The sequence below is a fragment of the Spirosoma pulveris genome (assembly GCF_054781875.1).
This window is the reverse complement of sequence record NZ_BAAGTO010000004.1, coordinates 403,701-461,371: the sequence shown is the minus strand read 5'-3', so window position 1 is coordinate 461,371 and position 57,671 is coordinate 403,701. Positions and strand designations below refer to the sequence as shown.

46 protein-coding genes and 1 pseudogene (2 of these 47 cut by a window edge) are annotated in these 57,671 nt (G+C 52.7%); 33 read left to right on the top strand and 14 right to left on the bottom strand.

Going from position 1 to position 57,671, the window contains the following annotated elements; all coding sequences use genetic code 11:
• Window positions 1-313: the end of a TlpA family protein disulfide reductase gene (locus tag ACYVJM_RS17730; RefSeq protein WP_461149557.1), read on the top strand. The gene continues 833 nt to the left of window position 1, outside the view; the window shows 313 of its 1,146 coding nt (coding positions 834-1,146); the start codon falls outside the window, past its left edge; it ends in the stop codon at window positions 311-313.
• A 51-nt stretch (window positions 314-364) separates the two neighbouring features.
• Here the strand turns inward: ACYVJM_RS17730 and ACYVJM_RS17725 are convergent, their stop codons facing one another.
• Together ACYVJM_RS17725 and ACYVJM_RS17720 are read right to left on the bottom strand one after the other, a co-directional pair.
• Window positions 365-1,321, bottom strand: coding sequence for an ABC transporter substrate-binding protein (locus ACYVJM_RS17725; RefSeq protein ID WP_461149556.1), 957 nt, complete (start codon window positions 1,319-1,321; stop codon window positions 365-367).
• A 238-nt stretch (window positions 1,322-1,559) separates the two neighbouring features.
• On the bottom strand, window positions 1,560-2,333 hold the full coding sequence (locus ACYVJM_RS17720) for an NUDIX hydrolase (protein WP_461149591.1): 774 nt from the start codon (window positions 2,331-2,333) through the stop codon (window positions 1,560-1,562).
• Between the two features lie 87 nt (window positions 2,334-2,420).
• Between ACYVJM_RS17720 and ACYVJM_RS17715 the strand changes: the two genes are divergently transcribed.
• The 3 genes from ACYVJM_RS17715 (at window position 2,421) to ACYVJM_RS17705 (ending at window position 7,365) form a co-directional block, all read left to right on the top strand.
• On the top strand, window positions 2,421-5,201 hold the full coding sequence (locus ACYVJM_RS17715) for a PQQ-dependent sugar dehydrogenase (protein WP_461149555.1): 2,781 nt from the start codon (window positions 2,421-2,423) through the stop codon (window positions 5,199-5,201).
• Window positions 5,202-5,219: 18 nt separating this feature from the next.
• Complete coding sequence (locus ACYVJM_RS17710) at window positions 5,220-6,245, top strand: sugar phosphate isomerase/epimerase family protein (RefSeq protein WP_461149554.1); 1,026 nt, start codon at window positions 5,220-5,222, stop codon at window positions 6,243-6,245.
• Window positions 6,246-6,525: 280 nt separating this feature from the next.
• The gene (locus ACYVJM_RS17705; RefSeq protein ID WP_461149553.1) at window positions 6,526-7,365 is read left to right on the top strand and encodes a ThuA domain-containing protein; all 840 of its coding nucleotides are present in this window, start codon (window positions 6,526-6,528) and stop codon (window positions 7,363-7,365) included.
• A gap of 117 nt (window positions 7,366-7,482) precedes the next feature.
• Here ACYVJM_RS17705 and ACYVJM_RS17700 read toward each other — a convergent pair whose 3' ends face one another.
• Both ACYVJM_RS17700 and ACYVJM_RS17695 read right to left on the bottom strand, forming a co-directional pair.
• Window positions 7,483-8,331 carry a polysaccharide deacetylase family protein gene (locus ACYVJM_RS17700; protein WP_461149552.1) on the bottom strand — a complete coding sequence of 283 codons (849 nt, stop codon included), beginning with the start codon at window positions 8,329-8,331 and terminating at the stop codon, window positions 7,483-7,485.
• A 157-nt stretch (window positions 8,332-8,488) separates the two neighbouring features.
• Window positions 8,489-9,433 carry a polysaccharide deacetylase family protein gene (locus ACYVJM_RS17695; protein WP_461149551.1) on the bottom strand — a complete coding sequence of 315 codons (945 nt, stop codon included), beginning with the start codon at window positions 9,431-9,433 and terminating at the stop codon, window positions 8,489-8,491.
• Window positions 9,434-10,013: 580 nt separating this feature from the next.
• Here ACYVJM_RS17695 and ACYVJM_RS17690 point away from each other — a divergent pair.
• Entirely contained in the window at window positions 10,014-11,192 is a 1,179-nt protein-coding gene (locus tag ACYVJM_RS17690; RefSeq protein ID WP_461149550.1) for a hypothetical protein, read from the top strand.
• Window positions 11,193-11,264: 72 nt separating this feature from the next.
• On the opposite strand, the gene ACYVJM_RS17685 is transcribed toward ACYVJM_RS17690, so the two are convergent.
• Window positions 11,265-12,488: a S8 family peptidase gene (locus ACYVJM_RS17685; RefSeq protein ID WP_461149549.1), complete on the bottom strand. Its 1,224-nt coding sequence runs from the start codon at window positions 12,486-12,488 to the stop codon at window positions 11,265-11,267.
• Between the two features lie 221 nt (window positions 12,489-12,709).
• On the opposite strand from ACYVJM_RS17685, the pseudogene ACYVJM_RS17680 reads away from it, so the two are divergent.
• Window positions 12,710-13,843, top strand: a pseudogene (locus ACYVJM_RS17680) (cysteine desulfurase family protein); the annotation flags it as partial.
• An 83-nt stretch (window positions 13,844-13,926) separates the two neighbouring features.
• Window positions 13,927-14,388: an IS200/IS605 family transposase gene (gene tnpA, locus ACYVJM_RS17675; RefSeq protein ID WP_461149548.1), complete on the top strand. Its 462-nt coding sequence runs from the start codon at window positions 13,927-13,929 to the stop codon at window positions 14,386-14,388.
• Window positions 14,389-15,005: 617 nt separating this feature from the next.
• Here the strand turns inward: tnpA and ACYVJM_RS17670 are convergent.
• Window positions 15,006-15,965: an HNH endonuclease gene (locus ACYVJM_RS17670; RefSeq protein ID WP_461149547.1), complete on the bottom strand. Its 960-nt coding sequence runs from the start codon at window positions 15,963-15,965 to the stop codon at window positions 15,006-15,008.
• Window positions 15,966-16,156: 191 nt separating this feature from the next.
• Between ACYVJM_RS17670 and ACYVJM_RS17665 the strand changes: the two genes are divergently transcribed.
• The 8 genes from ACYVJM_RS17665 (at window position 16,157) to ACYVJM_RS17630 (ending at window position 27,404) form a co-directional block, all read left to right on the top strand.
• Window positions 16,157-16,714 carry a gluconate 2-dehydrogenase subunit 3 family protein gene (locus ACYVJM_RS17665; protein WP_461149546.1) on the top strand — a complete coding sequence of 186 codons (558 nt, stop codon included), beginning with the start codon at window positions 16,157-16,159 and terminating at the stop codon, window positions 16,712-16,714.
• 24 nt (window positions 16,715-16,738) lie between these two features.
• On the top strand, window positions 16,739-18,451 hold the full coding sequence (locus ACYVJM_RS17660; RefSeq protein ID WP_461149545.1) for a GMC oxidoreductase: 1,713 nt from the start codon (window positions 16,739-16,741) through the stop codon (window positions 18,449-18,451).
• A 258-nt stretch (window positions 18,452-18,709) separates the two neighbouring features.
• The gene (locus ACYVJM_RS17655) at window positions 18,710-19,666 is read left to right on the top strand and encodes an NAD(P)/FAD-dependent oxidoreductase (protein ID WP_461149544.1); all 957 of its coding nucleotides are present in this window, start codon (window positions 18,710-18,712) and stop codon (window positions 19,664-19,666) included.
• A gap of 84 nt (window positions 19,667-19,750) precedes the next feature.
• Complete coding sequence (locus ACYVJM_RS17650; protein WP_461149543.1) at window positions 19,751-21,916, top strand: alpha-amylase family protein; 2,166 nt, start codon at window positions 19,751-19,753, stop codon at window positions 21,914-21,916.
• Window positions 21,917-21,941: 25 nt separating this feature from the next.
• Window positions 21,942-23,711 (top strand): L-lactate permease, encoded by a 1,770-nt coding sequence (locus ACYVJM_RS17645; protein WP_461149542.1) that lies wholly within the window; start codon window positions 21,942-21,944, stop codon window positions 23,709-23,711.
• An 87-nt stretch (window positions 23,712-23,798) separates the two neighbouring features.
• On the top strand, window positions 23,799-24,755 hold the full coding sequence (locus ACYVJM_RS17640; protein WP_461149541.1) for a D-2-hydroxyacid dehydrogenase: 957 nt from the start codon (window positions 23,799-23,801) through the stop codon (window positions 24,753-24,755).
• 179 nt (window positions 24,756-24,934) lie between these two features.
• A complete protein-coding gene (locus ACYVJM_RS17635; protein ID WP_461149540.1) occupies window positions 24,935-26,983 on the top strand; it encodes an alpha/beta hydrolase domain-containing protein in 2,049 nt (682 codons plus the stop codon).
• Between the two features lie 124 nt (window positions 26,984-27,107).
• Window positions 27,108-27,404 (top strand): hypothetical protein, encoded by a 297-nt coding sequence (locus ACYVJM_RS17630; protein WP_461149539.1) that lies wholly within the window; start codon window positions 27,108-27,110, stop codon window positions 27,402-27,404.
• A 43-nt stretch (window positions 27,405-27,447) separates the two neighbouring features.
• On the opposite strand, the gene ACYVJM_RS17625 is transcribed toward ACYVJM_RS17630, so the two are convergent.
• From ACYVJM_RS17625 to ACYVJM_RS17610, 4 genes are all read right to left on the bottom strand, one after another.
• Window positions 27,448-27,840 (bottom strand): hypothetical protein, encoded by a 393-nt coding sequence (locus ACYVJM_RS17625; protein ID WP_461149538.1) that lies wholly within the window; start codon window positions 27,838-27,840, stop codon window positions 27,448-27,450.
• A 16-nt stretch (window positions 27,841-27,856) separates the two neighbouring features.
• A complete protein-coding gene (locus tag ACYVJM_RS17620; RefSeq protein ID WP_461149537.1) occupies window positions 27,857-28,363 on the bottom strand; it encodes a GNAT family N-acetyltransferase in 507 nt (168 codons plus the stop codon).
• Window positions 28,364-28,680: 317 nt separating this feature from the next.
• Window positions 28,681-29,862, bottom strand: a complete 1,182-nt coding sequence (locus ACYVJM_RS17615) for an alginate lyase family protein (RefSeq protein WP_461149536.1) — start codon at window positions 29,860-29,862, stop codon at window positions 28,681-28,683.
• Window positions 29,859-31,973: a CehA/McbA family metallohydrolase domain-containing protein gene (locus ACYVJM_RS17610; RefSeq protein WP_461149535.1), complete on the bottom strand. Its 2,115-nt coding sequence runs from the start codon at window positions 31,971-31,973 to the stop codon at window positions 29,859-29,861. The genes ACYVJM_RS17615 and ACYVJM_RS17610 overlap by 4 nt, the downstream gene beginning before the upstream one ends.
• Window positions 31,974-32,076: 103 nt before the next feature.
• On the opposite strand from ACYVJM_RS17610, the gene ACYVJM_RS17605 reads away from it, so the two are divergent.
• Complete coding sequence (locus ACYVJM_RS17605) at window positions 32,077-33,423, top strand: Gfo/Idh/MocA family protein (RefSeq protein WP_461149534.1); 1,347 nt, start codon at window positions 32,077-32,079, stop codon at window positions 33,421-33,423.
• A gap of 517 nt (window positions 33,424-33,940) precedes the next feature.
• The gene (locus ACYVJM_RS17600) at window positions 33,941-34,933 is read left to right on the top strand and encodes an aldo/keto reductase (RefSeq protein ID WP_461149533.1); all 993 of its coding nucleotides are present in this window, start codon (window positions 33,941-33,943) and stop codon (window positions 34,931-34,933) included.
• A gap of 69 nt (window positions 34,934-35,002) precedes the next feature.
• Here the strand turns inward: ACYVJM_RS17600 and lepB are convergent, their stop codons facing one another.
• Entirely contained in the window at window positions 35,003-36,172 is a 1,170-nt protein-coding gene (gene lepB / locus ACYVJM_RS17595; RefSeq protein ID WP_461149532.1) for a signal peptidase I, read from the bottom strand.
• Between the two features lie 139 nt (window positions 36,173-36,311).
• Complete coding sequence (locus ACYVJM_RS17590) at window positions 36,312-38,348, bottom strand: glycoside hydrolase family 127 protein (protein WP_461149531.1); 2,037 nt, start codon at window positions 38,346-38,348, stop codon at window positions 36,312-36,314.
• A gap of 535 nt (window positions 38,349-38,883) precedes the next feature.
• Between ACYVJM_RS17590 and ACYVJM_RS17585 the strand changes: the two genes are divergently transcribed.
• The gene (locus tag ACYVJM_RS17585; protein WP_461149530.1) at window positions 38,884-39,417 is read left to right on the top strand and encodes a hypothetical protein; all 534 of its coding nucleotides are present in this window, start codon (window positions 38,884-38,886) and stop codon (window positions 39,415-39,417) included.
• Between the two features lie 125 nt (window positions 39,418-39,542).
• Window positions 39,543-40,826, top strand: a complete 1,284-nt coding sequence (locus tag ACYVJM_RS17580) for a Gfo/Idh/MocA family protein (RefSeq protein WP_461149529.1) — start codon at window positions 39,543-39,545, stop codon at window positions 40,824-40,826.
• 54 nt (window positions 40,827-40,880) lie between these two features.
• Here the strand turns inward: ACYVJM_RS17580 and ACYVJM_RS17575 are convergent, their stop codons facing one another.
• Together ACYVJM_RS17575 and ACYVJM_RS17570 are read right to left on the bottom strand one after the other, a co-directional pair.
• The gene (locus ACYVJM_RS17575; protein WP_461149528.1) at window positions 40,881-42,401 is read right to left on the bottom strand and encodes an FG-GAP repeat domain-containing protein; all 1,521 of its coding nucleotides are present in this window, start codon (window positions 42,399-42,401) and stop codon (window positions 40,881-40,883) included.
• Between the two features lie 90 nt (window positions 42,402-42,491).
• Window positions 42,492-44,609 (bottom strand): S9 family peptidase, encoded by a 2,118-nt coding sequence (locus tag ACYVJM_RS17570; RefSeq protein ID WP_461149527.1) that lies wholly within the window; start codon window positions 44,607-44,609, stop codon window positions 42,492-42,494.
• 155 nt (window positions 44,610-44,764) lie between these two features.
• On the opposite strand from ACYVJM_RS17570, the gene ACYVJM_RS17565 reads away from it, so the two are divergent.
• The 14 genes from ACYVJM_RS17565 to ACYVJM_RS17500 all read left to right on the top strand — a co-directional run.
• Complete coding sequence (locus ACYVJM_RS17565; RefSeq protein ID WP_461149526.1) at window positions 44,765-45,442, top strand: DUF3431 domain-containing protein; 678 nt, start codon at window positions 44,765-44,767, stop codon at window positions 45,440-45,442.
• A gap of 201 nt (window positions 45,443-45,643) precedes the next feature.
• Entirely contained in the window at window positions 45,644-47,137 is a 1,494-nt protein-coding gene (locus ACYVJM_RS17560) for a M20/M25/M40 family metallo-hydrolase (RefSeq protein WP_461149525.1), read from the top strand.
• Window positions 47,138-47,230: 93 nt separating this feature from the next.
• Window positions 47,231-47,629, top strand: a complete 399-nt coding sequence (locus tag ACYVJM_RS17555; RefSeq protein WP_097126469.1) for an FtsL-like putative cell division protein — start codon at window positions 47,231-47,233, stop codon at window positions 47,627-47,629.
• Complete coding sequence (locus tag ACYVJM_RS17550; RefSeq protein ID WP_461149524.1) at window positions 47,619-49,748, top strand: penicillin-binding protein; 2,130 nt, start codon at window positions 47,619-47,621, stop codon at window positions 49,746-49,748. The genes ACYVJM_RS17555 and ACYVJM_RS17550 overlap by 11 nt, the downstream gene beginning before the upstream one ends.
• 85 nt (window positions 49,749-49,833) lie before the next feature.
• Window positions 49,834-51,303: a UDP-N-acetylmuramoyl-L-alanyl-D-glutamate--2,6-diaminopimelate ligase gene (locus ACYVJM_RS17545; protein ID WP_461149523.1), complete on the top strand. Its 1,470-nt coding sequence runs from the start codon at window positions 49,834-49,836 to the stop codon at window positions 51,301-51,303.
• A gap of 112 nt (window positions 51,304-51,415) precedes the next feature.
• Complete coding sequence (gene mraY, locus ACYVJM_RS17540) at window positions 51,416-52,624, top strand: phospho-N-acetylmuramoyl-pentapeptide-transferase (RefSeq protein WP_461149522.1); 1,209 nt, start codon at window positions 51,416-51,418, stop codon at window positions 52,622-52,624.
• Window positions 52,625-52,750: 126 nt separating this feature from the next.
• Window positions 52,751-53,194, top strand: coding sequence for a 50S ribosomal protein L13 (gene rplM, locus ACYVJM_RS17535; RefSeq protein ID WP_097126464.1), 444 nt, complete (start codon window positions 52,751-52,753; stop codon window positions 53,192-53,194).
• A 6-nt stretch (window positions 53,195-53,200) separates the two neighbouring features.
• A complete protein-coding gene (rpsI, locus tag ACYVJM_RS17530) occupies window positions 53,201-53,587 on the top strand; it encodes a 30S ribosomal protein S9 (RefSeq protein WP_012929223.1) in 387 nt (128 codons plus the stop codon).
• 143 nt (window positions 53,588-53,730) lie between these two features.
• Window positions 53,731-54,564 (top strand): 30S ribosomal protein S2, encoded by an 834-nt coding sequence (rpsB, locus tag ACYVJM_RS17525; protein ID WP_461149521.1) that lies wholly within the window; start codon window positions 53,731-53,733, stop codon window positions 54,562-54,564.
• 221 nt (window positions 54,565-54,785) lie between these two features.
• Window positions 54,786-55,619, top strand: a complete 834-nt coding sequence (tsf, locus tag ACYVJM_RS17520; RefSeq protein WP_012929225.1) for a translation elongation factor Ts — start codon at window positions 54,786-54,788, stop codon at window positions 55,617-55,619.
• 195 nt (window positions 55,620-55,814) lie between these two features.
• Window positions 55,815-56,423 carry an RNA polymerase sigma factor gene (locus ACYVJM_RS17515; RefSeq protein WP_461149520.1) on the top strand — a complete coding sequence of 203 codons (609 nt, stop codon included), beginning with the start codon at window positions 55,815-55,817 and terminating at the stop codon, window positions 56,421-56,423.
• A gap of 6 nt (window positions 56,424-56,429) precedes the next feature.
• On the top strand, window positions 56,430-56,636 hold the full coding sequence (locus tag ACYVJM_RS17510; RefSeq protein ID WP_461149519.1) for a hypothetical protein: 207 nt from the start codon (window positions 56,430-56,432) through the stop codon (window positions 56,634-56,636).
• A complete protein-coding gene (locus tag ACYVJM_RS17505; protein WP_461149518.1) occupies window positions 56,633-57,460 on the top strand; it encodes a mechanosensitive ion channel family protein in 828 nt (275 codons plus the stop codon). The genes ACYVJM_RS17510 and ACYVJM_RS17505 overlap by 4 nt, the downstream gene beginning before the upstream one ends.
• A 110-nt stretch (window positions 57,461-57,570) precedes the next feature.
• Window positions 57,571-57,671: the beginning of a DUF3078 domain-containing protein gene (locus ACYVJM_RS17500; RefSeq protein ID WP_461149517.1), read on the top strand. It continues 856 nt past the right edge of the window; the window shows 101 of its 957 coding nt (coding positions 1-101); it begins with the start codon at window positions 57,571-57,573; its stop codon lies off the right edge, out of view.

Sequence of the window (57,671 nt, the reverse complement as noted above, 5' to 3'; positions counted from 1 at the left end):
CTGTCGTCGGGAGATTCCCCAGCTTAAGGCGCTCTACACAAAACACAGAGACAAGCTGAGCATTGTTAGTATTTCAACAGATCAACAGAAAGATAAGTGGCAGAAAGCCATGGAGAAAGAGCAAATGATGTGGCCTCAACTGACTACGGATAAAACTACTTCGTTTGCGCAACTGGACAAACAATATAACTTAAACGCAATCCCCATCTGGCTCCTCTTTGACCGGGATCACAAGCTGGTGAAACGTTACATGGGGCAGGGAGAAGGAGAAAATAGTGTTGATTATCAGGTAAGCAAACTGCTTAGCCAGTGATTGACTCAGGGCACGCTGGCGCGGGCATTTGCCCGTGCCAGCAATGTCCCCCTACCGCATCATAGCGGGAACACCTTCCAGAAATTTATTGGTGAAGAGCGTCTCGACGTCCATCCGTTGGATTATCTCGCCGTTTTTGTCGGTGAGCAGGTGGTTGCGGATCATCCAGTTTGTGAACGACACCCAGACGTTACGGTGCATGAACCCCCAATGTCCTTCCCCGTCCAGGTAATAGCCTGACACCAGTTGCTGGCTCTGCTCCAGAAAATTACGTTTGGTCAGGGTTGGGTGATTGGCCGTTTTCATCATAAGTCGAACGGCCTCATCCGGGTTTTTGATGGCAAACCGGTAACCGGCGGCTGTCGCTTCCAGAAACCGACGTAAGGCATCGCCATTCTGCTCCGTCCACTGGCTATGGGCTGTCAGGACAGGGTTGTACCCGTACGGGATTTCGTATTCATCGAACAAGAACTGGTTCAGATCAACGCCCTGAATATCGGCTTGCACGCCTTCCCAGGTTAACCAACACCAGGCGGCATCGACTTCACGCGTGAGCAAAGCCCGCCAGATACCCGACCAACCCAGTTTGTGCGAAATAAACTGACCGCGGCCGTCGTCATTCTGGATCAATTGCCGAATCATATCATCTTCGTACCGAGCCCCATACGAGCCATATACTTTTCCGTCCAGTTCTCTGGGACGACTGATACCGCTTTCTTTCAGCGTTACGATCGCACTGATGTCGCGGGCCAGAACGGCGGCTACGGCAATCAGAGGAACCCCGTTGGTTTGGTAACTGATAACACTTTCGGAAGGTGTGATGGCTAGTTCGGCACTCCCCTGCGAAACACGACGGGCGGGCATTGTCCGGTAGTCGTCCTGATCAGGAGCAATGAGTTCAACATCGAGACCGGCCTGTGCATAAGCCCCTTTGGCCAGCGCAACATAAAATCCTGTGTGATTGGTGTTTGGCGTCCGATCGAGGGCTAAACGAATACGAGTGCTCATACTGTACGATACAATTACGGCCTCTAACGAGACAGATCGACTACTAATTTCAGTTCAGGTTGTTCAAAGAGTACGCTAATTAACTGTCAACAAAGGTGTTAATCAACTACCTACAACTCTAATCGTGCTGAGTGGCGGCAACTTACGGTAGCGCCAATACTTAACAACTTAGCTCAGTTAAGGTTTTGCCAGATGTGACTGACCGGGCAACAAGTAAGAAATGTCCAAGTAAATGCTACTATCCGACAAAAAGCACCTCATCTTCCAGTGCTTTTTCGTATTTTTCCTTATTAAATCGATACAGATACGGTGCTTTATGCGCCCCTCCGGTCTTGCGTTCATCCAGCCGATCCAGGATATCGTACCCTAAAATACGCTTTTGAAAATTACGTCGATCGAGTGTTTGCCCTAAAATTGTTTCATACAATTGCTGCAAATCGGGCATGGTGAACTTCTCCGGCAGCAAACTATAGCCTATGGGCTGGTAACTCAACTGCCGACGCAGCGTTTTCAGGGCCAAAGTAATCATGGCATTATGATCGAACAGCAGCAACGGAATCTGGTCAATGTCACACCACTGGCATTCATCCGTAAACAGATCGGGGGTGGGCGTCACTCGGGCAAATTCGACCAGCGCGTAATAACCAACCGACACATCGCGGCCCGGAAAATCATTCAGCACATCGGTTGATAACCCCAACTTGCCCATCGTTTCCTCTTTGCTGAAATGCGTGTACCGCATCACATCGCCAAAGGTGTGAAACTGCTGCAGGAAAATCTCACCCAGACCCGTCCGCTCCTGCAAGCTTCGATAGGCGGCCGCTTCCAGATTTTCATCATGACGAACCCGCCCGCCCGGCAGACACCACCTGTCGGTCCCCTTCCAGCGCAGCAAAAGCACTTTTAACTGGCCATCATGAAACCCGAATATGACAAAGTCGATGGATACGGAAGAAAGGTAGTTGGTTTTAAAATCGATGATTAGCCGCTCTATTTGCTTTTTGTACTCCATCTTGAAAAACTTCAATTATTTGTAGTGTGTTTTTAGTACACAATGGATGAATTATCCGTATCATTGTGTTGAAAATACGCGTCAAAAATGACATATAAACGATATACTCTTCAATCATTCCGAACGGCAGCCCTGCTCAGTATAGGGGCCCTTGGCTTGTGGGCCTACTCAACGAGGCCGTTCACCGCTCCCGGCGATAAGCCCGACGAAAACCGGTTCACAAAGGTAGTACTTGCCGAAAAACTAAATGAGCCGCTCGAAATGGCCATTCTACCCGACGAACGGGTTCTGTTTATCGAACGGTATGGGCAGGTTCAACTGTATTCACCCATTACGAAACAGGTGAAAACGATTGCTTCAATTCCGGTCAGCACGAAATATAAAGACGTTGAGGGACACGAGACCGAAGCCGAAGATGGTTTGCTGGGCATTAATATCGACCCCAACTTCGAGAAAAACCACTGGGTATACCTATACTACTCACCAGCGGGCAGCGAATCCAAGAATAGTCTGGTCCGTTACGAAATGAGGGGCGACGAGCTAGTGCTCTCCTCTAAGAAAGTGCTGTTGGACGTGCCGGTTCAGCGCGAACAATGCTGCCATACCGGCGGCTCCATTGACTGGGACCGCGACGGCAACCTCTACCTCTCTACCGGCGACAACACCAGTCCCCGTGCCACGCTCTACGCGCCTATTGACGAGCGGCCCGGCCGGGGTCCGTGGGATGCGCAAAAGTCGTCGGGAAATACGAACGACCTGCGGGGTAAAATTCTCCGTATCCATCCCGAAGCCGACGGCACTTACACTATCCCCGACGGTAACCTGTTTCCGAAAGGAACGGCAAAGACCCGACCTGAAATCTATACCATGGGCCACCGCAACCCCTACCGGATTTCGGTGGATAAGCATACGGGCGATGTGTACTGGGGCGATGTAGGCCCCGATGCGGGCGAAGATTCGGTGGGGGTTGGCCCAACCGCCGAAGACGAATACAACCAGGCGCGGAAAGCGGGCAATTTTGGCTGGCCGTATTTTGTAGGTGACAACAAAGCGTATTACGATAAAGATTTTACCACCGGAAAAGGAGGCACCAAATTCGATCCGGCGCACCCGGTCAATGAGTCGCCCAACAATACGGGCCTTCGTGACTTGCCCCCCGCTCAACCGGCGCTGATTTCTTACCCGGCGGCCGAGTCCAAAAAGTTTCCGATCATGGGAACCGGTGGCCGTAGTGCTATGGCTGGCCCCACCTATTACAAAGACGATTTCAAGAACGCCAAACGCCCTTTCCCCGACTATTATAACGGGAAAGTATTTCTGTATGAATGGATGCGCGACATGATTATGGCCGTTGACTTTGATGGCAAGGGCGGCATGACCAGCATGGAGCGCTTTCTGCCCAACATGGGGTTCAGTCACCCGATCGACATGGCGTTCGGGCCAAATGGCGACTTATACGTGCTGGAATACGGCACGGGATGGTTCCTCAAAAACGACGATTCCCGGCTGGTGCGCATTGAGTTCAACGCCGGTAACCGCAAGCCCAGCGTGCAGGTGGCGGCCAGCGAAAAAGCCGGATCGGTTCCGCTGAAAGTAGCCTTATCGTCGGAGGGGACCAAAGATTTCGACGGCGACGCACTGACCTATCAGTGGAAAATCGTGAACCGGACGAGCGCACAGCCAACCATTCTTAACGAACCGAACCCAACGTTTACGTTTCAGAAACCGGGTCAGTACAAAGCCATTTTGACCGTAACGGATGCGAAAGGGCTGAAAGACACCCGCGAAATAGACATTGTAGCCGGGAATCAGCCTCCGCAGATCGCCCTGAACGTCGTGAACGGGAACAAGAGCTTCTATTTCCCCGGCCAGGCGGTGGCTTATCAGGTAAACGTAACCGACAAGGAAGATGGCAGCCTGGCCAATGGACGCATTCAGCCCAAACAAGTGCTGGTTCGGGCTACGTATCAGGATGATTCCAATGCACAGGCCGCGAGCACAACCGGCGCTGGCCATAAATTTTCCGAGGCCGCTTACCTGGGTGCCGGGCAGACGCTTATGGAAAAAAGTGACTGCAAAGCCTGTCATTTTACCGACAAAAAATCTGTGGGACCGGCTTTCGTCGACGTAGCCAAGCGGTATAAGGCCGACGCAAACGCCGTAGCGAGCCTGTCTAACAAGATTATTAAAGGCGGTGGTGGTGTTTGGGGCGATGCCATCATGACGGCTCATCCGCAACTGACGCAGCCCGACGCGAGCGAAATTGTCAAATACATCCTGACGCTTTCCGACAAAAAAGGGACGACTCCCTCGCTCCCAACGAAGGGAACTTACATGCCGGGTAAAGACGAGAAAGGAAATCTGGTTCTACAAGCGTCTTACAAAGACAAAGGAGCCAACGGCTTGCCTCCCCAACTGGCCGAACAGGCTCTGGTGCTACGGAATCCGCTGGTAGCGCTGGGGGCATCCAACAGCCAGTCGAAAGGAATCACGCTATTTAAAATGGGCATCCAGCCCTACCCGCTCGTAGTGGTGATGGGTTCCGACACGTATGTAAAATTCAACCAGCTCGACCTGACCGGCATTCGAGCCATGGAATTTGCCGTAGCCGCCCCTAAGGCGCAGTTGAGTGCTATGGGTGGTCGGATTGAGGTTCGGATTGACTCCCCGACGGGCCTATTACTGGGGCAGACGGAAGAGGTGGCACCCAACGAAAGTAAAGATCCGGCCGCGATGTTTACCCCGGCCATGGTGAAAGCGGCTATTATTCCAACAACGGGTCAACACGATCTGTACTTCGTTTTCAAGAACGAAAAGGCCGGGAAAGCCCCTCTTTTCGTACCCAGTACGGTTCAATTTTCCAACTAATCGGAGTACAACATTACTATGACACAATCGCGTCGCAGTTTTCTTAATCAACTCGGCCTGACGGCCGCCGGAGTGGGCCTGGCATCATCCTTACCCAACCAACTTTTCGCAGAAATGAGCGCTAAGAAGTTCAGTTTCGACATTTCACTGGCCGAGTTCTCCTTTGCGGGCGAGCTTATGTCGGGTAAGATGACCAACATGGACTTTCCGGCCCGGGCCAAAAACGATTTCGGCATTAACGTGCTCGAATACGTATCGATGTTCTTCAATAACAAGCATACTGATCAGACGTATTTGAAGGAGCTTAAACAACGCTGCGACGACCTGGGTATGAAGAACAACCTCATCATGGTCGATGGGGCGAATATTGCCGATCTGGACGCGGCCAAACGTAAGCAGGCGGTCGAATCGCACTACGCCTGGGTCGACGCGGCCAAGTTTCTGGGTTGCAGCGCCATTCGGGTCAACCTCGGCGATACCTCCCGGGCCATTTCGGGCGTGGCCGACGACCCCGCCGACGAAGCCGCCAAAACTGCCGCCGACGGGTACCACAAGCTGCTGGAATATGCCGCCAAATCAAAGATGAACGTGATTGTGGAGAACCACTTCGGTAACTCGACGGACATCGACTGGCTGGTGGGTGTGCTGAAACAGGTGAACATGCCCAACGCGGGTCTGCTGCCCGACTTCGGGAATTTCTGCCGGCAACGCAGCAAGCCCGAAACGAACGACATAAAAGGGATTATGAGTACGACCTGTGTGAAGGAGTACGACCGGTATGAAGGTGTGAAGAAAATGATGCCGTACGCCAAAGGGATCAGTGCCAAAACCCATAAGTTCGACGCGCAGGGTAACGAAACCGAAACCGACTTCCGGAAGATGTTTAAGATCATCAAAGACGCGGGTTTCAGCGGGTACGTTGGTGTCGAATACGAGGGCGGCATCATGAGCCTGTACAATCCAACGGGTGGCTATCTGTCGACAAATGCCGGCATTCAGGCCACCAAAACGTTACTCGAACGGGTTCGCACGGAATTAGCATAAAATTACCATGAATAACGGACAGTTTAACGATTGAACAAGACTCGTTTTTGTCATCCCGACGAAAGGAGGGATCTTCGGTAGAGACGAAGTGTTCCAGCTTGCCGAAGATCCCTCCTTTCGTCGGGATGACAAAAACGAGTCACTGATATCCAAATATTTAGTTCTCAATACATCCATTATTCACGTTAATATTACCCCTCAATCCCGCAACGGCGGCCCGGCCTAAAGGCTTATAAAACTAGTAGATTCTTTAACACTCTTTTAAATCCTGGCTCTTACCATGCTCCGTAGACTTGTAAAAATTCTCTTAGGCATCGTCCTTTTTCTAGCTCTGTTAATAGGCGGCTTTGTTACGTTTGGGATGTATGTAACCCGTAAATTACCCTGGCAAAAACCGGTCTTTGAAACCACTCGCCCCGCCGACCCCGGACTGGTTGGCCCAAAAGGCGTTCTGATTTTCTCCAAGACCAACGGTTTCCGGCACGAGTCCATTGAGCCGGGTATTGAGGCCCTTAAAAAAGTGGGCGCCCAAAAAGGCTGGGATGTTCGAACCACCGAAAACGGGGCTTTCTTCAACGACGATTACCTCCGCCGGTTCAAAACGGTCGTCTTCCTGTCGACCACGGGAGATATCTTGACACCGGAGCAGGAAAAAGCCTTCGAGAAATTTATCGAGAACGGCGGTGGCTATGTGGGTATTCATGCCGCATCCGATACCGAATACGACTGGGATTGGTACGATCATATGCTTGGCACCCACTTCCGCGACCATCCGCTCTACCCCGAGCATACACCCGATGCCGAAATCATTACGGATGTTAGAAATCACCCGACAACGCAGCACTTACCGGCCAAATTCCACAAGGCCGACGAGTGGTATAATTTTAAGCAAAGCGTTCGGGGTAAAGACAGCATTCAGGTGTTGCTAACCCTGAACGAAGCGACTTACATAGCTACCTTCCCGAAGGCGATGGAAGGCGATCACCCCATTTCCTGGACTAACGTAATCGGGAAAGGGCGTGTGTTCTACACAGGCATGGGACACACCAACGAAACCTTCACCGACAAATACGCCATGCCGCATATTGTGGCCGGTATCGAATGGGCCGGACGGTTCTGATAAATAGTAAATAGGTAATTGAGGTAAATACGTGTGATGTCAGGTTCTAAAACCCGACACCACGTAAACGACCCGTGCCATGGTTCAAAACCATGGCACGGGTCGTTTAATACAGTATTACTTCGTCAAATCATTGTAGCCGATCAACTGAATGCCTTTCTTTTTGATCAACTCCTTCACTTTTGGGTTCGTCCAGATGTCGGTGACTCCCTGCCGGTCGGCGGCAACGTTCTCATAACCAATGTGGTGAATGGCCTGTACTTCCGGCGTATCGAGTCCGGGGTGATCGACAAACATGTACGTTTTTCCAGCTTCCAGACTTTCGAGCATGCTCATAAAGCTCTGAAGTTTTTCGGCTGAGGTAGTGTGCGCCCCGATATAGCCGGCTCTGGTAACTTCGGCTTCGCCAGGATTGAGCAGGTGATACTCGCTGGCCAGCTTGTTAACGATGGCCTTCACCTCGTCGTTGAGACTGGTACAACCCATGTGGCCGGAGATATGGCTTATACGTGGTATCTTCCGCATCGCCAGTTCGATCTGCGCCCGAAACTCCTTTTCAATATCGGCGAGTTTCCAGTCGTTTTCCACGACCGAGCGTTTGGGATAATCCTTATTCGGGCGAACCATCGGGAAGAAATAGCCATCGGCATCCCGCAGACTGGGGCAGTCGGTCAGTGGGCGCCACTTTACGTTATCCCATTCGCTGGTCAGGGTTAAATGAATACCTACATCGGCCGAGGGAATCTGCTTCAGCATGTCAACCGCTTCGGGAAACCAGGGCGAGGGTACCAGCACTTCGATCGACTTCTCGATACCGTCTTTGTAACATTTTACAAGGGCTTCGTTCCCGGCATGCGAATAGCCCATGTCGTCGCCCCGAATAATCAGGCGGGGTGGTTTCTGTTGCGCCACAGCCGCCGAAACAGAAAGAAGAGCCGATAGGAGAAAGAAGATGCAGAATTTCATCAGGCAGTGCATTTGAATGTGTGTTTGCTCGGGCGTACCGGTACCACCTCTAAAAGCCAATCACGAATCAATCTCCTGATCGATTAGGTTAAAACAGGCGAGCGGGCTATTTCTGCCAGAAATAGCCCGCTCGTTTGATCTTACCAGCCTAAAACGCTTAGTCGAAGCTTTGAATCATATTGCGGTACATGGTCGTGGCTTTCCACTGACCTCCGGCAATGATCCGGCGGACGGTGTAGAGCGGCATGCTGTCGTCCCGTTTGTCGGCCAGAGTGAACGCAGCTACATAGCCACGTTTTTGTAATTCGGGCAGCGCCTGCTTATTCCACAAACCAAACGGATAAGCAAAATAATGGATAGGTTTTCCGATGATCGTTTCCAGTTTGGCCTTCGGCTCTTCCAATTGAATCTTCCAATCTTCACCCTGGTATTTTTTCACGTTGTGATGATCCCAGGTATGCGCCCCAATGGCATGCCCCCGTTCTGACAGGTCCTTAATCTGGGCCTTGTCCATATAGGGCTGTTTGCCATGTCGGCCAATGGCGACGGTCATGATGAAGAAAGCGCCTTTGAACCCATGCTTTTCGAGTTCGGGAGCGGCTACCGTGTACTGGTCGAGATCGCCATCATCGAAGGTAAGCATGATTGGTTTAGGCGGCAGCGGTGCGCCCGTTGCCAGATACGCGTAGAGTTGATCGGGCAGGATGGTGTGGTAACCACTATCGGCCAGCATTTTCATCTGTTCGCGGAAAGCCGCAACGGGAATGATATAATCTTTTGCTGATTTGGAGTCGCTGGCGCGCCAGTCGCGAATCTGATGATAACATAAAACAGGTACCTGCGGCCGGGCCAGAATGGTGGCGGCATCGGCGATTTTGCTGGCCGGGATACTGGACGGGTCGGGCGCTGCTGCCGTATTGGCTTCGGCGTTTTTACCAGCCGGTTTTTCGGCCACCGACGGGTTACTGGCTACGCTGGCTACTGAATCAGCTGAGGTTTCGGTCGTTGCGGAGCCTTTTGACTGGCAACCCGACAAGCCATTAGTGAATAAGACAGAGAGGCCAAAGGCCGTAGCAAACGGAATAATTTTACGACTGAACATAGTTAGTTAATATGTTCCAAACATACTTAAAACCCAACTGGCAGCAACGGAAACTTAGCGAACGAAACAGCATTACGTACGAACGCAGCATAAGACTACTGACAATCAATGTCCTATAGAGCGTTCATTGGCGCCACAATCAAATCCCTGGCTAAGTAAACAGCTGCCATATGCGGACATGGTCATAAAACTTTTCATGTTTTTAGCAACCCGACCTGCTTAACTTAGTTAACGGCGCTAGTCTTACGCGACAACAACATACATTTAGCACATGGTTTATCTAGACTTAATCCTACCTGAACCTGTATTTCGTGAAAGGGAAACGGCCCCCCGGATGAAATTTCTGAAAAGGACAAAGACACTCAACCCAATCATTTCCATTCAATTACTATCCTGCCGGTTCGTTCTAAGACGCTTATCCACACCCTTGCCTGCCAAAACACTGATCGCCTGATGGGTGTTACCGTGAGCTTCGTAGTAGGGTCGGTCAGGATATTTACCTGATTTATTCAGACTTTATGGAAGATGATTTATCCGTGCCTCAACAGTTTCTTTTTAATTTCAACTTACCTTTTAAAACATGAAAAAAATCTTACTTACATGGTCTATGCTCCTGACCATGGCTGCTGCATATGCCCAAACAAACGTTACCACCCTAATCCAGACCGGCACTGATAACCAAGCCTCGCTCAACCAGGAGGGACAAGGCCAGAAAGTCCTTGCGGTACAGGACGGAACCAACAACCAGCTGACAACTTCCCAAACCAGCACCTACGCCCAGGAAATTAACATTACGCAAACCGGCGGTAGCAACAAAGCCGTTGCAACTCAGGATAACGGCTCCGGCCCCGGCACATTTATCCAGATATTACAAAACGGCACCAACAACGATGCCCTGGCCAATCAGTCGGACTTTCTCACCTACGGCAGCGAAGTATCGATCAATCAAGTTGGTACCAATCATAAGGCAACCGTGAGTCAGCTTACGGCCATTGGCAGTTCGGCGGGCATTGAACAAAGTGGAACCGGCGCGGGCAACACCGCTACCATTACGCAGACCAACGTGAGCTACCAGGATGCCGCCGAAATTCGGCAGAGTGGTGCAAATCAAACGGCTACCATCCTGCAGAACGGGACCCTGTATTTAATTGGTGGTAATCAGGCGTATATCAATCAGACCAGTACATTTGCCCAGACCGCCCAGATTACCCAGGAGGGCGATCAAAACATGGCTGAAATCTACCAGGAAAATGGAGCTGGCCCGGATAACAATGCTACCATTTTCCAGTCTGGCTTTGGCAACAGCAGCTACATTGATCAGTCTGATTTTGCAACAATCGGCAGCGTAGCAAGTATAGCGCAGACTGGCCTTTACAACCAGGCTGCCATTGAGCAGTTTGCGGCTATTGGCGGTCAGGCCAGCATTACACAAACGGGCGATGATAACCAGGCTTACATTGGTCAGGGCCAGGCCGGACAAGGTATATCCTATTCCAACAACGCTCAGATTACCCAAACGGGCGATTCCAACGTATCAGGCGTTATTCAGACTGGCATGGAGAATCAGGCTATCTTTCAGCAGAGCGGTACCGGTAACGTTATCCTCAATGAAACATCGACGGGTTTTGTTATGCAGCAGGGTAACAACAATTCCCTTATTGTGACCCAAACCGGTATTAATAACCTGTTGCAGATTCAGCAAACAGGCAATGGCAACACCAGCATCATTAACCAAACATCAGGAGCCGTATTACCCTAGCCGGTATTTTCTTTAAAATGCAGAAGGCCGGAATTACTTCCGGCCTTCTGCATTTTAAAGAAAATACCGGCCTTACTGCGTTAACGAAGGCAGTTTTGCCAGCTGGTCCGGAGTGCTGTCCCGGTCACCGATTACTGTCCCGCGTGAAACTGGTTTGCCATACAACAGGATACCCGCTACGTGGGGTGTTGCCATTGAGGTGCCGCTAATGGTTCGGTAACCGCCCGAACGCCAGGTCGACAGAATGCTCACACCGGGCGCACACCAGTCGATGGGTGGATTTCCGAAGTTGGAGAACGACGCAAATTTGTCGTTATAGTCATGAGCCGAAACGGTATAGACGTTTTGTGCTTCAGTACGACCCGGAGAAGAGTTATTCGCATTCTGTGACTCGTTGCCTGCCGCCAGCGCGAATAAGATTCCTTTGCTGGCTGCCCCTTTCACCGCTTCATCAACCGGTGCATAAACGGGTCCGCCCAGACTCATGTTTGCTACATCGCCCGGCGCACCCGCTGAGGCTACATAGTCGATGCCGGCAATGACGCCCGAGTAAGAACCACTCCCCGATGCTGCCAGTACTTTCACCGCGATTACGCGCACACCCGGCGCAACACCCACTACCCCAAAGTCGTTGTTTTTAGCGCCAATGGTACCGGCCACGTGTGAGCCATGCCCGTTGTCGTCATCGGCATTGCGCCGTGGGTTATTAAAATTGCGGCACAATGCCACATCGACATTCAGGTCTGGATGATCGAAATCAATACCTGTGTCGAGAACCCAGGCCTTATTAGAACCGGTATAAGCCCGAACGCCACCCACCCGTTCGATACCCCAGGGTATCGTCTGAGCCCCTATCGTTATGTCGGTGCCCGTTGGCACGGCCAGTGAAACTACCTGATCGGGCACAATACTGGCAATGAAAGGTAACCGTTGCAAGCGGGCGAGTTCGGCGGCAGTAAGCTCGGCGGCAAAACCACGAATGGCCGTGGTGTAGACCTCCTGGGTCTTCCCGGCAATATCGGTCCCTACCAATCGCGCAATCAACCCCTGCATCTGTTGAACCCGCGCATCATACGCACCGGCGTTTTCGGGCAGCGCACGGGCGATGAGTGGGTCGGCTTTGAAAGTGACAATGTATTTCTGCACATCGGCAGCGGCCCGTGCCGACGATGCCTGGCTACCGTAACGGACTACATCATCCGGCTGGCGCTGAAAGGTATCTACGGGCTGGCAGGCCGCTAGCAGGGCTGGCACTAATGCCGACCATAGGGCTCTTTTCAAGGAATGATTGAACATACTGACTGGAGATTAGAAAAGTGAAAGAAATAGGTGAAGCAATAATCATACTTCGCCAATTTATACATTAGCCCAAAATAGCACAAGAATATTATATCGATAGGATTAAATAATATTCAACGGGATACCGGAACGAATAAGGCACTGGCAAACCAGTCGCCTTCCCTTCTTTCTCAAGGCTGTGTATCTTTACCCTATGATCTACCGCATCGGCGGCCCGGCTAGACAACAACGCTACGACGAAGCTGGACCCGCGCGTGCTGGACGCCATGATGCCGTTTCTGACCGATAACTTTGCCAATGCGGCCAGTACGCACCCGTTTGGTGTTTCGGCCAGTGAAGCCGTAAAGCAGGCCCGCCAGCAGATCGCCGATCTACTCCACTGCGAAACCCACGAACTGGTCTTTACTTCGGGTGCTACGGAAGCCATCAACCTGGCCATTAAAGGCGTGGCTGAGAATTATGCCGGCAAAGGCAAACACATTGTAACGGTACAAACCGAACACAAAGCCGTACTCGATGTGTGCGCGTATCTGGAGAAGCGCGGCTATGAGGTCACTTATCTGCCCGTTCTGCCTGACGGGTTGCTGGATCTGGACGTTGTAAAAGCCGCCCTCCGCCCCGATACGATTCTGGTGTCAGTCATGGCGGTCAATAACGAAACGGGCGTTATTCAGCCCATCGAGCAAATCGCCGAACTTGCCCACGAAGTCGGGGCTCTGTTCATGACCGACGCTACCCAGGCTGTGGGTAAACTGCCGCTGGATGTGGATAAGTCCGATATAGATTTGCTTGCTTTCTCGGGCCACAAGTTTTACGGCCCTAAAGGCGTGGGCGGCCTATTTGTGCGGCAGCGTAGACCGAATAAAGTAAAGCTGGAAGCCCTCCTGCATGGGGGTGGCCATGAACGCGGCTTACGCAGTGGCACGCTCAATGTGCCGGGTATTGTGGACATTGGCAAAGCTGCCGAACTGGCTAGGCTGGAAATGACAAACGAAACAAAATGTAATGCGGCTCTACGGGATCAGCTCGAAACGGCCCTGCTCACCATTGCCGGTACGCGGGTCAATGGCAGCAGTGACCATCGGCTTTATAACACCACGAATATCTACTTTGAAAACTGCGACAGCGACGCCCTCATTATGGGTCTGGAAGGCATTGCCGTTTCCAATGGCTCAGCCTGTACAGCGGCCTCCATTGATCCCTCGCACGTATTACTGGCCATGGGTCTGACCGAAACCGAAGCCTTTGCCTGCCTGCGGTTCAGCCTGGGGCGCTTCAACACCGAAGCCGATGTAGTGGCGACGGTTGACGCCATCAAGGGAGTTGTGGAGGAGTTACGGGCATTAGTGTAACCTCTTCTAAAAAGATAGTCAGAAATTGAGTTGACGTAGCGAAAACACTAACGTCAAATTGCTTCATTTCCTGACTTACTAAAATGCCAAACACCTATACCCAAATTCATCTCCAACTCGTTTTTGCCGTCAAACACCGCACTGCTGTCATTTCTTCCATCTGGAAATATGATCTCTACAACTATATAACAGGCATCATCCATAATCATAACCATAAACTGATCGCTATTAATGGTATGCCTGACCATGTACATATCCTGATCGGTATGCGACCTACACAATCCCTTTCTGAATTGATGCAGGATATAAAACAAAGCTCGTCCAAATGGATTAATGAACAACAGTTCATTGGTAGTCGATTTGCCTGGCAGGAGGGATACGGCGCATTCTCGTATGGTAAAAGCCAATTACCAGCCGTTATCAACTACATTGAGAATCAGGAAGAGCATCACCGAACGCGCACATTTTTAGAAGAGTATCGCCGATTTTTAGACGTTTTCGGTATTGAGTACGATGAACGGTATCTATTCAAACCGCTTGAATAATGTCTCGTCCCTAAGGGACGAAAGCAAGCAAGGGGACTTTTCTCATCCCTACCGACGCTACGCTAGTATGTCCCTACGGGACAGCATGCCCAAATCAAGTGCTGGCAAATAGGCCACTAAAAGCATAGCGTCGGTATAAATGAACACACGCACCCCATTTACCACCCGTCCCGTAGGGACATAACAGCGCCAGCGTCGGTAGAAATATAAACAATTACCCTCAAATTCGCTGTCCCGTAGGGACACAACAGCGAAGGCGTCGCCAGGCCGTCGTTACAGTAGAAACACCGTCATTCCGCCACAAAGCCATTGCCCCGTAGGGGCAAACAGCGTAGCGTCGCCGGGCCGTCGTTACGGTAGAACCTATTCACCCCATTACCACTGTCCCGTAGGGACATAACAGCTGAAGGCATCGCCGGGCCGTCGTTACGGCAAAAACTGCTGGCTGGTCGGCCAAGATTTATCATGTACAATGACACACCTTTTTTGTACATGACTCCGAGGTCGTGTACATTTCGTGTACATGATGATTAAGCATGGCAACGTAGTCTGGGGCCGTGACTGGGATTGAATTTTCCCCGTTGTACAGTTGCATGTGGGGCCAGCGATGTATTGATTTACCGCCTGAACCGCTCCCGCATGTGCCACCGGAAACTCTCCATTTTTGGGTTGTGTACGTCACCGAATGGCAATCGTAGGGGTTGGCCATGAAACTGCTTTAAATTATAAGGGCTGGCCATGTTATCGGCTAAAGAGGGCGAGACAACTACGCGTAACTGGTCATCGACGCCAATCATACCCCGATCAAAAGCGGTGTGCAGGTTCGGGCACAGGGCAATGCCGTTGGTGACTTTATCATCGCCCGATACGCTGATGGGTACGATGTGACAAGCCTCGATCAATGAGGCCCCATCAACCGAAATGACTTTCATTCCCGAAATCGCGCAGGTAAAATCATAGACTTTAGGTACCAGCTTCTTGAACAGGCCACCACGCACAAAACGTGTTTCTTCATCATCAGTGGCCGAAAGAGGTGCGTAAGGCACTTCTTTTTCGTTCAACAGGTAGGTCTCCAGATCATGCAGGTAGCTACGTCCAGCGTTTTTGATACGGAGGAATCCGGTTTTGGTTTCGGGGAAATAGTAGTCGAGGAGGGTGTTTTTCAAGTGCAGACGAGCGTAATCATCCAGCAGTAGATTAAATAGATCGTCGGCAAAGTAGCCAAAGTCGAGCCGGTCGCTGAGGGTTTGAACGCTTCGGATATACGCATCGAGCTTCTCCCCGGTTTTGGTCTTCAGAAACCAGAAACCATCGTTTTGCAGGTAATAAAATGGTTGTGTGAAATCGTCTTTATGCGCTGTTTGTACCAGCAGCGAGAAGTTTTCCTTGAAGATCGCCACCAGTTCGGGCGTAATTGTCACCCGGTTTTCGGTGATGAGCCGCTTTTCCAACAGTTCAAGCAACGTGAGCAGAAAAACAGGCTTGTGGGGAGCTTTGCCGTATTTGGTATCCCCTTGTTTAAGCTTCGTAAATCTTCGGGTGTAGATGGCTACCTGTGTCTGATCAAAAAGAGGCATAAGTCAACGAAAATTGAACAGGTAAATATAGCACAGTACCAGCCACACATGCGGCCTTATAAATTTGCTATCTTTATCAACAGCTGTGTGTAACACCGCCCCAACCCGCCACACCAATAAAATCCCTCCCCAACGCGGTATTAATTGACCTCAATCGCCTTTTACTAAACGTACTTAGCTATACACAACGGATGAACAGACGGGAAGCATTATCACGGGTTAGCCTCATGCTGGGCGGAACCCTCTCGGCCCCGACATTACTGGCCTTTGACCGCTGGAGCCAGACGAATCCCGAAAGCCGGGGAAAGAGCGCGTCGATACTCAACGAAGAGCAACGGGAGATTATGGCGCGGGTAGCCGAACTCATTATTCCTAAAACCGATACGCCCGGTGCCGTCGATGCCGGTGTTCCTGATTTTATTGAGATCATCCTGCGCGATTGCTATGCCAAACCTGTGCAGGATACGTTTCTGGCGGGCCTCGGCGATCTGGCGGGCAAGCGTTTCCTGACCGCATCGTCCGATCAGCAGACATCGCTCCTCAAACAGGTCGAAGCCCAGGCACTGGCCAACGCCAAAGCCGGTTCGGTGTCGTTCTGGCAACTGATCAAAGAGCTGACCGTCTGGGGGTATTTTACATCGGAAGCGGGTATCAAGGCATCGTTCGATTACCAGCCCATTCCGGGAAAATTCGAGCCAATCAAGATCAGGCCGGGGCAGAAAGATTTCATGTACGGCAACCAGGTTTAATTCCATTCACGACGTCTATTCCATATGAATCTGAATATAAATGCACAAAAAGCCCAGACCTACGACGCTATCGTGGTGGGTTCCGGTATGACGGGTGGCTGGGCCGCTAAAGAATTAACCGAAAAAGGGCTGAACGTACTCGTGCTGGAACGCGGCTACGAAATCAAACACGTGGAGGATTATAAAACTGCCATGCAGGACCCCTGGGAGTTTGAGCACCGGGGCAAGATCACGACGGTGGCCGCCGAAGAGCACTACGCCAGCATGTTCTTCTCGGCCAAAGAGGGCAGCCAGTTCAATTTCACCAACGACAAAGAGCATCCGTATATCCAGAAACGGCCGTTTAACTGGATTCGGGGGTACCATACCGGCGGCAAATCGCTGATCTGGGGGAAACATACCTACCGCTGGAATCGGGAAGATTTTCTGGCCAATGCCAAAGAGGGACTCGGCATCGACTGGCCCATTCGCTACGAAGATCTGGTGCCCTGGTACAACTACGTCGAGAAATTCGTAGGCGTCAGCGGCCAGGCCGAGGGCTTAGCCGTGTTGCCCGACAGCATCTTTCAGCCGCCCATGGCGATGACCGCCCCGGAAGTACATTTTAAAAAATCGGTCGCGCAGAAGTTAAATCGGCCCATTACCATAGGGCGGGTGGCGCACCTCACCAAACCGCAGCCCTGGCATACGGCGGTGGGTCGGGCGAGTTGCCAGTTCCGGAACCGCTGCACACGCGGGTGTCCGTTCGGGGCGTATTTCAGCTCGCTGGCAGCCACATTGCCAGCCGCCCGAAGCACTAACCGGCTGACAATTATCCACAACGCCATTGTCAAAGAGATCATTCTGGACGATCACGCCCAGAAAGCCAAAGGGGTGCGGGTCATCGACCAGAACACAATGGAGGTGCGGGAATTTTACGCCAAAGTACTGTTCCTCAACGCCGGAACGATTGGCTCTACGTCCATTCTGATGAATTCGAAATCAGCCCGTTTCCCCAATGGACTGGGCAACGACAGCGACCAGCTGGGCCGCAACCTGATGGACCACCACCTGGCCGTTGGAGCCAGAGCCGATATCGAAGGGTTCGAAGACGATCACTATTTCGGGGCTCGTCCGGGTAGTCTGTACATCCCCCGTTTCCGCAACTGGGGCAACGACAAAAAACGCGACTACCTGCGCGGATTTGGCTACCAGGGCGGAGCAGCCCGCGCCGACTGGTCGAGGGGTGGTGCGGAACCGGGTTTCGGTGCTGACTTCAAGAAGAGAATGACGCAGCCCGGCCCTTGGAAAATGAGCCTCACCGGCTTTGGCGAGGTGCTGCCCGATCCTAACAACCGGTTCTACCTCAGCCCCGATAAAACCGACAAATGGGGCCTGCCGCAGGTGGTGTTCGACGCTGATTTCAGTGCTAACGACCGGGCCATGCGGAAAGACATCATGAACGACGGCGCCGAAATGCTGGAAGCTGCCGGGTTCAAAAACGTGGTTCCGTACGATAACCCGGCGGCACACATGGGACTGGGTATCCACGAAATGGGGACCGCCCGCATGGGACGCGATCCCAAAACGTCGGTGCTCAACAAATACAATCAGGTACATACCTGCAAAAACGTATTTGTTACGGATGGCTCGGCAATGGCGTCGGCCTCGAACGTAAACCCATCGCTGACCTACATGGCGCTCACCGCCCGAGCCGCCAGCTATGCCGTAGCGCAGTTGAAAGCGAGGAGTCTTTGAGTGAGTTCTGTCCGGGCCAAGTCGGAGCTTGGCCCGGACAGAACCCGTTATTATTCTTCAAATTTCGTCAGGCGAATAGCATATCCGTTAGGTTTTGAGTAACCTAACTTGTCAGTTTTAAGAAACTGACACCACTTACGGAGCGTAGAGCCCCAACGTCCGGCTTTTAGCCCCTCCCCTGTTTTCAGGGAAGGGATTGGGGTGGGGTAGATTCCACGCCAACCCCCTACCTTGCACCCCAATCATCATTTCAACTACATGCCGTCTTCTCTTATTATTGGTGCAGGTATGGCGGGTCTGGCCGCTGCCCGCGCCTTACGCTTACAGGATTGGGATGTTGTCGTGCTCGATAAAGGTCGGGGGGTAGGTGGTCGACTGGCAACCCGGCGCATCGAGCAGGCCCGCGCCGATCATGGTGCGCAATATTTCTCAGCCACCACGCCCGAACTTCGGGAGGTCGTTCAGGAACTGCTGGCCGAAAACGTCATTGCCCAATGGGAACCTGCACAGCCCGGTCCGGCCGACACCACCGTCGATCAGCCGCACTATGTGGGTATCGACGGGATGAACGCCGTTGCCAAAGCCCTGAGCCGCGACCTGACCGTACTGACGTCCCAGACGGTCTTATCGTTTCGGGTCGATGGGAGCCAGTGGCTCGTGGAAACAGAGTCCGGAACCTCTTACCGGGCCGATGCGCTGCTCATCACCGTACCGGCTCCGCAGGCACTGGCGCTCGCTGACCGAAGCGAATTCGCCTTGTCTACGGCCGATCGGTCGGCGCTCTCGGCCATCCGTTATCAACCCTGCATTGCCGTGATGCTAGCGCTCCACCAACCGGTTTCCATGCCCAACGCCATCCGCTACGAAACCGGCAATATTGCCTGGGTAGCCGACAACGGACAGAAAGGCATCTCGCCCGGTCAGCCGTCCGTAACGATACACGCCAACGCCGATTTCAGCCGAACGCATTTTGACGGCGACCTGAACGCCGTTGGCCAACTACTGGTCGGCCAACTAGCCGACTTAATTCCTGCCGACAACATCAGCACCATTCAGGTACACCGCTGGCGCTACAGCCTGGCCGACCAGCGGCACCCGGCCCCGTTTCTGGCCGTAGAAGCCCCGCTGCCATTATTATTCGGGGGCGATGGTTTCGGCGAGGGGAATGTAGAGGGGGCGTTTACATCTGGCCTGGCAATGGCGGGATTTCTGTAGCACGGACGGGGTAAGAGTAGAATACGACCAAAATAATCTCTGTTTTTTTGAGAACCTGTTGTGTTCATCTCCTGCCCTTACTTCATGGAACGTAGAGCGTTTATCAAGACAACCGGCCTCCTGAGCGGTGCTTATGCACTGGCGGGTCAGAGGTCGATGGCCAACATCCCTGCGCTAGCCGAACCACTCTGGCTGGATGGCCCGATGCGGTGGGCACAACTGGCGTTTGTGGAGCGTGACCCCGGCCATTACGACCCCGATTTCTGGCTGAGTTATTTCAAACGGATTCATGCCGATGGCGCCCTGCTTAGTGCCGGTGGCGTGGTGGCTTTCTACCCCACCAACATCCCGCTGCATCACCGAAGCGATTATTTGGGCAACGCTGATACGCTGGGGTATCTGGTAGAAGGTTGTAAAAAACAGGGTATGAAAATCATGCTCCGGACCGATCCCCATGCCGCCCGCCAGAATGTGTACGACGCCCACCCCGACTGGATTGCGGTTAATGTCGATGGCACCAAACGTCGTCACTGGGCGAATCCGGAGTTGTGGGTCACCTGCTCGCTGGGACCGTATAACTTCGAGTTTATGCCCCAGGTGAACAAAGAGATCATGCAGCGGTTTCAGCCCGAAGGCATTTTCTCGAATCGCTGGGCCGGTCACGACATTTGCTACTGCGAACACTGTACCCGTAATTTCAAAGCGGCATCGGGTCTGGAGTTGCCGAAAAAAATAGAGCGGCTGGACCCAACTTACCGCAAATGGTCGGAATGGCGAACGAACCGGTTGCGCGAGGTGTGGGCCTTGTGGGATGCCGGTATCCGGCAGCAGCGGCCCGCATCCCGGTTCATTCCCAACGGCTTTCCCGATAAAATCGTAACCGGCAAAGAAGCCGATCTGTTCTTCGCCGACCAGCAGGCCAGGCGTGGACTGATGGCGCCCTGGGCCAATGGCAAAGGCGCCAAAGAACTGCGTTCGACGCTGGGCATGAAGCCCCTGATCGGTATTTTCAGCGTGGGTATCGAAGAGGAATACCGCTGGAAAGACTCCGTTCAGAGCGATGCCGAAATCCGGATCTGGGTGGCCGAAGGAACGGCCAACGGAATGCGCCCGTGCTTCGTTAAGTTCGGGGGCGACATCTACGACAAACGCTGGATGGAGTCCGTGGCGAAAGTATACGAGGGCTATCACAAAAACGAAACCTACCTCCGCAATACGGCCTCGATGGCGCGGGTGGGGGTGGTGTATTCGGAGCAGACCGACCGCAACTACGGCGGCAAACCCTGGCAGCAGAAAAGCAGCGACCACCTCGACGGTATCTACCAGACATTGGTCGAAAGCCGGATTCCGTTCGATATGGTAAACGACCGGCTGCTCACACCCAGCGACCTGAAGCGGTTCAAGCTGCTGATTCTGCCCAATATTGCGGCTCTTTCTAAGGCGCAGTGTGCCCAGCTACAGGCGTTTGTAAATGCGGGCGGGAGCCTGATGGCTACCTTTGAAACATCGCTGTACGACGAAGAGGGCAACCAGCGCCCGGACTTTGGTCTGGCGAGTTTGCTGGGGGTGTCGTATGCCGGTAAGGTGGAAGGCCCCATGCGGAACAGCTATCTGCACCTCCGCCACGATGCGAAGAACAGCCAGAGCCAGGCCATTCTAAACGGTCTGGACGATACCCCCCGGATCATCAACGCCATTTATAAAGTCGACGTGAAACCCACGGCGACTTTCTCCAGCCCGGTTACCCTTATTCCGACCTATCCTGATTTACCGATGGAAGATGTGTACCCACGCGTGGCTGAGACCGATACGCGGGAGCTGTACCTGCGGCAGGTGGGTAAAGGCCGTGTCGCGTACATCCCCGGCGATCTGGACCGCTCGTTCTGGCAGTTGCTGAACGTGGATCACGGTCAACTGTTGAGTAACGTCATTAACTGGGCGCTTGATGAAGAGCCCATTGCCGCCGTAACGGGGCCGGGCGTGATGGATGTCAACGTTTGGCGGCAGGCCAATTCCATGACGGTTCACCTGGTCAACCTGACGAATCCCATGATGATGAAAGGCCCCTTCCGCGAGTTGATTCCGGTCGATGCGCAGGTGTCGGTTCAGGTTCCCAAGGGCGCCACCGTGACGGGTGTGACATTGCTCATGAGCGGACAGAAGCCAAAGTTTGAGATCAAAAATGGAAAGGTATCGCTAAGCGTGCCGAAAGTTCTCGACCACGAAATCGTAGCGCTGGATTTGGCGTGAGTTACCACCCCCAACCCCCACCCTCATGACCTGGAAACAAGTTATTGACCCCTTCAACAACATTACGTTATCCGTACTGGTCGCACTGATCCCCATCCTGTTTATATTCTGGGCACTCATCATCCGGAAAATGAAAGGGTATCAGGCTAGCCTGGTGGCTACGGGGCTGGCCATGCTTATTGCTACGCTGGTGTATGGCATGCCCGTCGGGCTGGCGCTGCTGTCGGCGGCACACGGTGCCTTGTATGGCCTGTTTCCCATATGCTGGCTGGTGATCATGGCGGTTTTTCTGTTCAATCTCACCGTGAAAAGCGGGCAGTTCGAAATCATCAAGTACTTCATGGGGTCTATCACCGCTGACCGACGGCTGCAGGGTCTGTTGATTGCGTTTTCGTTCGGCTCGTTTCTGGAAGGTACCGCCGGGTTTGGCGCGCCCGTGGCTATTACGGCGGCTATGCTGGTCGGGCTGGGATTTAACCCGCTCTATGCGTCGGGTATTTGTCTGATTGCCAACACCGCTCCGGTGGCGTTTGGCTCTATTGGTATCCCTATTACAGTGGCCTCGCAGGTGTCGGGTATTCCGGAGCTGCCCATTTCGCAGATGGTGGGCCGAACGCTGCCTATCCTCTCCGTCATGCTGCCGTTTTATCTGGTTAGCATCATTGCCGGATTCCGAAAAGCGTCCGAAATATGGCCCGCCGTTGTAGTGTCGGGCGTTTCGTTTGCCTTTCTCCAGTATTTTTCGTCCAACTTCCTCGGCCCCGCCCTGCCCGATGTTATCGCGGGCCTGGGGTCGATTATCTGCCTGATGACCTTCCTGCGCTACTGGAAACCTAAAACCATCTGGCGTTTTGAGAACGAACCAGCCGCCACAGTCGATACCAGCATCAGCTACACCGCCGGGCAGGTGATCCGGGCGTGGTCGCCGTTTATCGTGCTGACGATCATCATTATTTCGTGGGGCATGCAGCCAATCAAAGACGTGCTCAACTCCGCCGGTCTGTTCCAGTTCGAGTTCCCTGGTCTGCACAATGCTATTCTGGGCAGCGACGGCAATCCAACCCCCAAGCTCTTCAAAGTCAACTACCTCTCGGCGGCCGGAACGGCAATTCTGCTGGCGGCTCTCATCGCCATTCCGCTGGTCGGGCTGACCTACCGGCAAGGTGCGAAGGTATTTGGCGAAACCCTGGTTCAGTTGCGGTTTCCCATTCTGTCGGTGGCCTCGGTGCTGGCTTTTGCCTACATCCTGAACGACTCCGGCATTACGCTCACGCTGGCGGCTGTGCTGGCCAGTACGGGCATCCTGTTTCCCTTCTTTGCGCCCGTGCTGGGCTGGCTGGGGGTGTTTATTACGGGCTCCGATACGTCGGCCAACGCCTTGTTCAGCAAACTTCAGTATGCCACGGCACAGTCCATCGGTGTCGACCCGGTGGTGACGGTAGCGGCCAACGTGTCGGGGGGTGTGGTGGGTAAAATGATCTCGCCCCAATCCATTGCCGTAGCAGCCGCAGCCGGTAATCTGGTGGGCAAAGAGTCGCAACTGTTTCGGTTTACGGTGAAGCACAGCTTTTTCATGCTGATCTTCATCAGTTTTCTGACACTGGCACAGGCCTACGTGCTGAAATGGATGATTCCGGTCTATGAAATGCTCGACGGTAAGAAAGCCGCCGTTCTGCCGGATCTGACGAAAGGGTATCTGTATCTGGGCATATTAGCCGTAGTTTTGGTAGCGATTGGGGTCATGATCAAAACAATGGCGGGGAAGGAAAAACCGGCGACAACGGTAGCGAGTTGACCGGCATCTGTCTGGACCAAGCTCCGGCCTGACCCGAACAAACCCGTCTATATCCTGCTTACCAAACGAACAAAAGAAAACTTACTAATGAAGATTGTCGTATTAGATGGCTACACCCTGAACCCGGGCGATTTATCCTGGGAAGGCATTGAAAAACTGGCCGACGTAACGGTGTATGACCGAACGCCCGCCGATCAGATCGTGGAACGGGCCAAAGAGGCCGACATCGTTTTTACCAATAAAACGCCCCTGGATGAGGCTACGCTAAACCAGTTACCCAACCTAAAATTCATCAGCGTTCTGGCTACCGGCTTCAACATTGTCGACATCGCCACCGCGAAAAAGAACGGGGTCGTGGTCAGCAATGTACCCGGTTATGGCACGCCCTCCGTTGTTCAGTTGACCTTTGCTCTCCTGCTCGAGCTGACTCTGCACGTGCAGCGGCACAGCGATTCAGTGCGAGACGGCAAGTGGGCACGGTCGGTGGATTTCTGTTTCTGGGATTACCCGCTCATCGAACTGGCGGGCAAAACGATGGGCATCATTGGCTTCGGGAGTATCGGCGAGAAAGTAGCCGATGTGGCCACGGCTTTTGGTATGAACATCATCGGCTCCAAACGGCACCGCACCGATCAGTCGCACCGGTCAAACTTCAAATGGGCGGAGATTCCCGACCTGCTGGCGGAGTCGGATGTGGTGAGCATCCACACGCCCTTGGTACCCGAAACACAGGGGCTTATCAACAAAGAAAACCTGGCCCTGATGAAGCCATCGGCCTTTCTGCTGAATACGTCACGCGGACCGATCATTGTCGATCAGGATCTGGCCGACGCGCTGAACAACGGCGTCATTGCCGGAGCCGGTATCGACGTGCTGTCGAAAGAGCCACCCCTGCCCGACAACCCGCTGTTTACGGCAAAAAACTGCCTGATCACCCCACATATCGCCTGGGCCACCACCGAAGCCCGCGCCCGGCTCATGGCCATTACCGTCGATAACCTGGCCGCGTTTCTGGACGGCAAGCCGATGAATGTGGTGAATTAGCAGGGATGTCTTGCAGCGTCCTTCGCCCGTGTTTCATTTCCTGTAGAAGCAAGTTACACGCGTGTTTTTGTCATCCCGACGAGGGAAGCATCTTCGGTAGGGAACAAGACAATCCTATTACCGAAGAGGCTTCCTTCTCAGCATGACAAAAACACACAAAGAAATGCCCCAATCCATTCATGCCAATCAGCCTAAAAAGAACTCAACCGCTACTGACCCGAATACCGCTAGGGCTGCTTCTCCTGATCGGCCTCTGTTCCCAAACACAGGCCCGGATTGTCCGTATTGAAATCACCAGCGTTCAGTCGCCTACGTTCGAGGGTAAAGTGTTTGGGCGGGTGGGGGCTTATGAAAAACTGCGGGGTAAGGCCTACGGCGAACTTGACCCTAACAGTCCGAAGAATGCGCTTATTACGGACATTGCCCTGGCTCCCCGGAATGCCAAAGGCATGGTGGAATACGCCATGGATATTTACATTCTTAAGCCCATCAATCTTGCTACCGGCAACCACAAGCTATTTCTTGAAATCAATAACCGGGGCGGCAAGCTTATTGGCGGGTTCAACAAAAGCAGTGGCGGCAACGACCCGACCACCGCGGCTCAGGCTGGCGAAGGCTTTTTGATGAACATGGGCTACGCCCTGGCCTGGAACGGCTGGGACTGTTCGGCCGCACCAGTTAACAATAATCTAACGATTAGCGTCCCCATTGCCCGAAACGCCGACGGGTCGTCCATTACGGGGCCGTCTTACGAATATATCTCGTTCGACAATGCCACTTCCCTGACGTACTCGCTCGCTTACCCGGCCGCCACGCTGGACAAAGCAAAGGCAACGCTCACCGTGCGGGATCGGCTGGGGGATAAACCAACTACGATTTCGGCCGGGGGTTGGGAGTATGCCAGCGATAAATCCATCCGGCTGTTGCCCACCGGAACAGCCTTCCGGCAAAGTGCCATTTATGAGTTCAACTACACAGCCAAAGACCCCGTTATAGCCGGGATCGGTTTTGCCGCCACCCGCGATTTTGTCTCTTTTTTACGCTACGCGAAAGCCGATGATTTCGGCAACCCGAATCCGCTGGCAAACGACATTCAGTACACGTTTTCGTATTCACTCTCGCAACCGGCCCGGTACGTCAATGACTTCCAGACGCTGGGGTTCAATGCCGATGAGCAGAACCACCGGGTGCTGGATGGCATCGAAAACTGGCTGGGCGGGGCCAGTGGCATTGCGCTGAATTACCGCTTCGCTCAGCCCTCGCGCACGGAACGTAACCGCCAGAATCACCTCTACCCCGAGGGTGTTTTCCCCTTCGCCTACCCCGTTCTGACCGATCCGCTTACGGGTAAAACTGCCGGGCGGCTGGCCCGCTGCACCGCCAGCAACACTTGCCCGAAGGTATTCGAGATCAATTCAGCCAACGAATACTGGGTAAAAGCTGCGTCGCTGTTGCATACCGATAGCCGGGGCAACGACCTCCCCGACCCGGACAATGTTCGATTCTACCTCATTTCCGGTGCACAACATGGTACCGGAAATGAAACGAGTCGTGGCACTTGCCAGCAGTTTCAGAACCCCACCAACGGCGAACCAGCCTTGCGGGCACTGTTTATGGCGCTCGATGACTGGGTCACGAAGGGCATTGCTCCACCCGCCAGTCAGGTGCCCCGGCAGTCCAACAAAACGGCCGTTACCGCCCTGCCACAACCGGGTTCGCAAACGGGCGTGGTTCCGCAAGCGGCTCTCGGCTGGCCCTCGATTCCGGGCGTGACCTACACGGGGCTCATCACTACCCGCTATCTGCTTGACTTTGGGCCATCGCTCAACACGGGCGTCATCGCGACGTTCCCAACCAGCGTAGCCGACCGGCCTTCGTACGTAAATTTTGTATCGAAAGTCGATAAAGATGGCAATGAAGTCGCCGGGATTCGATTGCCGCCCGTTGCCTCACCTATCGCCACGACAACCGGCTGGGCGTTGCGCCGGGCGGAGTATGGCGAAAATGACGGCTGCGAAGGGGCTGGTCAATACATTCCATTTAAAGCCACCAAAGCGGAACGACTCTCCACCAATGATCCCCGCTTATCCATTCAGGAACGTTATCAGACGCATGAGGGGTACGTAAACGCCGTTCGAAAATCGGTACAGTTGCTTATCAAACAGCGATTTCTACTGGCGGAAGATGGAGAGCAGTATATCAAAGCTGCGCAGGAGAGAAAACTGTAGCACCGATGCGTCGGACCGACCGGTCGGTGCTACAGTTTTCTCTCCCACACAATCAATATTCCTGCTTCCGACAGCTTATCGCTGTCAAATGCAGTTACTAACATGAGAAGTAATCAACTACGTTATGAAAAAGCGGATACTCGTGAGTTTACTGATGTTGACAGCGGCCCTAACTACACAGGCGCAAACCGTTTCAGGAACCACAAAGACCAGCAAACCCAAATCAGCCAGAAGCACCGCGCCCGGCAGTATCGTCATTGATAGTGCATCCAATGCCGGGGCCACCAACGACGGAGCCAGCGGTCAGAGTGGTCGCCCAATGGCTATCCCGTCGAGCACCACGGCACAGGCCTCGTCGGTAAAAAGTCAGGAACGGACAAGCCGTAAAGTGAAGCGGAGTCCGCGGAGTAATCAGCGGTAAACGTCTCTACGATAGAAGTTATAGCGGGAATGTTCATCTCTTTCTATCTCCGCAACCATGTAATCAGCATATTCGCAACGTACGCACACTGGCCTAACAGCAAAACCACTATACTCTCAAATAGCCATTGGGTGCTTATTAAATCATTCCTGCTAAAAATAGGTAGGACCAGGAGCAATAACACGCCTATCGTTAGCCACAGATGAAACGCAGTCAGGATACCATTCGGCGTTTTGCGGGTTCGCTGTAACAACCAGTATCCGAAGCCAAGAACAAGCAACAAAGCTGATCCTGCCAGCGCAACGTGGCGATTGGCAATCACGAAGTAGGTATCGTACAGTTGGACATTTACCGTATGCTGACGAAACAAAAGCCCAATCAACAGAAGGATCGGTATTGCCAGCCAGCTAATCAGGTAGGGTTTTCTGAATGTCATTTCTTTCAAATTCACATTAAAGCTTCCGATACATGATGTAGGCGTTCGTATAGCCAAGCTGCGCATGGTTGAACGCATCCGGAATCTCACCGATAATGTCAAAACCGAGTTTTTGCCAGAGTCGGACGGCCCGCTCGTTGCTCTTGACGACGATGTTGAACTGCATGGCCCGGTAGCCTAACCGCCGGGCTTCCTGAATGGAATACTCGCCCATTAGCTTGCCTATCCCCTGCCCCTCATACCCGGCAGAAACCATATACGATGCATTCGCTATATGCGAGCCCAGGTCGACCTGATTGTCTTTGAGGATAAACGTTCCCGCCACGAGTCCATTAACCGTAGCGACATACGTATGTTTATCGTCGCTGCACCAATAGTTCAGCATCTTTTCTCTTGATGAATCCGGGGCAAAACAATAAGTAGCGCCCGTGGCAATGACGGGTCTGATGATATGCCAGATTGCTTCCTGATCATCGGCAGTGGCTTTACGGATTTCGGTCATTTTAGTTGTTGTCGGATTCATGATACCGATCTTAGTTTATTGGGGTTTAGCGTTAATAATGGGTGGTTTAACGACTGAACAAGGCTCATTTTTGTCATCCCGACGAAAGGAGGGATCTTCGTTAAGTTTGAGGACTTCGTTTCTACCGAAGATCCCTCCTTTCGTCGGGATGACAAAAAATCCGTTGACATTCAAATACTCACACACAAATACATCAATTATTAACGCCATTATTAACGTTAAAATCAATGTTAATAATGGCGATTAGTATTTAATTGTCAGCAGCTAAGGGCCGTAGGCGCGCGACCATTAATAACGTGATTTTACGTGTTAACGCATCATTCCAGCCAGATCAGCGGGTTGCGGATAGGCAGGTTGCGCAATACCTCCTCCACCTGCGGGTCATGGTCGAGGGTTTTCCAGGTGGCCAGCCAATCAGCCTTTTTGAAAGCAGCCGCGCCGAAGACCAGAAACGGCTGTGCAACGGGCCAGTCGTTCCAGTACATCACATCGGGTGTTAAGGGCCATTTACGTTTGTCTGCCACATAGGGATACAGGTACACAATACCTTTTTCAATGCTGCGTCCGTCGGGGGTTTGGCAGGTCCACAAGTCATGGCCTTTGTCGGAAAGAATCTGGCAGATCATCACCATCGCATCGAGGTTGAAGATCGAATAGCCGTAGGGTTTCGTTCGGCGCAGTTCCAGCGGAAAGCTCCCGTCGGCGGCCATCTGGTTCGGTAGTAAAACGGTTTTATACCGCTCCCGGCAGGCTTCCAGGACTTTCTCATTGCCGGTTAATCGGGCAAAAGAGGCTACCTGCATCACCCAGCAGGTGCCGTGGTTGTTCCTGGCCTCTTTTTCGTCGTTGCTGTACGGATGCGTGAGGAGCCAGTTCAGGTAGTCCCCGAACCATGATTTAGCCCCCGCCAGCACCCGTTTGTCTGCCGACTTGGCCCGTTCCATCGCCCGAATGCCCTGCGCCACTTCCATAAAATGAATGGTGTCGATAATACCAATACCCCGCCCGGTGGCGCGTCCTTTAATCGCCTGGGCATACTGTAACGACGGATTCATACGGGTAGTGCTGTCCACGAACCACGCATCCAGATGCCGGAACGCCTGTCGGACATAGGCTTCGTTGCCGGTGAGTTTATAGGCCGATGCCAGCGCGCCCACCACCCGGCTAAACCGGATCATGGCCTGCCGGTGCGCGACAAAATTATCGGGGTTGGTCATCCCGTCGCGCTGCACATACGGTCCCTGCGGATTCAGGGAATCGGGCCACCAGTAGTCCCCTTCCGAGAAAAAGTCATGGCTGCTTCCCGCCGAGCGGGGGCTAGTTTGCGCCGTAACAGTAAGGGGCACCTGCGTCATGGCCCAGGCGGCCTGTTTCAGCACCTGCGCGCGTAACGTCTGACGAACGGCTTTCCGAACGGCGTCTTTATCCGTACGTACGTTCACCCACCCGGCGAGGGGTAGTAGCAGGATAAGCAGACAAACGGAGATTATTTTCGTCATCTTGATGCGTTGGAAGTCCCCGGCCGGGTGTCAGTGGTAAGCCATACCTGTTGGGTAAACGCCCCGTTCACGGCAGCATCCCACACCTCCAGACGCACCCATTTTTTCCCTTTCAAGTTGGTATTGAACGTGAATGTCCGGTTGCCAAAAGGCCGGGTGTTGGTCAGGTCAATACGCTCGCGGAACACCTGTTTGCCATCGCCGGAGATGATCTCGGCAAAGGTCAGCGGAAACGTCCAGTCGATGCTAACGACAAGGCTGGCTTTACCGTCGGGCTTCAGCGCCAGTGAATCGCCCGCGCCTTTTCCGTTCACGGTGAAGTTGGGCAGCAGCACTTCGCCGGTCGAGACGAAGAACTTCCCTTGCCGCATAGCGTCCAAGACCGGTTGCCAGCCCCGGTTGTAGTCGGGTAGTTTGTCGAGTTGCAGGTAGTTCACATTGAGGTGGGCGTACATCTCGTTTTCCGGCTCGATGGTAAACAGATCGGCTTCGGCAATGACGTGTTTTTTAAGCCCCCAGTTAGCCATATCGTCCATCAAATCCAGCACCCGACGGCTCAGCCTCGGCTCCGACAGATCGGCGGGAATGTTCTTCCAGGCAGCGCCGAAGAACCGGTCCGATCGATAGAATTCCTCGCCTTTGTATTTATCCGGAAAGCCAGTAGAGCCTTTGGTACGGGCGTGGGCGGTCCAGGCCAGGCCATTTTCTGCTTCGAGGAGTTTCAGCATATCCGTTTTGTCGGCAATACGATATACTTTTCCGTACCTCGGGTCGTCCGTTACGAACGGCATGTCGGGTTTGCGCGACATGATCCAGTACACCGGCTTCGGAAAGAAATCCAGCCAGTGCCCGCCAAAAAACTCGTTCGGTTCTTCGCCGGGCAGCAGCAACAATTTATTATCTGACCAGCGTTGGCACATGTCGTGCAGCGTTTTCAACTCCAGCAACCGCTGCTCGTCGGGGCCTTTAGGGTGCGCCGTGTAGTGAAACTCAGCCAAATGGACAATATCGACGCCGGCGTTTTTAAAGACCTTCACGAAGTTAGGCACCTCCGGCACCGGCTTTCCGGCCAGTAACACACTCATCACGTATTCATTATGAAAGTGGCTCGACAGGGTCTTGTAGCCAGGCAGCGCGGGGTATTTATCGGTATGCGTAAATTTCTTCACTTCATTCAGCGCTTTTTCGGGCGTATCGGTGCTGAGCAGGCAGAAAAAGTTAAGCCGTTGCTTCGTTTTCGGCGGGGCGTTTACCCAAGGCACCCATCGTTTGTCGCCCATCAGGTCCTGCCGGATGCCAATGCCAAAATCGGGCACCAGGCTTCGATACCCACGACCATACCAGGTAAAATCGAGGTTGAAAGCTTCGTCTAACGGATAGAAATACTGGTGGGGAGCCGGAAAAACGGCCAGGCTCCCGGTAGATCCCGAACCAATGATAGTCCGGTATTTTACGCCCTGTGCTTTGTTGAGTTGGTTCAGATCAGCCGGTACTCGTTGTAGGTTGCCATCGGTATCCGACCAGGCAATGGTGTTCCAGACGGATTGTTTACTCGTTAGCCCCGCATCGTAGAGAATGGCCGTCGAGTCGACTTCGGTGGCCATTACGGCGGCAATATTAACCAAAGGACTGCCGGTATAGACCGTTATTTCAATAGCGCCGGTAAAGGTAGCGGCCTGCACATCCGACACCCGGATAACGGTTCGGGAACCCTGGCTGGTGACGCTGGCCGTTCGTTTGGTGAGTTCAACGGCGTAGGCTTTGTGAGGTAGTTTGTTGGTCTTATCGAAAAAGATATTCCAGCCGTTCTGTGACACCAGATCCCGCTTGCCAACGGTCAGCACAAAGGCGGGGTCGAGGGCTTTGGCAATTTCTTTGAACCTTCCCTTCTGTGATAATTGCATACTGCTGAACAATGGTTTCCCACTGGTGAGGTCAATGACCAGCCTCCCCGTTTCCTTTGGATTAGCGGGCCAGCTTACCGTGAGCATATTACCCTGATGAATGGCCGTGGCTCCGCTTGTCTTCTGGAAACCAGACAGATCGACTGGTGTTTGCCCGTGCGTTAAGGTGGCAGTTATGAGTAATAGAAGGAGCAAAATTTCTTTCATAAGCGACAATACGGGAAAGGAAGCTGGTAGTCTATAAGTAACAAAACGACGGCGAAAATCTACCCGGAACAAGTGTAGTGTAGCTCCTAAACTCGATACATATATGAAACCAACACGCAGACATTTCTTACGCCAGTCGGCTTTAGCGGCTACGGGAGCCGGACTCATTAGCTTACCGACAATCGAGGCCATTGCCAGCCAGCGGAAACGCATTTCGGCAAATGATAAGCTACAGGTTGGTCTGATTGGCTGCAACGGCATGGGCTGGTCGGACTTACGCTCGCATCTGCTGCAAAGCGACGTGCAGTGTGTGGCCCTGGCCGATGTAGACCAGGGTGTGCTCGACAAACGCTCGGCCGATGTGGAAGCGATGCAGCACACCAAACCGCAGCTCTACAAGGACTACCGCAAACTACTCGAGAACAAGGACATCGACGCGGTCATCATCGGCACTCCCGACCACTGGCACTGCATGGCCATGATCGACTCGGTTTCGGCGGGCAAACATGTGTACGTCGAGAAGCCCCTGGCCAACAGCATTGAAGAGTGTAATCTGATGCTGGCAGCGGCCAAAAAATACAACAAGATCGTGCAGGTGGGTCAGTGGCAGCGCAGCGGCTCGCACTACGAAAAAGCCATCGAGTACATCCGGTCGGGCAAGCTGGGCAACATCCGACTGGTGAAAGTCTGGGCGTATCAGGGTTGGATGAATCCCGTTCCCGTTCGACCCGACAGTGCGCCCCCGGCGGGCGTCGACTACGCGATGTGGCTGGGTCCGGCCCCCAAACGCCCCTTCAACCCGAACCGGTTTCACTTTAATTTCCGGTGGTTCTGGGATTATGCCGGTGGGCTCATGACCGACTGGGGCGTCCACGAAATCGACATTGCGCTCTATGCCATGAACGCCAAAGCGCCCAAATCCGTCATGGCCTCGGGTGGCAAGCTCGCCTATCCCGACGATGCCTCCGAAACGCCCGACACCTTACAGGCCGTTTACGAATACGATGGCTTTAATATGCTCTGGGAACACGCCACGGGCATCGACGGCGGCAACTACGGCCGGACGGAGGGCATTGCCTTTATCGGCAACAACGCCACACTGGTCCTCAACCGCGACGGCTGGTCGATCCTGCCCGAAACGGAGACAAAAAACGGTATTAAGGTCTACAAGGTCGAAGACATTCCCGATCAGGCCCGCAACGGCGAATACCTGAACGAGCACACCAAAAATTTCGTGCAGGCGATAAAAGCTAACGACCCGAAACTGCTCAAGTGCGGCATCGAGACGGGCAGTATTGCCGCCATTAACGCGCACATGGGCAACATCGCCTATAAAACCGGCCGAAAAGTGTACTGGGATGCAGCCGCCAAAGGCTTTAAAAACGACCAGCAGGCCAACGCCCTCATAGCTGCCCATTACCACAACGGCTGGAAGCTGCCCGTCGTCTAACCAAGACTGCCACAGTCGACCCAACCCCAACGGGGTTGACTGCGACTAACCCCGGACGCCAGTCCGGGGCTACAGCAACGACCACCCTCAAAGTCCCAACCCCAACGGGGTTGACTGTGGATAACCCCGGACGCCAGTCCGGGGCTACAGACAAGAGAGTCCTCTAAGCCCCAACCCCGAAGGGGTTGACTGTGGATAACCCCGGGCGTCAGCCCGGGGCTACAGACAAGAGAGCCCTCTAAGCCCCAACCCCAACGGGGTTGACTATGAGTAGCTCTGTATGCATCACCGGCTGTGCCACCCATACCCCGGACTGGCGTCCGGGGTTAGCAACAGTCAACCCCTTCGGGGTTAGTTGGGCAGTTGTCTAGCCTGTCGGTGTGCGTTGATCACAATATGACTGGCCAGCGTAACAAAACACTGTCCCTGTCGCTTTTAGCAACAAATAACAACACAAACCTCAACCCCGAAAGGGTTGACTATGGCTAACCCCGGACGCCAGTCCGGGCACATACACATGGAATACAGAACACTGGGTGAATCAGATTTACGCGTATCGGTCATCACATTTGGCGCATGGGCCGCTGGTGGCTGGATGTGGGGCGGTACCGAACGAAGCGGGGCCATTGAGGCCATCAGGGCTGCTTATGACCTGGGCGTCACCTCTATCGACACGGCACCCGTTTACGGACAAGGCACCAGCGAGGAAATTGTGGGCGAAGCCATCAAAGGTATCCCCCGCGACAAGGTCCAGATCCTCACCAAATACGGCATGCGGTGGGATTTGGCCAAGGGCGATTTCGGCTTCAAAAGCCAGGATAACGACGGCAACCCCATCGACGTTTACAAATATTCGGGAAAGGAAAGCATCATCAAAGAGTGCGAAGACAGCCTGAAACGACTCGGTACCGATTACATCGACCTCTACCAGATGCACTGGCCCGACGTGACCACGCCCATCGAAGAGAGTATGGAAGCGGTGCTTCGGTTAATTGAGCAGGGGAAAGTTCGTCAGGCGGGTGTCAGCAACTACAACGTCGAGCAGATGAAACGGGCCGAAACGGTGCTTAAACTAGCATCCAATCAGGTGCCGTTCAGCATGATTAACCGGGGCATCGAGGCCGACGTGGTACCGTATTGCCTCGAAAAAAAGAAAGCCATTCTGGCCTACAGCCCGATGGAACGTGGGCTACTGACTGGTAAGATCAAGCCCGGCCACCAGTTTGCCCCCGGCGATCACCGGGCAGGATACCGGTTCTTTAAAGAAGAAAACATCAAAAAAACGGACGATCTTCTCCAGAAGATCAAGCCGCTGGCCGACAGCAAAAATGCCAGCTTGAGTCAGTTGGTCATCCGCTGGACCATTGAGCGTCCGGGTATCACCGTCGCACTGGTAGGTGCCCGAAACGCCGAACAAGCCATTCAGAACGCCAAAGCCATTGACATTCAGCTTTCTGCCGACGAGATTGCGTTTATCAATGAGCAGTTGGAAGTGGTAGAGCTGGTGTAATGGCAACCGTCCCGGTCGGGTGTGACGCAACCCGTTTTACACCCGACCGGGACGGTCGCCGTTACACGGTTACCCGATCAACCGAAACAGCCGGTTCCAGCGGATTTTGTGCCAGATGTCGGCAGGAACCGGGTCGAGCGACATCCAGACGAATACAGCTTTGCCTACAATATGGTCTTCCGGTACAAAGCCCCAATAGCGGGAATCCTCTGAGTTGTGGCGGTTATCGCCCATCATGAAATAGTAATCCTGCTTAAAGGTATAAGTCGTAATGGGTTGACCATCTACCCGAACGCCCGTTGGTGTTACGTCCACCGCTTTGTTGTCTTCGTAGCGTTTGATGATATCGCCATAGACCGCAATCGTTTGTTGGTTGATGGCAATAGTCATTCCTTTTTTGGGTACGGTGAGCGGCCCGAAATTGTCCTGATTCCAGGTATAGGCCGAACTGCCGTAAATACCGGGGCCCGTTTGTCCGGCCTGCTCTACCATCGGCTCTACGGATTTCACCCAGTCGAACGACTTGAATTGCTGCATGACTTTTTCCGTCATGTTTACCCGATAACCCACCTGCACCGACTGTTTGGTCTGTTCATTGTAGGCTTCCAGCGGCTGCCAGTTAATGAATGGCCCCTCAGCCGACTTAAAGTCATTGACGATGTCGTATTTCCGAAAAAACCGATCATCCAGCACTTCGCTGGTTTTGACGAAGTAGGTCGTTTCGGAGCGTGCGGGTGTGGGAAAAGCCTTGCCATTTACATATACCTGCGTCTGGCGAATGGTTAGCACATCGCCCGGAATACCGATGCACCGCTTAATGAAATTCGTCTTCATATCCGTTGGGTAAGCCGGCTCGCCGACCTTGGGGGGCGGGTAATTGAACACCACTACATCCCCGTTTTTGACGGTTGTAAAGCCCGGCAACCGGTAGATGGGCAGTTGAATAGCCGTACTGTACGACGGTATCTCCGTACCCCAGATTTTCTGATGGGTCAGCGGCACTTGCAAGGGCGTTTTGGGCGTCCGGATGCCATAATGAAGCTTGCTGACGAACAGAAAATCGCCGACCATCAGGCTGTTTTCCATCGATGGCGTTGGTATGGCGTAAGCCTCGAACGTCAGAAAACGAATCAATGTGGCGGCTATGACCGCAAAAAGTACCGAATCGAGCCATTCCCGCAATGCCGATTTTTTCGGTTTGACCGCTTTCGCGCTGGTCTGTGTTCCCTTGTTTTTCATGGTATCCGGAGTAAATAGTAATCGCCGGACGTACGCGGCTGATGGTCAGTCACGAATGTCCGGCGATTGAAAGATACGCGTCGGCGTTGCCGAAGGCGTATTATTTTACAGGGATGGCGCTATGGTTGGGTGAGATGCATTACTTCGTTGGCTTTACCTGCCCAAACCAGACCGCCATTTCGTTCGCCCCCCGGTGCGACCAGGCGTAATAGGGAATCAGCGTCACGCTCTTACCGGCCTCCTGCCCGGCCAGCGACACAATACCACCCAGCTTTTCGGGTTGCATCTGAGGTCGGAACGCGGTACCCGCCGGAACCGCCAGCGACAGTGCCTGTCCGCCATTATCGACCCCCTCGGCGCAGTATACCACCGGTCCCCGTTCAATAGCCACCCTGTTTCGGTCGTCGGTCACCTGTTCATTGGCTTTTACTTCCCGAACGGGCATATCGAGCGTCCATTCGAGCCGGTCGCCGGGTTTCCAGGTACGCTTGATGCGGGCGTATCCATTCTCCGTCATATACGGCGTCGGCTTCCCGTTTACCAACAAAACAGGTGCTTTAGCCGCTGTATTCACGTATTCATACAAATATCCCGGCATGGGTTTACCCGACGCCCAACCGGGCAAGCGCAGTTGCATAGTGAACGCCTGCGCCTGCTTCGGCTGTACCGTTATGGCTACCTTACCATCCCACGGATAATTCGTTTCCTGTCTGAGCTGCACCGATTTTCCGTTTACGGATACCGTCGACTGGTTGGTCAGGAACAGGTTGATGAACAGATTATCACCCTTTGTGGCATACACATAACCGGGCAGCGAGGGCAGAAAACGCACGACATTAGTTGGGCAGCAGGACGTTCCGAACCAGGGTGCCCGCGTGGCCGCCTGCCCAACGTTGAATTTACGTTTCCCGTCGGAAGCCAGCGGATTGACGTAAAAGAACTGGTCTCCTTCGAGCGAAACACCCGCCAGGAACCCATTGTACAGGACCCGTTCAAACACATCCATGTATTTGGATTCGCCCGTCAGCAAAAACATCCGGTGATTCCAGAGCATGTTGGCCACAGCCGCGCAGGTTTCGGCATAGGCCACATCGTTGGGCAGTTCGTAAGCTTCGCCGAAGGCTTCCCCGTGGCCGCGGGCTCCCAGCCCACCAGTGAGGTACTGTTTGCGCTCAACCACATCGTTCCAGATGGCCAGCAGCGCATCCATGTAAGCCTTGTCTTTCTGAATAGCAGCAATGTCGCTCATAGCCGCATACATGTAGCCCGCCCGAACCGAATGCCCCACGGCGGTTTTCTGCTGCGTCACGGGCAGATGATCCTGTAAATAACTGGCTCCCTGACCAGTTTTGGCGGGGTCGGGGAAGAGCGGGCGTTTGTCGGCACGTCCGCGCATATCGAGCAGAAATCGAGTGAAATCGAGGTAGCGTTTGTCGTTGGTAACGCGATAGAGTTTGACAAGCCCGATCTCTATTTCCTGATGACCCGGCACCACAATCAGCTTATCGGGGCCGATGGTACGCATGAGGTAATCAGCATTTTTCAGAGCGATGTTCAAAAAAGAACGTTTGCCGGTAGCCTGAAAGTGAGCCACGGCGGCTTCGTACATATGCCCAACGTTGTAGAGTTCATGGCTACCCGCCACGTACGAGAACCGTGTTGGGCCCGCCTGATCATCCTTGATATTCGCGCTGTCTTTCAGGATGGTCCGGATGGTGTAGAGATAGCCGTCCGGTTCCTGAGCGGCCGCAAAAAGGGTGATGAGGCTATCCAGATAATGATCCAGCTTGGCGTCATAGTGCGTTTGGAGCGAATACGACGCGCCTTCTACAACCTTAAACACATCGGAATCGTCGTACCGTCTTCCTTTAAACGTGCCTTTAGCCAGCCCACCGGCTACGGCGAAATTGGCAATACGGCCGGTTTCTTCACACTTCCTGAAATCGAAGGGAATGGTGACGGTGCGGTTGGTAGCGAGCCGGGGTTGCCAGAACCCGCCATTGATGGTAACGTTCGTAAACGGGACCGGCACGATGGGATAATCCTGCGCCTGGGAGAGGGTTGCTAACAGGCTTATTAGCAAGCCGAAAGCTATCGTTTTGATCATAAACGGGGTAGTTTGCAAACTGGAAATGCGGCTTACCCGGTTTAGACTTTCATCTTGCGTACTACCCATAAAGGCAGTATGCAAGATGAACAATGTACTACTAAACCAACTAGATCCCAGGCAAATGAAGGTAAACCGACTTGTTAGCCCGATCATAGAGTTGAAGCATTTTTTCGGTAAAACCTACCGTCTTTTAGGCGATATTTTTGGGATGTATAGCCATACGATGCGAACAAACGCACCACTCGCCTACTCACTTACAGGGCAACTTGTGAGACCGGCGGCTCAAGGTTCTGCCCAACTTGGCAGCGGTTTGTACAGGAGACCCAAAGCCATAGCCCCGTGCCACGGTTACCCGATAACTCACGAGGTAACCGTGGCACGGGGCTGTGGCGCTGTGGCTTTAGGCGAACCTATCACAATGGTCATTTCAATACGATACTTATATACATAAAATTTAATATTGCTTACTAAATATGCTTATTTTTACGTACCTGTCGAGTTGTCGCTGACAGGGGAGAAATGGACGCGATGCCAATTATAGAATTAACTCACAGCTACTTACGACAGGACAAACGCCTTAATAGAGCAAAAATTTTGACACATGAACGTTGAACAGGCTTTAAACGATTTCTACCGTCAACATGGGTACGGTGAGGAGGGAGGTATCAACAAGAAATGGGACCTGATTAAGTTTGGCCCTATTGCCCTTCCCTTACCCAACTTGGAATCCCGACGGAGGAATATTTATCTACACGACATTAACCACCTTGTAACAGGGTACGATACAACCTGGAAAGGCGAAAGTTCGGTTACTAGTTGGGAGATTGCCAGTGGTGGGTGGGGCAGCATATATTTTGCCTGGTGGCTGACACTTTGGGGCATGGCTATAGGCGTCATGTTCTACCCCGCGCACAGTTATACCGCCTTTCAGGCTGGCTTGAAAATGCGTAGTGCATTTACTAGTGGTTTGTCAAAACAAACCATGTACTCTCTACAGCTAAACCAGCTAACTAGTCAACTTCAACGACCTCAAGCCGACATCGTCATTCGGAGTTATTCTTTATGGGCAAGCCTAAGTTTACTGATTTGGTGGGCCCCGTTTTTGGTAGGATGTATACTTTACTCGGTATGGTAACCCGGATCAGGCAGCACACAGAGGCAACCAGAATTAAAGCACTCATGCTGAGTAGATAACCAGCGCCTTCGGCATTAGAAATAGAGAACAAGTCAAGCCTGTTAACCCATTCTGCTTTTACTGCCATGACGCTCCACTCGAACCGCCGTGATTTTATTAAACAAGGTAGCGCGGCTGCCTTAAGTTTAGCCCTGTTTCCGAGTTTTAAACGTAAAGTCGCGCCCAGTGATAAACTCCGGGTGGCCCACATTGGTGTAAATGGGATGGGCACCAACCACCTTAACTGGTTCGCCAACCTGCCCGAAGTCGACGTCGTGGGCCTCTGCGACCTGGACCAGACCCACCTCGATAAAGCGTTAAACACCTTACAAAAAATTCACCCGGACACGACCGCGAAAACCTATTCAGATTTCCGTTACCTCCTCGACCGCAAAGACATCGACGCCATCACCTGCGCTACCCCCGACCATTGGCACGCGCAGGTAGCCATCATGGCGTTTCAGGCCGGGAAAGATGTATACGGCGAAAAACCACTTTCGTACAACGTGCGGGAAGGGCAGCAGATGCTGAAAGCCCAAAAACGCTACGACCGAATTTTCCAGCTCGGCACCCAGATTCACGCAGGCGACAACTACCACCGGGTTGTCGAACTAATTCAGTCGGGGGCCATTGGCAAAGTGCATACCGTCCGGCTCTGGAAAACGGGCTTCCCGCCAGTTCTTGGCCCGGCACAGTACCAGACGCCCCCATCGACCCTCAACTGGGATATGTGGCAGGGACCGGCCCCCGTTTCGCTCTACACGCCCGAACGCTGCCATTTCACCTACCGCTATTTTCTGGATTACTCGGGTGGGGTGTTTCAGGATTTCTGGTGCCACATTGCCGATGTGGTCTGGTGGGCCATCAACCCAACGGGACTCAAAAAAATCAGTGCCAAAGGAGAAGCACCGGAAGGTATCGGCGATGCGCCCAAATGGATCGACATCGACTACGAATTTGAAGGATTGAACCTGCACTGGACCAGCACCCCACCCAACGTACCCGGTGCCGAAAAACGGGGCATTGGTGCCTATTTTGAAGGCGACAAAGGGACACTCCTGTGCGACTACAACACCCGCGAACTAACCATTAACGGCGTGTTCATGAATGATATTCCCGAGATACCCATCACAATTCAGCGGTCGCCGGGGCACCAGCAGAACTTTGTCGACGCGGTTAAATCACGGAAACAGCCGGAATCCAATCTGGCTTACGCCCGCATGATGACAATGCCCATGCACCTTGGCCTGATTTCCTACCGGCTCGGCCAGCCGCTGGAGTGGAACGCCAAAAAAGAGAAGTTCCGGCATAACGCCGATGCCAACGCCATGCTGTCGAGAGAGTACCGGAAGGAGTGGAATCTGGTGTAATCGGCCGATTTCCCATAAACCTATAAGGTTTCAAAAACCTTATAGGTTTGACTCCTACCGCGTCTTGTTCTTCAGCACCACAAACGGCAAATGCGTACCCCAGGTGGGCTTAAGCCCTTCCTGAATGACAAACGTTTTCGAGAAATTGCCAAGCACAATATCGACGTCGCCATCCCGGTCAATGTCGTTCACGTCCATACAAATCCAGCGACCGTAGGTGCTGACAGGAACGGCATGAGGTTTGAATTGGAGGGCTTTCTGCTGCTCAAAAAACAGAAAACTCTCGGCGGGATTGGTTTTGAAATCAGCAAAAAACGCGATGGTGGCAATGTCCAGGTCGCCGTCCTTATCGAGGTCGGTGGCAATGGCTTTGGTACAGCCGTTGATGGGGTAGAAATACGTCTGCCTGAAGCTAAAGTTGCCCTGATTCAGGTAAATATATAGCCCGTGGTAGGGCTTCATGATTTTAGAATAGTCGCTGTTGTCGCCACAGGTGTACAGAATATCCAGCCGACCGTCTTTGTTGAAATCAGCCAGTTGAAAGCTGGTAGAGCCGTAGACGGACGGAAAGCGAAGCAGGTTTTTCTCTGTAAACCCACCTTTTTTGTCATTCTGGAACAGCCAGATTCCTTCGTCGGCGTGGGCAAACAACACCATCAGGTCGGGCCAGCCATCGCTATTAAAATCACCCGTGATGGCCTGACTTGCGCCGGGCACTTCTTTAATGGGCTCTTTCGTGAACTGATGGTTCGGCTGCTGTTTCAGCCAGTACAGCCCGCCCGCATTATGCCCAAATCCGCAGACGACCCAATCCATTAGTCCATCTTTGTCGACATCAACGGGCAACGATTTTAATGGACGGGGCAATTGCATCGCGATGGTCGACGAGTCGGTGCCCTGGGGGGCAGTCAACCCCAGTGAAACCAGTTCTCCCCTGGCAATATCGGCCGCCTGCATGGTGCCCAGCGTCGTGAACATACTCCGCTCCTGGCCTCGCTCATCGCGGAAAAACTGCGCATCGACAGCCGCCGAATTAAACTGCCGGAACAGCGTTGGGTTGAGATGCTCGTCCCAGCGAGTCACATCACTCCGAAGCGCATCGCTGGTGTAAAGCTGGTGCCCGATAGTATCCATCACCACCAGCGTCGTCATGGCCGTTTTTGTCGTATCCGGCCGGGGCTTCTCGAGCGAAAACATAGCCCAGTCATCGACAACGGCCTCTGGTTTATCGGCAGGCTTAAGCGTTTCCGGTGCCAGTGTCTGGTAATAGGCAATCAGCTTCTGCCAGTTATCAAACGAAATAGCGGCTTTCGGCCCGGCATAATACAAGCCGTCCGGGTACACTTCCAGGCCCAGATTGGACGCCATGGCGGGCAACACATGCTTCGTCCAGGTCTCTTTGTCGAGCAACTCAGGCGCCGGTACGAGGTGGCAATTTCCGCAATATTGTCCGGCCAATCGTTTCCCTTCCGCTACAAGCGGGTCGTTTTCCTGTCCTGACTGGCAACTACCAATGAGTATAGTAAGTGTGGCAAGTGCCAGAAAAGAGGTGTAATAGTGTGAAAGGGAAGTCATTACACGTAGTGCTCACTGTCTGGACCAATCTCCAGATTGGTCCTATCATTAACAAAAGTGGGCCAATCTGGAGATTGGCCCAGACGAAACTCACTGCCGCTCCCCGACCAGATTGAGCATAAACGCGTACTCCAGGGCAATTTCTTTTAACGCCTGGAATCGGCCCGAGGCACCACCGTGCCCCGCTTCCATGTTCGTATGGAGCAGAAGCTGATTATTATCCGTCTTCATTTCTCGCAGTTTAGCTACCCATTTGGCGGGCTCCCAATACTGCACCTGCGAATCGTGTAAGCCAGTCGTAACGAGCAGGTTCGGATACGCTTTTTTCGTCACGTTATCGTAGGGCGAGTACGACAGCATGTAGTCGTAATATTCCTTGTTTTTCGGATTCCCCCACTCTTCAAACTCTCCCGTAGTGAGCGGAATACTTTCGTCGAGCATGGTCGTTACTACATCCACGAAGGGCACGGCCGCCACCACACCCCGGTACAGCTGCGGGGCCTGGTTGATCACGGCACCCATCAGCAACCCACCCGCGCTGCCGCCCATGGCAAAAAGCTTATCGGCGCTGGTGTATTTGTTCTTGATGAGGTATTCCGACACGTCTACGAAGTCATTGAAGGTGTTTTTCTTCTTGAGCATCTTGCCGTCTTCGTACCAATGCCGACCCATCTCCTGTCCACCCCGAATGTGGGCAATGGCAAAGATAAAGCCCCGGTCGAGCAGGCTCAGGCGGGTCGAACTAAAGCCGGGATCGGTGGAGTAGCCGTACGAGCCGTAGGAATACTGAAGCAACGGTGCCGAGCCATCTTTCTTTGTGCCTTTGCGGTACACCAGCGAGACGGGGACTTTTGCACCATCGCGGGCGGTGGCAAAAAACCGCTCCGACACGTAGTTGTTCTTATCGAATCCACCCAGCACTTCCTGCTGTTTTTTGAGCGTTTTTTCCTTCGTATCCATGTTGTAGTCGAAGGTGGAGCTGGGCGTTGTGAGCGACGAATAGCCGTACCGCAGCACATTGGTATTGAAATCGGGGTTGTAACTGATGCCCGCCACGTAGGCCGCTTCGCCAAAGTCGAGGTACTCATCGGCCCCGGTTTTCTGGTTGATGACCCGGATGTTGGTCAGTCCGGCTTTGCGTTCGCCTAATACGAGGTGATTGGCAAAGATGTCCATGTTCTCCAGGTACACATCGGCCCGGTGGGGGATCACTTCTTTCCAGTTATTCCGGTCGGTGGTTTTTCCTTCCGGCACCTCCATCAGGCGGAAGTTTTCGGCTTTCCAGTTCGTGCGGACATAGAATTTATCCTTGTAATGCACAATGTCGTATTCATGCCCTTTCTGGCGGGGAAGGAAGGTAACAAACTCGCCCAGTGGTTTGCTGGCTTCCAGCAACCGGTATTCGGTGGCGACACCGTTGTGGTCGGAGCTGATGGTAATGTATTTCTTTGATTTCGACCGGCCAAGTCCCATGTAGAACTGGTTGTCTTTCTCCTCATAAACGAGCACATCCTGTTTTGCATCGGTGCCCAGTACATGCCGGTAAACCTGATAGCCGAGTAGTGTCTGAGGGTCTTTTTTAATGTAAAACAACGTCTTGTTATCCGTTGCCCACGCAAAGCTGCCCCCTTCGGTGTTGGGGATGGCTTCGGGGTATAGTTTGCCCGTTTTCAGGTTTTTCACCCGCAGGGTATAGAGCCGACGGCTGACGGTATCTTCGGCAAAAATGGCCAGCTCGTCGTTGTCCGATACTTCAAAGCCGCCCATCTGATAATAGTTATGCCCTTTTGCCATCACGTTTCCGTCAAACATGATTTCCTCGGCACCTTGCAACGACCCTTTTTTGCGACAGTAGATCGGGTACTCGCCCCCCGTTATGAAACGGGTGTAGTAATAATAATTGCCTTCTTTGTAAGGAACCGATTCATCCTGTTGTTTGATGCGCCCTTTCATTTCCTCAAACAACTTGGTTTGCAGGTCTTTCACGGGAGCCAGCACCTGATCGACATAAGCATTTTCCTCGGTCAGGTATTTGATCACCTCCGGGTTTTCGCGTTCGTTGAGGTAGTAGTATTTGTCGATCCGTTTATGACCGTTCGTAATCAGTTCTTTGGGTTTGACAGCCGCTTTGGGCGGGGTTATCGGTTGTGCCTGGGTCATGCTGTAGAGCGTGAAGGAGAAAATGAACAGTTGACAAGTCCGTTTCATAAGAGGACGTTGGTTCAGTTTGTTTCAGAAGAATGTTCGTAAAATTAAGGGTTATCTAAACGCAAAGACGCAGGGTAAAGCAAAGAGGTCATTTAATTCTTTACGACCTTTACGCTTTCGCCTGCGCCGGATTGCCGAACCGTTTAAAATCTGTCATGCTCGAACTCGTTGTTGCTCACTATACCGAAAACCTGAACTGGCTGCGGAATATTCCCGCCGGCATCCAAAAAACGGTGTATACGAAAGGGCCCGACGTACCGATGGCCTTCAATGCGGTGCCGTTGCCCAACATCGGTCGGGAAGCGCACACGTATTTGCACCATATTGTGAGCCGGTACGATTCGCTGGCCGAGTGGACAGTCTTCTGCCAGGGCAAACCCTTCGATCATGCTTATGATTTCAAGAAGACATTGCTCCGCTTTGTAAATGAGCCGACAACCAGCTTTAGCTCGACCGGATTTCAATGGCTGGGACACCTGATCGACACCGACGATAATCAGGGAAATCGACTTTTCCGCCCCTGGAGCAAAAATGAAGATGGGCGTGGGCTCGATCTGCGGGGTTTCCATCGCGCCTTATTTGATACCGATGGGCCTGACCTATACACGTTTGTGCTGGGCGCTCAGTTTGCCGTACATCGAAACATTTTGCATCAACGGCCCTTATCCTTCTATACCCGCGCGCTCGATGTATCGACTTCTTTCCCCGATGCGGCTCACTGTTTTGAGCGCAGTTGGGACCGGGTTTTGGGAGTTGTCGGCCTTGATCCCGACTGGCTTGCCGGAAGACTGACGGTTCAGTTAAAACCAATGAGGCATCAGCCCGCTAGCTAGCGAAAATTCGTGTGCCGACAGAGCTAAAGAATTGAACTTTATCAATAAATAAATCAGAATAATCGCTTTTTCTGATAAATAATCTAATACGTTGCTAACTTAGGCGAACGCTTTACCAGCCATTTGCGTCTAATCAATCAGCGTCTGAAATCAGCAGTTATTTTCGTATCTTTATCCAGGAATTCTACCATCCATTTTCTCATGGCCCGCACATTTTACGTGCCTCGTTTTCGGCTCGTGCTGTTCTGTATCGGTACGGCCGGTACGTTAACTGCTTTTTACCCCGACAAACTTTCTTTTCGAAAGGCATTTGCCCGTATCAATAACGAGGTAAGTGCCCACAGCCGCGCTTACGAAACACTTGCCGATGCATCACAACGGGTAGGACACCGCCTGACGGGCAGCCCAAACGGTGCCCATGCCGAAACCTATGCCTTCAATTTACTGGCGTCTTATGGCTATAAAGACGTTCGCTATGAGCCCTTCGAAGTAGAAGCCTGGATGCGTGACACCGTTACGCTAGCCATTGTCCCTAATAAAAGCGATAATTTCCGGGATGTGCCGGTAGTAGCGCTGGCCCACTCGCCCATCGAAGCCCATGTAAACGGCGAAATTGTGGATGTGGGAAACGGACTGGAAGGCGATTTTGCAGCCTTGAAAGACAAACTGAAAGGCAAAGTAGCCCTCGTCAACATTGGTCTGGCCGCGCCCACCAAAGGAGCCCGCAACCTCCACCGTTCCGAAAAAACCGCGCTGGCTATTCAGTACGGAGCGAAAGGTGTTATTATGGTCAATCTTGTACCAGGCAACGTGCTGCTCACGGGGACAGCTTCGGTAACGGGAAAGCTAATTCCCATTCCGTCGGTATGTATTTCACTGGAAAGCGGTCAGGCTTTGCGAGCCTGGATGCAGGAAGAACACGAAAAACTCTACGCCCAGATCAACATGACCAATACGAGCCGAAAAATCAGGGCCCGCAATGTGGTCGCCACGCTGAAAGGCTCACAGTTCCCCGACGAGAAGATCATTGTGGGCGGCCATCTGGACTCCTGGGATCTGGCTACCGGCGCGATCGACAACGGCATTGGCTCATTTGCCGTCATGGATATGGCCCGTACTTTCAAAGCCCTGAAGTTGAAACCCAAACGAACGATCGAATTTGTTCTGTTTATGGGCGAAGAACAGGGATTGCTGGGATCAAAAGCCATGGTCGACAAGCTCAAAAAAGCGGGAGAGCTGGATAAGGTTCGGTACATGGTGAACCTCGACATGACCAACGACCCGTCGGGCTTGAATGCCTTTGGCCACAGCAATATGGTTCCCTTCCTGAATATGGTGGGCGAGACGATGAAAGAAGTTGACCCGGCTTTTGCCAACCAGATGGAGAATCAGGCCGGGCTCCACTCCGACCATCAGCCGTTTATGCTGGAAGGTGTTCCGGTGGCGGGTATGAATGGCCACCTCGCGCGCGAGGTTCTTGACTGTTACCACGCCAACTGCGACCGTATAAACCTGGTGGATGCCGGTCAGTTGAAAAACACCGTTCGCTATTCGACCATGCTGCTCTATGCGCTGGCCGATGCCGATGACATTCCAACCCATCGGCAAACAGACAACCAAACCCGCGATTATCTGACGGCGCAGGGCTTGCGTACCCCCTTGCAGATAGCCAACGAATGGCGCTGGAAAGAATGAGACAAACTCGGTTTTTCGAAAATTAGCAGCTAACGGGCAAAACCCGTGACGAGGATTTCGTTTCTTTGTAGAACGATCATCGCCTAACCCATCATGGCTAAGAATACCTTCCGGCAACCCGAGCGTATAGCCAAACAGAACAAACAACGCCGTAAGCTTCGGCTGGCGTCCTGGCTTAACGACTTCATTGGACTGGACCGTCTGTTCGGGGAAGACAATGCCTGGCCCATTCAGCACATCGACCGCATTCTGTGGGTTACGTTTCTGCTCATCCTGTACATTGGCCTGAATCACAATGCCGAACGACTCGTTCGGCGTACGCAGCGGGCTAAAGCGCAGGTCGATGAGCTACGATCGCAGTTTACCGTTCTTCAGGCCGACTTCAACAAAAGCGGCAAACAATCCGAAATCAGCAAACGAGTGGCGGCTTTGGGCCTTGCCGATAGCCAGACCCCACCTCATAAAATAGTTGTTAAGACCGATGAACATTAAGCAGGACATCATTCAGCGGGCGAACCACGTCTTTTACGTTGTCATCTTTCTGGCAGTCTGCGTCGTGGTTCGGCTTGTGTCGGTTCAATATTTCAAGAAAGATTTAAAGGGGAGATTCTGGCGGGAGCGCGTGGCGGCAACGCTCATCCAGCGGGATACCATCCGGGCTATGCGGGGCAATATTTACGCCCATGACGGTTACCTGCTGGCAACCTCGCTGCCTACCTATGTGGTTGGTTTAGACCCCACCATGGCCAAGCCTGAGTATTTCAGCAAGAAAGTAGACTCCCTTGGCCTGCTGCTGTCCCAGCTTTACCGGGATCGCTCGCGGCAGGATTATACGGATATGATTGTTGATGCCCGCAAACGTAAACGCCGATATGTGTTGCTCAATCGACGGCGGGTTACGTTTCAGGAACGTCAGAAAATGCTCACCTGGCCCTTTTTCCGGTCATCCGCCAAAGTGGCTGCGCGGGGCGGTGTGCTTCGCCCCTACTACGAACGCTACCATCCGTACGGTCAGATGGCCGAACGAACCATTGGCAACCTGGACGCAAAGACCGGCCGGGGCCTTATTGGTCTCGAAGCCAGCTTCCAGCCGGCGCTGGCGGGTAAAAATGCCGTTGGACTGGTTGAAGTGCTGTCGGGCGGGGTTCGCAAACCGGTCGATGATGGCCCCGAAATGAAGCCGGAGCCGGGCATGGATCTGTACACGACCATCGATGTCAACTACCAGGATATGGCCGAATCGGCACTCCGCTCGACGCTCGAAAAATACAATGCCGCTAAAGGATGCGTTGTGGTGATGGAAGTAGCCACCGGCGAAATCCGGGCGATGGCTAACCTCTCCCGCATTAGCAGCTCCACAGGACCAAACCGGTACGTCGAGAACTTCAACCACGCACTGGCCGGCCGCACCGACCCCGGTTCGACCTTCAAACTGGCCACGATGATGGCCCTGATGGAAGAAAAAGCCATATCGCTCAATCAACTCGTGTCAACGGGCGATGGATCGACCCGTTATAACGGGATCGACATTCGCGATGCCAGCCGAACGGGCAAAGGGACAATTACGGCCCGGCAGGTTTTCGAGAAATCATCCAATGTGGGTATTCACATGCTGATGCGCAGCTATTTCTATAAACGCCCCGACTTGTACTGCCAGTACCTGCGCAAATTTCACCTGACCCAGCCAACGGGTATCCACATGAAAGGCGAAGCCATTCCCGTTGTGCGCAACCCCGACATGAAAGGCTGGAGCAAAGTATCGCTCACCTCCATGTCGTATGGCTATGAAATGCAGATCACGCCCCTGCAAATGCTGGCCTTTTATAACGCCGTTGCCAATGGCGGACGATGGGTGCGCCCGGTACTCGTTAAGCAGATCAAACTGGCCGACGAGCTTATTGAAGACAACAAACCGTACGTAGCTTCGGAGCCAATCTGTTCGAAAGAAACGGCCCGCAAAGCCCAGGAACTGCTGCGGGGCGTGGTGGAACATGGAACGGCCAAACACATCAACAACCCCTTCTATGCCATTGCGGGAAAGACCGGAACCGCCCAGAAGGTTATCAACGGCAAGTACCAGGTTGGCCGTTATTACACCTCATTTATTGGCTATTTCCCGGCTAATAATCCTAAGTACAGCATGATTACCGTGGTTGACAACCCGGAGGGCGACAACATTGACATGCTGTATGCCGGTGCCGTAGCCGCTCCCGTGTTCAAGGCGGTAGCCGACCGGATTGTTGCCTACGATTACCAGATGCACGCACCCATTCGGGTTCGGGCTTCCCGTCCTGAATCGACAACGGATGTAGTAGCCGGTTATGCCGATGATCTGCACGTTATTGGGTCCACGCTGAATATGCGAAACGAACCCTCGACCGAAGGCTGGGTGGAAGCCACACCAAAGGGAGGCTGGAAAGCCCGGCCCACCCGCAGTGACCATGTCCCCAATGTACGCGGCCTGACCCTCCGCGATGCGCTCTACCTGCTCGAAAACCGGGGATTCCGGGTTCTGGTCGAAGGACACGGCAAAGTGAAAGAGCAGTCCGTTGAACCGGGCACCGGGATTGAGAAAGCGGTAGACAAAGTCATTATGCTCACCTTGGGGTAAACAGGACCACAAAAATTAGGTAGTCCCAGGATCAACCCTTTTTTTTGCAGCCGACAAACGAACGCCAGGTTCGTTGCCCCTACGGATGCAACTAAAAGATATCTTCTATAAAATTCCACTGCTGGCTACGTCCGGCAGCATGAATACCGACGTCACCAGCCTGACGATGGACTCGCGCAAAGCCGGTTCGGACAGCCTGTTCATCGCCGTTCGCGGCACCGTTACGGACGGCCATGCGTACATCGAAACGGCTATTCAACAGGGAGCAGCCGCTATCCTCTGCGAAGTGATTCCAACCGAAACCAACCCGAACGTTGCTTATATCCGGGTGCAGAATTCGGCCCGGACAATGGGGCTGGTGGCCGCTAATTTCTACGACCAGCCGTCAAAAAAACTCAAACTCGTTGGCGTAACGGGCACCAACGGCAAAACGTCGGTTGCTACGCTGCTCTTCCGGCTTTTCCGCGCCCTGGGTTACCGCTGTGGCCTTCTGTCTACCGTTCAAAATCAGATCGATGACGACGTGATTCCGGCCACCCACACAACCCCCGACGTCATCACGACCAACCAGTTACTGACCAAAATGCTGGCGCACGGCTGTACGCACGTATTCATGGAGGTTAGCTCGCACGCGGTTGTGCAGGAACGGATTGCCGGATTGAGTTTTGTGGGCGGAATTTTCACGAACATCACCCACGATCACCTCGACTTTCACGGCACCTTCGACAACTACATCCGGGCAAAAAAGGGATTCTTCGACCAACTCCCGGCATCGGCCTTTGCCCTGACCAATGTCGACGATAAACGCGGACTGGTCATGCTTCAGAACACAGCCGCCCGTAAGGAAACCTACTCCCTCCAGACGCTGGGCTCTTTCAAAGGGAAAATTCTGGCCGACAGCCTGTTCGGCCTGAACATGCTCATCGACGAACGCGAGGTGTGGTTCAAGCTCATCGGCCAGTTCAATGCTTACAATCTCCTGAGTGTATACGGTGCGGCTGTTCTGCTGGGCGAAGATCCAACCGAAATCCTGACGATGTTATCGGGCATTACGCCCCCGCCCGGTCGGTTCGAGCAGGTCGTTTCCGACGATATGATTGTGGGTATTGTTGATTACGCCCACACGCCCGATGCTTTGCAAAACGTGTTGGAAACTATCAATGAATTACGCAGTACGGATGAGCAGGACTACATGCCCCAAATCATCACGATTGTAGGCTGTGGCGGTAACCGCGACACGTCCAAACGCCCCATTATGGCCGATATAGCCTGCCGGTTAAGCAACCGCGTTATCCTGACCTCCGATAATCCGCGGAACGAAGACCCTATGGCTATTCTGGAACAGATGCAGGCCGGAGTCTCGCCGGTTGATTTCAAGAAAACGATCACTATCGAGGACCGACACGAAGCCATTCGCAAAGCCGTTGAGCTGGCCAAGCCGCACGACATAATTCTGGTAGCGGGCAAAGGCCATGAGACCTATCAGGAGATAAAAGGGGTCAAATACGACTTCGATGACCGGGTCGTTCTGCGCGACGCTTTCGCAGACCGTTGAAATCAGTAACTTTGAACTGACTTAAAGAGCGAAAGAGTGAAAGAGCGAAAGAGCGTTAATAAATGCTCCTTCCCTGCGCTCTTTTGCTCTTTCACTCTTTCACTCTTTAGAAATGCTCTATTACCTCTTCCAGTTTCTTGACGAACGCTATAACTTTCCCGGCGCGGGGGTTTTTCAGTACATCTCCTTCCGGGCGCTGGGTGCCGTAATCACGTCGCTTCTGATCGCAGCCATCTTTGGTCGGCGCATCATCGACACGTTGCGCAACCTCCAGATTGGCGAGTCGATCCGCGATTTAGGGCTGGAAGGGCAAATGCAGAAACGAGGCACTCCCACCATGGGCGGCTTCATTATTCTGGCCTCCCTGCTGATTCCGGCACTGCTGTTCGCCAAACTATCGAATGTATACGTCGTATTGGCGCTGGTATCTACCGTATGGACCGGCATGATTGGCTTTCTGGACGATTACATCAAAGTATTCAAAAAGAACAAAGAGGGACTGGAAGGGAAGTTCAAAGTCGTCGGGCAGGTTGGCTTGGGCCTTATTGTCGGACTAACCCTGTATTTCAACGACTATGTTAAAATCAGGAAATATGCCCCCCGCCTGTTGAGTACATCGAACGTACCGGACGTGTATACCGATATTAAATCGACGCTCACCACGGTGCCTTTCGTAAAAAACAATGAGTTCGATTACAGCTCGTTACTGTTCGGATTTCTGCCCGACAGTTATACCTGGATCGTATATGTGCTGATTTGTATTTTCATCATTACGGCCGTTTCCAACGGGGCCAACATTACCGATGGCATCGATGGATTGGCGGCCGGCACCTCCGTCATTATCGGCCTGACGATCGGCGTACTGGCTTATTTATCGGGTAACAAAGTTTTTTCGCAGTACCTGAACATCATGTATATCCCCAACGCCGGGGAGCTGGTTATTTTCTGTGCCGCTTTTGTGGGTGCCTGCGTCGGATTTCTCTGGTATAATTCATACCCGGCACAGGTATTCATGGGTGATACGGGCAGTTTGATGTTAGGGGGCGTCATTGCGGTACTGGCCCTGGCGATCCGTAAAGAGTTAATGATTCCCATCATCTGCGGCATTTTTCTGGCCGAAAATATATCGGTAATCATTCAGGTCAGCTATTTTAAATACACGAAACGAAAATACGGGGAGGGCAGGCGAGTTTTCCTGATGTCGCCTTTGCACCACCATTTTCAGAAAAAGGGGTATCACGAAGCCAAAATCGTCACCCGCTTCTGGATCGTTGGTATTATTCTGGCGGTACTGGCTTTAGCCACGCTGAAGCTGCGGTAGGTATGATTTCTTATTATCCCCTTGTTTTTCAGCCTACTATCTCCTATATTTGCACTCCCGTTTCAGGACGGGCCTGTTTTTTACGCAGGTAAGTATTTATAAATCAAACAATTAGTCTCCTTAATAGTGAATACGCTCAGTTACAAAACCATCTCTGCCAACAAAGAAACGGTGCAGAAGGAGTGGATTGTGGTTGACGCTCAGGGTGAGGTGCTCGGTCGGCTGGCCAGCAACATCGCACGTCTGATTCGCGGCAAACACAAAACCAACTTCACACCACACGTTGACTGCGGAGACAACGTGATTGTCATCAATGCCGACAAGGTTCGCCTGACCGGTGCCAAGATGACCGATAAAGTCTACGTCCGCCACACGGGTTATCCCGGTGGTCAACGGTTCGCATCGCCCCGGTTGCTGCTTGAGAAGCATCCAGAGCGTATCATCGAGCACGCCGTAAAAGGTATGTTGCCGAAAAACCGGCTCGGTCGGCGGTTGTATACCAACCTGTACGTTTACGCCGGTGGTCAACACCCGCACGAGGCTCAGCAACCAACCGCAGTTAAATTCTAAGTCATAATGGATCGTATTAATACCATTGGCCGCCGTAAAACTGCCATCTCCCGCATTTACATGTCGGCGGGCAGCGGAGCCATCTCGGTGAACGGAAAAGATTACAAACAGTATTTTCCTACCGAAGTCCTGCAAATCATTTTAAACCAACCCTTTGCTACCGTTAACGGTGTTGGTGGTTACGACGTGAAAGTGAACGTTCGCGGTGGCGGTGTGGCCGGACAGGCCGAAGCTACCCGTATGGCGATTGCCCGGGCACTGGTCGAGATGAACGCTGAGTTCCGTCCGGCCCTGAAGAAAGAAGGATTCCTGACACGGGATTCGCGTATGGTAGAACGGAAAAAATACGGTCGTCGGAAAGCCCGTCGTCGGTTCCAGTTCTCGAAACGTTAATCATGGGCTTTGGGCCAGTGGCAGTGGAGTTTACCCCATGCTTCGTACCCATCTCCCTACGCAAATTTGTCCAGACTGCCCTTAGATGATGCCGACGGGCGGTGCTGCGTATCTATCAATAACATTCATTTTCAAAGTCTGAAATGGCACAAATTGAATATAAAGACCTCCTCGACGCTGGTGTGCACTTTGGCCACCTTACGCGTAAGTGGGACCCCCGGATGGCTCCGTACATCTTCATGGAGAAAAACGGCATCCATATTATTGACTTAAACAAAACGGTTGCGGCACTGGACGAAGCCTGCAATGCCATCAAAGGTATTGTTCGCTCGGGCCGGAAAGTGATGTTCGTCGCTACGAAGAAGCAGGCACAGGAAATCGTTTCGGAAGAAGCACGTCGCCTGAAAATGCCTTACGTTACCGATCGCTGGCAGGGCGGTATGTTAACGAACTTCGCTACGATTCGGAAGTCGCTGAAGAAAATGCAAACGCTGGACAAAATGCTGAAAGACGAGGAGACCGTTAAGAGCATTGCCAAGCGTGAGCGTTTGACCCGCAGCCGCGATAAAGAAAAACTGGAGCGTGTACTGGGCGGTATTGCCGACCTGACTCGCTTGCCAGCTGCTCTGTTCGTGGTTGACGTAAAACGCGAACACATTGCCGTTGCCGAAGCACACCGTCTGGGTATCCCCGTATTTGCCATGTGCGATACGAACTCGAACCCCGAAGAGGTGGATTTCGCTATCCCGGCCAATGATGACGCCTACAAGTCGATTTCACTGATCACGCTTGCCATCGGTAAGGCCATCGAAGAGGGTCTGATGGAGCGGAAGCAGGATAAAGACGATCAGCGTGTGCAGGAAGAAGAAGAAGCTAAACGCAACGAAGATGCAGCCCAGGCTAAAGCTGAAGGCGAGTCGATGCCGGAAGCCGCTTCTGCCCCAGCCGCTGTTGCTGAAGACGAGCAGGAAGCCTAGTAGAGTCAGTAAGTTGGTAAATCCATACGTTAATAAGTTGACATACCATAGAGTCTTTCTATGTATACCTGCTTTTTAACTGACGAATGTACCAGCTTAACAGCTTTATAACTTCATAGGAATAGCCCGTAGCCAGCCGCTATGGGCTATTCCATTTCAGGATACAACTCACTGAGTACCAAACATTTTTTGGCAATTTAAATCGATAATCACCTATTACTATGGCAATTACCGCTGCTGACGTAAACAAACTTCGGCAAGAGACTGGAGCCGGCATGATGGACTGTAAAAAAGCCCTCACCGAAGCCGATGGCGATTTTGAAAAAGCAAAAGAGATTCTGCGTAAGCAGGGTCAGAAAATAGCCGACAAACGGGCTGATAACGCAACTGCCGAAGGTATTGTACTGGCACACGTTAGCCCGGATGGCACAACAGGTAAAGTGATCGCTCTGGCCTGTGAAACGGAGCCTGTATCGAAAGTTGCCGATTTCCAGAATCTGGCGATGGCCATTATGAGCACTGCCGTTGCTTCCGATGTTACAGACAAAGCAACCTTACTGGCCACGCCACAAGCGGATGGCCGGGCTCTTCAGGACCACATCACGGACCTGATGGGTAAAATCGGTGAAAAAATCGATGTCGCTTCGTTTGAAACGGTATCTGCCGATAAAGTGGTATCGTACATTCACTCGAACGGCAAACTGGGCGTACTGGTAGGTTTGAACAACACTAACGGTACCGATGTGACCGAAGTGGGTAAAGACATCGCCATGCAGATTGCAGCTATGAAACCTGTAGCGCTCGATAAAGACGGCGTCGATGCGACCATCGTTCAGCGCGAAATCGAAATCGGAAAAGAGCAGGCTCGTCAGGAAGGCAAGCCCGAAGCGATGCTCGAAAAAATCGCTATGGGCAAACTGAACAAATTCTACAAAGACAATACGTTGTTGAACCAGGAATTTGTGAAAGACACCTCTTTGACGATTAGCCAGTTACTGGAAAAAACCAGCAAAGGCCTGACCGTATCGGCGTTCAAGCGGGTAGCGATCGGCTAATTGCAACGAATATCCTTTAGTGAAAACACCCGGCTGAGAAGCCGGGTGTTTTTTTATGGGCAAAATCAGCCCGTACCCAATTAGCTCAAAAATCAACTTGCTGTCGCCCTATAGTATCGTTAACAGCAGCCTGAGGGCAGTAGACAATGTTACTTTTAGCCCGGATTTATGTCTCATTAACCACCACTGTAAAAAATGGAACATATTTCTGATGAGGAGTTGGTTCGCCTGTATATCACGACACAGCGGAACATCTATTTTGAGCGTCTATATGAACGCTATTCTAATAAGGTGTACCGCAAATGCCTATCCTTCACAAAAGACCCTGTTCGAGCAGAAGACCTGACACACGACGTTTTTTTAAAACTGGTCGTCAAATTAAGCAGCTTTCGTGAACAGGCGAAGTTCTCAACCTGGCTGTACTCAATAACGTACAATTACTGTACTGACCAGCTAAGAGCGCACAATCTTCGGAAAGAAGTATACATGGATGATAGCTGGGATCGGCTGGAGACGGGTATGGATGACGGGCTGGGCGAAATAGCAGAAATGGAAGCCCAACAGTTGGAAAAGGCTTTACATCAGTTGCTTCCCGAAGAACAAACCATGCTTCTGATGAAATACCAGGATGATATTAGCATCCGGGAGATAGCCAACTTTGCCGGTATAACCGAGAGTGCGGTGAAAATGCGACTTAAGCGAGCGCGTGATAAACTACGTAAATATTACCTCGAAGGGGTTGTATTCTGGCTACTGGTGGCGGCTAAACTGGCACTTTCCATCCGCTGGCCCTTTCGTCACTAACACGTTATGGAAACAGCAAATCCCTTTAAAGAACTCGAACCGGATGACATATGCCCACCTCATTTGCAAAATGAACTGGTCACCGAAATTGACCTTATCCGAAATACAATCACGATTATAGAAATCTATATCGGCGATTTATTCAGTCTGGCTTCCGTACTGGCAAACCCACCCTCCCTGACACCCAACGATACATCCGATCCAATAGAATGAAGAAGCTCCCAAACCTGGCTGAAATTTTACAAAACACCTTTCAGACACTTATCGACCAATTTATTGACTTTGTTCCGCGAATTATCGGCGCACTTGTCATTCTCCTGATCGGTATTGGCGTTGCCCGACTGGCAGCTTTTGTTGTTCAGCGGGTTTTGGGCCGGGTAGGGTTCGACAAAATTGGCGACCGGCTTAACCAAATCAGTGTCATCAAGCAACTGAATACCGAAATCAAGCTCAGCGAAATTATCGCTAAAGTCCTTTATTACTTCATTCTCCTGGTGTTTATCATGGCCGCCACCGAGACCTTGGGCGTAGCGGCTATCACCGAAATGGTCTCCTCGCTGGTAAACTTCATCCCCAAGCTCCTGGCAGCCGCCATCATGCTGCAGGTAGGGGTGCTACTGGCCGATACCCTGCGCGGAGCGGTAGTGAGCCTGTGCCAGTCGTTCAATATTGCCGCCGGTCGTCTGCTCAGCATGATCGTTTTTGTCTTTTTCCTGATTGTCACCATCATCAGTGCACTGGGCCAGGCGGGTATCAACACCGAATTACTCGAATCAAGCTTTAACCTCATCATAGGCGGGGTCATCTTCGCCTTTGCCGTCGGGTATGGTATTGCTTCGCGCGACGTCATGGCAAATGTACTGTCGTCCTTTTACACGAAAAATAAATACAAAGAAGGGCAACTCGTTCAAATCGACGATGTGAAAGGGGAAATCCTAAAGATTGATACACTATCCATAACGCTGCGTACCGGCGATACAACAACCGTTGTACCACTGCAGACGCTGCAGTCTAAAAACGTGGAAGTATTCAGTTAAACTGAAAAATGACTTTCTGCCAACGTACTGATTTCCAGTTGATAGCTTAACTATTGACTGAATAATCAGTGACCGATCTGCCATCTGCCTAAAATCAACTTATACAATCAATGAAGCAAATTTTACTCTGTTTGACCGCTTCAATCTGGATACAGACGGCAAAAGCACAGGATTCTAGCCGGGTTACAACAAACTTCAAGGATACAGTAGC

What these genes read in the sequence shown, in the direction of transcription:
- mraY (WP_461149522.1), top strand. Translation starts at nt 51,416, where the DNA reads ATGCTCTATTACCTCTTCCAGTTTCTTGACGAACGCTATAACTTTCCC.
- rpsI (WP_012929223.1), top strand. Translation starts at nt 53,201, where the DNA reads ATGGATCGTATTAATACCATTGGCCGCCGTAAAACTGCCATCTCCCGC.
- ACYVJM_RS17560 (WP_461149525.1), top strand. Translation starts at nt 45,644, where the DNA reads ATGGCCCGCACATTTTACGTGCCTCGTTTTCGGCTCGTGCTGTTCTGT.
- ACYVJM_RS17670 (WP_461149547.1), bottom strand. Translation starts at nt 15,965, where the DNA reads ATGCCTCTTTTTGATCAGACACAGGTAGCCATCTACACCCGAAGATTT.
- ACYVJM_RS17645 (WP_461149542.1), top strand. Translation starts at nt 21,942, where the DNA reads ATGACCTGGAAACAAGTTATTGACCCCTTCAACAACATTACGTTATCC.
- ACYVJM_RS17590 (WP_461149531.1), bottom strand. Translation starts at nt 38,348, where the DNA reads ATGGGTAGTACGCAAGATGAAAGTCTAAACCGGGTAAGCCGCATTTCC.
- ACYVJM_RS17620 (WP_461149537.1), bottom strand. Translation starts at nt 28,363, where the DNA reads ATGAATCCGACAACAACTAAAATGACCGAAATCCGTAAAGCCACTGCC.
- ACYVJM_RS17625 (WP_461149538.1), bottom strand. Translation starts at nt 27,840, where the DNA reads ATGACATTCAGAAAACCCTACCTGATTAGCTGGCTGGCAATACCGATC.
- ACYVJM_RS17715 (WP_461149555.1), top strand. Translation starts at nt 2,421, where the DNA reads ATGACATATAAACGATATACTCTTCAATCATTCCGAACGGCAGCCCTG.
- ACYVJM_RS17695 (WP_461149551.1), bottom strand. Translation starts at nt 9,433, where the DNA reads ATGTTCAGTCGTAAAATTATTCCGTTTGCTACGGCCTTTGGCCTCTCT.
- ACYVJM_RS17685 (WP_461149549.1), bottom strand. Translation starts at nt 12,488, where the DNA reads ATGTTCAATCATTCCTTGAAAAGAGCCCTATGGTCGGCATTAGTGCCA.
- ACYVJM_RS17605 (WP_461149534.1), top strand. Translation starts at nt 32,077, where the DNA reads ATGAAACCAACACGCAGACATTTCTTACGCCAGTCGGCTTTAGCGGCT.
- ACYVJM_RS17550 (WP_461149524.1), top strand. Translation starts at nt 47,619, where the DNA reads ATGAACATTAAGCAGGACATCATTCAGCGGGCGAACCACGTCTTTTAC.
- ACYVJM_RS17580 (WP_461149529.1), top strand. Translation starts at nt 39,543, where the DNA reads ATGACGCTCCACTCGAACCGCCGTGATTTTATTAAACAAGGTAGCGCG.
- ACYVJM_RS17545 (WP_461149523.1), top strand. Translation starts at nt 49,834, where the DNA reads ATGCAACTAAAAGATATCTTCTATAAAATTCCACTGCTGGCTACGTCC.
- ACYVJM_RS17720 (WP_461149591.1), bottom strand. Translation starts at nt 2,333, where the DNA reads ATGGAGTACAAAAAGCAAATAGAGCGGCTAATCATCGATTTTAAAACC.
- ACYVJM_RS17600 (WP_461149533.1), top strand. Translation starts at nt 33,941, where the DNA reads ATGGAATACAGAACACTGGGTGAATCAGATTTACGCGTATCGGTCATC.
- ACYVJM_RS17710 (WP_461149554.1), top strand. Translation starts at nt 5,220, where the DNA reads ATGACACAATCGCGTCGCAGTTTTCTTAATCAACTCGGCCTGACGGCC.
- ACYVJM_RS17660 (WP_461149545.1), top strand. Translation starts at nt 16,739, where the DNA reads ATGAATCTGAATATAAATGCACAAAAAGCCCAGACCTACGACGCTATC.
- ACYVJM_RS17650 (WP_461149543.1), top strand. Translation starts at nt 19,751, where the DNA reads ATGGAACGTAGAGCGTTTATCAAGACAACCGGCCTCCTGAGCGGTGCT.
- ACYVJM_RS17630 (WP_461149539.1), top strand. Translation starts at nt 27,108, where the DNA reads ATGAAAAAGCGGATACTCGTGAGTTTACTGATGTTGACAGCGGCCCTA.
- ACYVJM_RS17705 (WP_461149553.1), top strand. Translation starts at nt 6,526, where the DNA reads ATGCTCCGTAGACTTGTAAAAATTCTCTTAGGCATCGTCCTTTTTCTA.
- ACYVJM_RS17585 (WP_461149530.1), top strand. Translation starts at nt 38,884, where the DNA reads ATGAACGTTGAACAGGCTTTAAACGATTTCTACCGTCAACATGGGTAC.
- ACYVJM_RS17505 (WP_461149518.1), top strand. Translation starts at nt 56,633, where the DNA reads ATGAAGAAGCTCCCAAACCTGGCTGAAATTTTACAAAACACCTTTCAG.
- ACYVJM_RS17700 (WP_461149552.1), bottom strand. Translation starts at nt 8,331, where the DNA reads ATGAAATTCTGCATCTTCTTTCTCCTATCGGCTCTTCTTTCTGTTTCG.
- ACYVJM_RS17515 (WP_461149520.1), top strand. Translation starts at nt 55,815, where the DNA reads ATGGAACATATTTCTGATGAGGAGTTGGTTCGCCTGTATATCACGACA.
- ACYVJM_RS17640 (WP_461149541.1), top strand. Translation starts at nt 23,799, where the DNA reads ATGAAGATTGTCGTATTAGATGGCTACACCCTGAACCCGGGCGATTTA.
- ACYVJM_RS17615 (WP_461149536.1), bottom strand. Translation starts at nt 29,862, where the DNA reads ATGACGAAAATAATCTCCGTTTGTCTGCTTATCCTGCTACTACCCCTC.
- rpsB (WP_461149521.1), top strand. Translation starts at nt 53,731, where the DNA reads ATGGCACAAATTGAATATAAAGACCTCCTCGACGCTGGTGTGCACTTT.
- ACYVJM_RS17665 (WP_461149546.1), top strand. Translation starts at nt 16,157, where the DNA reads ATGAACAGACGGGAAGCATTATCACGGGTTAGCCTCATGCTGGGCGGA.
- ACYVJM_RS17655 (WP_461149544.1), top strand. Translation starts at nt 18,710, where the DNA reads ATGCCGTCTTCTCTTATTATTGGTGCAGGTATGGCGGGTCTGGCCGCT.
- tsf (WP_012929225.1), top strand. Translation starts at nt 54,786, where the DNA reads ATGGCAATTACCGCTGCTGACGTAAACAAACTTCGGCAAGAGACTGGA.
- ACYVJM_RS17575 (WP_461149528.1), bottom strand. Translation starts at nt 42,401, where the DNA reads ATGACTTCCCTTTCACACTATTACACCTCTTTTCTGGCACTTGCCACA.
- ACYVJM_RS17510 (WP_461149519.1), top strand. Translation starts at nt 56,430, where the DNA reads ATGGAAACAGCAAATCCCTTTAAAGAACTCGAACCGGATGACATATGC.
- ACYVJM_RS17555 (WP_097126469.1), top strand. Translation starts at nt 47,231, where the DNA reads ATGGCTAAGAATACCTTCCGGCAACCCGAGCGTATAGCCAAACAGAAC.
- ACYVJM_RS17610 (WP_461149535.1), bottom strand. Translation starts at nt 31,973, where the DNA reads ATGAAAGAAATTTTGCTCCTTCTATTACTCATAACTGCCACCTTAACG.
- ACYVJM_RS17635 (WP_461149540.1), top strand. Translation starts at nt 24,935, where the DNA reads ATGCCAATCAGCCTAAAAAGAACTCAACCGCTACTGACCCGAATACCG.
- ACYVJM_RS17565 (WP_461149526.1), top strand. Translation starts at nt 44,765, where the DNA reads ATGCTCGAACTCGTTGTTGCTCACTATACCGAAAACCTGAACTGGCTG.
- tnpA (WP_461149548.1), top strand. Translation starts at nt 13,927, where the DNA reads ATGCCAAACACCTATACCCAAATTCATCTCCAACTCGTTTTTGCCGTC.
- ACYVJM_RS17690 (WP_461149550.1), top strand. Translation starts at nt 10,014, where the DNA reads ATGAAAAAAATCTTACTTACATGGTCTATGCTCCTGACCATGGCTGCT.
- ACYVJM_RS17570 (WP_461149527.1), bottom strand. Translation starts at nt 44,609, where the DNA reads ATGAAACGGACTTGTCAACTGTTCATTTTCTCCTTCACGCTCTACAGC.
- ACYVJM_RS17725 (WP_461149556.1), bottom strand. Translation starts at nt 1,321, where the DNA reads ATGAGCACTCGTATTCGTTTAGCCCTCGATCGGACGCCAAACACCAAT.
- lepB (WP_461149532.1), bottom strand. Translation starts at nt 36,172, where the DNA reads ATGAAAAACAAGGGAACACAGACCAGCGCGAAAGCGGTCAAACCGAAA.